Raw genomic sequence first — 41,996 nt, forward strand, 5'->3', positions numbered from 1 at the left:
CCGCCGCGGACCCCACCCTCCGGGCGGACGACGCCACTTTCGCAACACGCCCTAGCGCCCGCCGCACCGCGGCCGGTTCCGGGCCCCGCAACACCTGGCCGACCCGGTCGGGCCCGCTCGGGGGCCTCCCTCGCCCCGGGCGGGCCCTCAGCGTGTCACCCGGCACTGACCCCGGGTACGGACCAGAAGTTGATGCGCTCCCGTACGACGGGACAGCCCGCCTTGGTGAAGTGGGCGGCCATGGGGACGTTGGTCCGGTCGGTCGCGGCGGCGATGGAGTCGGCGCCCTGTGCGGCGAGGAAGTGCGTGCATTCGGCGAGCAGGTCGTAGGCGTAGCCGTGGCCGCGCTGTTCGGGCAGGACGCCGATGAAGCCGACGCAGGGACCGGACGGATTGCGCGCGGGGATGTGGATGCCGACGGTCTCCCCCTCGGCGGCGCGGGCGATCTGCCACCAGGCGCGCGGCGAGGGAAACCAGCGGAAGACGTCGAGTTCCTCCTGCGCGGCCAGGTCCGCTCCGCCCTGCTCGATCGCACGGCGGGCATGGGCGTCGAGGGTGACGGAGTGGATCCGGCGCAGCAGGTCGAAGAACACGGTGTCGTCCGGCTCGGCGGCGTAGAGCAGGCGACCGGGCCGCTCGGGCAGGGCCAGGTCAGGGGTCCAGCGGTACAGGAAGCGCTCCACCAGCGGGGCGTAGCCGGCGGCGCGTGCGGCGGCGGTCCGGATCTCCACGGCGGCCCGCTGCCCGGAGTCCGTGCGCCAGCCGGAGGGCGGGTCGAGTTCGAGTTCGTCGGTCTGCCAGGGCGCCGTGCGCAGGAGCTCGGCCCCGGCCTCCTCCTCGCCCTCGGCCACGTCGAACCAGTTGATCACGAGCGGCTCGGAATCCTCGGGTCCGCCCCACCAGGCGGCCCGGGCCACGGTGCGGCCGTCGCGCACGGCGATGCGGCGCCAGTCGGGACGGTAGCGGGTGCTGCGGTGCCGGTCGCGGAACCCCAGCGGGTCGGGCATGGTGTCGAACAGGTGCGCGCTGCTCTCGTCGAGCGTGCGGACGACCAGGGTGGTCATGGATGCCTCCGGGATGCGTGCCGCGCTACGGCGGCGGGGACGCGCTCCCGGTCAGGCGTGGCACACCCGGGTGACGGGGAGGGGGGAGCGCGGGATGACTGTGGCCATGACGCTCGCCTCCTTCCGTCCGTCTCGGGCGTGCCGCGTCACGCTATGCGGGTCGCGCACGGAAGGTCCACAGCTTTCCGTCGCCGGCCCGCCCCGCCCGTGCGCGGCGGCGCCCGGCGTCTCCCGCGCCCTCACCGGGCCCGCCGACCAGGCGAGAGGTACAGGTGCGCAGGGCGGCGTAGCTTGGGGGTGTGAGATCGGTGCGCGGCGGGTCGTCGCATCGGGACCGGGAGAATCGCGGTTGGCTGCGGGGCGCACCGCCGCCGTGGTGGGTGCGGGTGCTGCCCGTGCTGCTGCTCGTGGCCGTCACCGTGGCCACCCTGAGCACGCCGCACGCCCGGGACTCCGGCTTTCTGCTCGGGGCGATCCCGCCGCTGGCGGTCCTGTCGTACGGCCCGCTGGCGACCGGGGTCCTCGGTCTCGGGGTGGTCGCGGTGCTGAACGTCCCCGCCACCCACCTCAACCGGCCCGGCAACACCGATCTGCTCACCATCGTCTTCGTGGCGGCCCTGAGTGTGTTCGTGTCGTATGTGCGCAGCCGCCGGGACGCCCAGCTGGACACGGAGCGGGCGATCGGCGAGGCGGTGCAGCGGGCCGTGATGCCGCCGCTGCCGGAGCGGGTCGGCGGCGTGCGGTGCGCGGGTTTCTACCGGGCCGCGCAGGACGGGACGCTGGTGGGCGGGGACTTCTTCGACGTGCGGGACGGACCGTGCGGGGTGCGCGCGGTCATGGGCGATGTGCAGGGCCACGGGCTGGCGGCGGTCGCGACGGTGGTGTCGCTGCTGGGCGCGTTCCGCGAGGCGGTGCTGGACCAGCCGGACCTCGAGTCGGTGGCCGCGCGGATGGACCGCAGGCTGGCGCTGGACTCGGCGGGCGTACGGCACGCGGAACTGTTCGCCACCGGGGTGCTGCTGGAGTTCTCCCCCGACGGACGCGCGGTGCGGGTGGTGGCCTGCGGTCATCCGCCACCCGTGCTGCTGCACGGGCCGCACGCCCTGGAGGTGGCGGTCGCACCGGGACCCCCTCTGGGTCTCGGGCTGATCGGCGCCGACCCGCCGAAGGCCGTCACGGTCCCGCTCGGGCCGGACGACCGGCTCTTCCTGGCTTCCGACGGGGTGTGGGAGGCACGGGACGCCGACGACGTCTTCTACCCGCTGCCCGTGCGGCTGACCACCCTGGCCGGCACCGCGTCCGCCGAGCTGCCCCGATCGGTGTGGACGGATCTGGTACGGCTGCGCTACGAAGTCCGGGACGACGTCAGCATGCTGGTGCTGGCGCCCCGGCAGCAGGCCTGCTGACCGCCGCGCCGGTCAGCCCACGTCCCACAGGAAGCGGTGGGTGTGGATGGCGAAGTACGGGAAGGACCGGATCTCGCGGACGCCTTCGAGCGGCCGTACCTCGTCGTTGACGAAGTCCAGCAGAGCCTTCGGGCCGGCCGCGACCACCTCGGCGAACAGGTCGAACCCGCCGGAGGTCAGCACCGAGTAGACGACCTCGGGGCGTTCGGCGAGGGCGTCGGCGACGGTCCGGGGGTCGCCGACGACGCCGATGCCGAGCAGGGCCATGGCCTGTCCGCCCATGGCCATCGGGTCGGTGACACCGACCACCTGGACGGCCTTGGAGTCCAGCAGGCGCTGCAGCCGCTGTCTGGCCGCCGAGGCGGACAGGCCCACCTTCGGTCCGAGGTCGGCGTAGGCGATACGGCCGTCGGTCTGCAGCTCGCGCAGGATGGCCCGGTCGATCTCGTCCATGTCGTCGCTCCCCTGCTCAGCGGGCGAGTTCGGCGAGCGCGGCGGCGAAGACCTCGGTGTGGGTGTCGACGTCCTGCTCGGTGGTGTCGGGACACACGAGCGCCATGTTGTGGAAGGGGGTCAGCAGGATGCCGCGGTTGGCGAGGTAGAGGTGCAGGAAGTCCTCCAGCTCCGGGTCGGAGGCGGCCGCGGACTCGGTGCCGGTGCGCGGCGCCGGGCTGGTGAAACGGTACTCGGTGCGGGCGCCGAGCCGGCTCACGGACCAGGGCAGCCGGTGCCCCTCGATGCCCGCGCGGACGCCGGCCTCGAAGCGCTCGGAGAGCTTGGACATCCGGCCGAACACCTCGTCGGTGAGCACGAGTTCGAGGGTGGCCCGCACGGCGGCGACCGAGAGCGCGTTGCCGGCGAGGGTGCCGCCGACGCCGCCCATGTCGACGAGGTCCAGGTCGGGGCGGGCCAGCAGCCGGTCGGCGAGTTCGGCGGACAGCCCGTAGGCGCCGGCCGGGATGCCCCCGCCGATGGCCTTGCCGATGGTCAGCAGGTCGGGTTCCAGGTCCCAGGCTGCCGTGCAGCCGCCCGGTCCGGCGGAGAGGGTGTGGGTCTCGTCGTTGATGAGCAGGCAGCCGTACCGGCGGGTCAGCTCGCGGACCCCGGCGAGATAGCCGGGGCCCGGCAGGACGATGCCGATGTTGGTGAGGGCGGGCTCCATCAGGACGGCGGCGACGTCGCCGTGGGCCAGTTCGCGCTCCAGGCCGGCGAGATCGTTGAACTCCGCCACACGGCTGGTCAGCGTCACGTCGCAGGGGGCGCCGACGTTGCCGGGGCGGGCGGTGCCCGTGCCGTCCGGGCCGACGACGATCAGCGACTCGTCGACGCTGCCGTGGTAGCAGTAGCTGTTCACCAGGATCTTCGGGCGCCCGGTGACGGCGCGGGCGAGCCGGATCGCCCAGCGGTTGGCGTCGGTCGCGGTCAGCGAGAAGCTCCAGCGGGCCAGGCCGAACCGGCGGGTCAGCTCGGCACCGACCCACTCGGCGTCCTCGGTGGGGAGCATCGCCGTGGCGCCGCCCAGCTCGGCGAACCGCCTCTGCACGGCCTCCGTCACCGGGGCGGGCGAGTGACCGGCCATCGCGCCGGTGTCGCCCAGGCAGAAGTCGATGTACTCGTGCCCGTCCACGTCGGTGACCCGGGCGCCGCGCGCACCGGCCAGATAACGGGGGAAGGCACCGGCCGTCTTGTTCATCCATGTCATCGGCACCCGCCCGAAGAGGTGGCCGGCCCCCGCATAGGCCGCGCGCGAGCGCGGGTTACGGCGCTCGGCCTCGGCGTGCTCGCGGGCCAGGAGGGTGTGCAGACGCGTGCGGTCCATGGAGTACCTCACTGGAGATGGTGACGGATATCGTGACTTTACGATCGAAACAGCGGCTTCATCAAGAGATTGTGCATGATTCGATCGTTGCAACAATCGATTCGAGCGCATGGCGGTGGCACGACCGTCGGGAGGGTGCCTCATCACCGCTCCCCCAACTGGCGAACCCACGACCGGAGTTCGAACATCCCGACCGAAACGCCAGGGTCCGCCACCCCTTCCGCCATGTAGAAATATCTACGAGCATGCATATGCCGAGGGCAGGCGGACGAGGACACCCGGAGCGGCGCATGGCGAACACGATGTGGATGCGGGGCGTGGAGTGGCTGGCCGCCGCGGCGGCGAACCCGCGCTCCTGCAAGTGGGGATGGGACCACGGCGAGGGCATCGCCCTGCTGGAGGCGGGCCGCTTCTGGGACGTGCTGAGCGTCCCGGAGCGGCTGGGGCTGCTCACCCTCGACCTGCTGTGGCGGCCCGACATGCCCGTGCCGGGGCCGACGCTGGTCGACACGGCCGCGGGCCGGGTCGGGTTCTTCCTGCCGCCGGACCCCTACGGAGGCTGGGTGGGTGCAGGTCTGCGCTACGCGACCAAGGGCGCCTGGGTCGCCGTACCCCCGCCGTACCGACCGACGCGGTCCCTGGAGTGGCTCGTGCCGCCGGACGGCACCGGCGCGCTCCACTCCCCCGGCACACTGGAGGATGCGCTGCGGGAGGCCAACGGCACCCTCGCCGTCCTCGCCCCACTGTGCGGGCAGTGACGGCTCAGTCGTGGTCGGGCGCGTGACGCGCGTCCCGGGCGGGGCCGGTGAGGACGACGGCGAGGGCGTCGGGCTCCGCCGGGACGGTCCGTCCCTGCGCCCGCCATTCGGCCACCAGCCGGGCGTAGATCGGTTCCCGGGCCCGGTCCGCCTGCGCCGGCCGGCGCAGGCGGCGCATGCGGTCCAGGCGTTCGATCCGGTCCAGCCAGTCCAAGCGGTTCGCCGGGTCCAAGCGCTTCATGCCGGGGCAACGCCCGTGCGCCGCCACCGGTACGCCCCCGGCACATGGCTCACCGAGTCGGGTGAGGCCATCGCCCGAACGAGACGTTCCACTCGTCGGACAAGCATCCCGCGGGCCGTTCGGGCCGGGTGCCCGGGTGGCCGTCCCTCCGACGGGCGCGGCGGTGTGCGCGCTTCTATGCTGAGGAGGTCCGGTCTCCGGCGTCGGGCTCGTCGCATGGCTCGGCTCTCACGTGCTTGGGGTCAGCCGATGTCGTCCATCTCCGCACGCGTGGTGAGGCGGGCCGCGGTCGCCGTCACGGCGGGGGCGCTGCTGGCAGCGCCCGCCGGATCCGCCCGGTCCGCACCGGCCTCGGCGCCGGCGGCCCTCGCCGCCGGCTCGCCCGGCCCGGGTCCCTCCGAAGCGGGCGTCCGTGCCCTCACCCCCGGCGTGGCGCGCCGACTCGACGCCGCTGTGCAGAAGGTGATGCGCGAGGCGGACATCCCCGGCGTGAGTGTCGGCATCTGGACGCCCCGGCAGCCGGACTACGTCCGCTCCTTCGGGGTCGCCGACAAGAGCACCGGCCGGAGGATGACGCCGGACCTGTACATGCGCATAGGCAGCGAGACCAAGACGTTCACCGTGACCGCGCTGCTGCAACTGGCGGACCTCGGGAAGGTCGGTCTGGACGACCCGATCGACAGGTACGTCGACGGCGTGCCCGACGGCAGCCGGATCACACTGCGTCAGCTCGCCCAGATGCGCAGCGGCTTGTTCAACTACTCCGAGGACCCGGGCTTCCACAAGGCCCTGACCTCGAACCCCCTACGGCCCTTCACTCCACGGCAGTTGCTCGCGTACTCCTTCAGGCATCCGGTGCTGTTCCGGCCGGGACAGGAGTTCTCCTACTGCAACACCAACCTGATCCTGCTCGGCCTGGTGGTGGAGAAGGAGAGCGGGCAGCGCCTCGGGGACTACATCGAGCAGCACATCCTGGCTCCGGCCGGTATGACGCACACACTCTTCCCCACCGGCAGCGCGTTCCCCGCCCCGCACGCGCAGGGATACACCAGGCAGACGGCGAACGGCGCGGAGGCCGACGCGGCCGGCTGGAACCCCTCCTGGGGCTGGGCGGCCGGCGCGATGATCTCCGATCTGCGGGACATGCGCACATGGGCGCGCACGGTCGCCACGGGGCAGTTCCCGGACGGCAGGCGGATGGTCAGCGCCGCCGCCCAGAAGCAGCGGCTGATCACCCCGCGGACCGACTCGATCAGGGGCGCCGGATACGGCATGGGCATCTTCGACGTCCATGGATGGATCGGCCACAACGGCTCTCTGCCAGGCTATGAGTCGCTGACCGTCCACCTGCCCGAGACAGGGACGACACTCGTCGTGCTGCTCGACTCGGACACGGGCTACCGCTCCCGGGAGCCCAGTACCCTCCTGGGCGGGGCGATCACGAAGATCGTCTCCCCGGCCCACGTGTACGACCTGCCGCTCACGCGGGCCGGGTGAGGCGCGGGGCCCCGACCGGTCCCCCGCTCCGGTCGTGCCCCGCGGAATGCAGAAACTACGTCCGCCACCGGACTCGGGCCAGTGCACCGGTGCCCTGCACCGCCCGCCCGGCACTCACCGGTGCACAGACGCGTCCGGTTGGTCCGGGTTCGCCGCGCGGCGGCCGGATCAGAACGCCGTGCCGAGGTCGGGCAGGGGCAGCTCACCGGTGGCCAGGTGGGCGAGGACGACCTCGTACAGGTCGGTTCCGCCGGCCGTCAGCCGGCGTTCCAGGACGGCCTCGGCGGCCCGGACGTGCTCGCGCACGGTCTGGGCGTGTACGCCGAGCGCCTCGGCGGCACGTTCCGCGTGCGCGTCGGCGCCGGTCCATACACGCAGGGTGCGGCGCAGGTCCCGGCCGTCCTCGTCGAGCCGGCCGAGCAGACCCTCTGCCCAGGAGCGGAGCGCGCTCGTCCCGAGCAGCTCGATGAGCCGGGTCCGGGCCGGCCGCTCGGGTGCGCCGAACGAGGGGCCGTACGGCCCGTGGAGGGCTTCGGTGTTCAGGGCGGCGTGGGCGACGGCGCGGACGGCCAGCCGGGAGAGGTCGGCGCGGAGCAGCGCGGCGACGCGGTCCATCCGGGCGCGCACCGTGTTGCGGCTGACGCCGAGCACCTTGGCTGCGTTCACGGCGGTGAACTCCAGGCCCAGCCGGGTGGTGGCGAGCAGTTCGGCGCGCACGTGGTGCGGGAGGGTGTCGAGGGGACGTAGCACGGCGGCGGCCCACGCCCGCAGCCCCGCCGGGTCCATGAGCTGGGCGGGCCGGGTGCGGGAGGCGTAGACCGCGGACCGCTCGGGGTGGAACCGGGCCACGGCGAGGGCGGTGACGGCCTGCCCGTAGGCGGTGGCGGTCAGTGCGAGCCGCTGCCGGGGGCTGCCGCCCAGGTAGGTGCCGGGCCGGCCGGCGACGATGTCGCGCAGTCGCTCCCCGACCTCGGCCGACGGGCCGACGACGATGACGTGTTCGTCCACGGCGGGACAGCGCACGACCAGCGCCCGGCCGTCGGTGGCGCCGACGCACGCCTCGGCGAGCCTGTCGCGCTCGGTGGCGGCGCCCTCAAGGACGTAGACGCGGGCGGTGTCCTCCTCCAGCAGGCCCGGCCACAGCCCGGCGGCGACCCGGCGGGCGGAGACGGTGTCCTCGACCATGAGCAGTTGCAGGATCGCCAGCCGCAGATCGGCGGTGGCCTGCCGCAGCCGTCGCCCCGACTCCGCCAGCTCCCGTTCCCTCAGCAGGAGTTCCAGGACGACGACGGTGTGGTTGAGGATCTCGGCGGTGTGCCGGTCGAAGGGCTCGGGGCGGGCGACGGCGAGGACGGCCACCGCCTCCTGGCCGGGCCCCTGATGCCGTATCCCGACCAGGCGCACCTGTCGTACCCCGTCGTCGAGGGCCGCTGCCGAGACTCGGCCGGCGGCGACGTCGGCCAGCACGCCGGAGTCGAGCGGCAGCGGCTCTCCGGCGAGCAGGTCGCCCCGAATGTCCTGGAGGCACACCGATGCGTCGACGGTCCGGGCGAGCCAGTCGACGAGCCGGCCGAGATCGCGTCCGGCGGGCCGCAGTCGGTCCAGCAACTCCTGCGCCCAGGCGCTGTCGCCGGCGTACGGCTGCTGGAACGCCGGGCCCTCGTCCGGTCGGCCGGCCACGTGCCCCTCTCCCTGTCTCCCTGATGACCTGCGCTTACGCATGCGCACGTTACCCGACGCACCGCGCCTTGCGCGCCGGACGCGGCTCCGCCGGCGGCCCGGGGGGGGTGGGCGGCCGGCGGAGACTTCGCGTCCGGGGCGGGGGGATGCCCAGGACGGTTCTCCGCTCGCATGCCCCGGAATCGGGGAAGTACACCACGAAACCATCGGGCGGTGAATGGGCCCGGTGACGTGGTGCTGTGGCGGTGGTGCCGCCGCGGTCGTGGTGCCCATGGCGCGTGCGGGGCGCGTGGGGCGTGCTGTACGGCATAAGCTCGGTGAATGGCGAAGTACTTCGACGTGCACCCCGAGAACCCGCAGCCGCGCAGCATCGCCCAGATCGCCGACGCCGTGCGCTCGGAGGCACTCATCGCATACCCGACCGACTCCTGTTACGCGCTGGGCTGCCGGCTGGGCAGCCGGGACGGCATGGACCGGATCCGGTCCATCCGGCATCTGGACGACCGGCACCACTTCACCCTCATGTGCCGGGACTTCGCCCAGCTCGGCCAGTTCGTGCAGGTGGACAAGGACGTGTTCCGGGCCGTGAAGGCGTCCACGCCCGGCAGCTACACCTTCATCCTGCCGGCCACCCGCGAGGTGCCGCGCAAGCTGCTGCACCCGAAGAAGAAGACCGTGGGCGTGCGCATCCCGGACCACGTGGTCACCCAGGCGCTGCTGGCGGAGCTGGGCGAGCCGCTGCTGTCCAGCACCCTCCTGCTGCCGGACGAGGAGGAGCCGCTGACGCAGGGCTGGGAGATCAAGGACCGGCTCGACCACGTGGTGGACGCGGTGGTCGACTCCGGCGACTGCGGCACCGAGCCGACGACGGTCGTGGACTTCTCCAGCGGCGAGGCGGAGATCGTCCGGCGGGGCGCCGGGGACACCAGCCGGTTCGAGTGAACCCGCCTCCCTGATGCGGGCTTGCGGATCTTGCGTGACAGCATGGTCGTAGCCGTGGCGATGGTCCTGCTGCCGTGGCGTCGAGGGCCGTCGCCGCCCACCCCGTGTCCCTTCAGGGAGGCCTGCCCACCATGACCGATGTCCAGGGAACCGATCTCGACATCACCACCGAGGACGGTGTCGCCGACGCCTACCTCGTCCATCCGGCCGACGGCCGCCCCCGTCCGGGCGTGCTGTTCTACCAGGACGCCTACGGTCTGCGGCCGCACCTGAGGTCGATGGCCGACCGGCTGGCCGCCGCCGGCTACACCGTGCTGGTGCCCAATGTCTTCTACCGTCTCGACCGGACCCCGGTCGTCGACCTGCCCGAGTTCATCGACCCGGGCGCCGACCCGACCATCTGGAGGCGGCTCGGCCCGGTCGTGTCCTCGCTGACGCCGGACCTGGTGAAGCGGGACGCGGGCGCCTATCTGCGCCGGCTGGCCGACTGCCCGCTGGTCGCCGACGGACCCGTCGCGCTCACCGGTTACTGCATGGGAGCCCGCCTCGCCCTGTGGACGGCGGCGGCGCATCCGGACCGGGTCGCGGCGGCGGCCGGGTTCCACGGCGGGGGGCTCGCCACCGACGATCCGGGCAGCCCCCACCTCGGCGTCCCGCACATCACCGCCGAGCTGTACTTCGGGCACGCCGACAACGACCGGTCGCTGCCGCCGGAGCAGATCGAACGCTTCGAGAAGGCTCTGACGGCGGCCGGGGTCCGGCACACCTGCGAGGTGTACCCGGGCGCCCACCACGGCTACACCCAGGCCGACACGCCGGCGTACGACCGCGCGGCCGACGAGCGGCACTGGGCGGCACTGCTCGGCCTGCTCGAACGCACCTTCTGACAGAGGACCCCGAGCCGGCCGGCACCGGCGCACGGCGCCCGCCGCACGAGGGCGCCGTGCGGGGTCACCCGTTCCCGTTCATCTCATTGACATGTTCGCGTCTCAGTAAGAGCCTGAGAGCGCTCTCAGACAGGTGCGGACCATGTCCGTACGACCCCGACCCCACACGGAGGTAGGAGAGTGCCTCACGCACGCTCACGCCCGGTGCCGGCCATGGCGGCGGCCTCGGCCCTGGTCGGCGGAGTGCTCGTCCTGAGCGCCCCGCACCCCGTCGACGCCGCGGTACCGGACACCATCCCACTGAAGATCACCAACAACTCCGGCCGCACCGAACCGGTCTACGTGTACGACCTCGGCACCCAGCTGTCCTCGGGACAGCAGGGCTGGGCCGACGCGAACGGAACCTTCCACGCCTGGCCGGCGGGCAGCAACCCACCGACGCCCGCTCCGGACGCGGCGATCAGCGGACCGGCTCCGGGGCAGTCCACGACGATCCGGATCCCGAAGTTCTCCGGCCGCATCTACTTCTCCTACGGCCAGAAGCTCGACTTCCGGCTGACCACCGGGGGCCTGGTGCAGCCGGCCGTGCAGAACCCCTCCGACCCCAACCGGAACATCCTGTTCAACTGGTCCGAGTACACCCTCGACGGCTCGGGGCTGTGGCTCAACAGCACCCAGGTGGACATGTTCTCCGCGCCGTACGCGGTCGGTGTGCAGCGCTCCGACGGCAGCGTGAGCACCACGGGGCATCTGAGGTCCGGCGGCTACAGCGGCTTCTTCGACGCGCTGCGCGGTCAGTCGGGCGGGTGGTCCGGGTTGATACAGACCCGCCGGGACGGCACGGTGCTGCGCGCCCTCTCGCCGCTGTACGGCGTGGAGACCGGAGCCCTGCCCGCGAACGCGCTGGACGACTACATCAACCGGGTCTGGCAGAAGTACACGACGTCGACGCTGACGGTCACGCCGTTCACCGACCAGCCGAACACCAAGTACTACGGCCGGGTCTCGGGAGACGTCATGAACTTCACCGATGCCGCGGGCGCCGTCGTCACCAGTTTCCAGAAGCCCGACGCGGACAGCGTCTTCGGCTGCCACAAACTGCTCGACGCGCCCAACGACGACGTGCGGGGCCCGATCTCGCGCACCCTGTGCGCCGGGTTCGACCGTTCCACGCTGCTGACCGACGCCGACCAGCCGGACACGACGCCGGCCGACTTCTACCAGGACCCGGTGACCAACCAGTACGCGCGCGATGTCCATGCGCAGATGGCCGACGGCAAGGCCTACGCGTTCGCCTTCGACGATGTCGGCGACCAGGAGTCGCTGGTCCACGACGGCAGTCCGCAGCAGGCGTATCTGACTCTGGATCCGCTGAGCTGACATCCCGCGGCCCCGCACCTCCCGGGTGCGGGGCCGCGGAACGGGGGTCGCTCAGCCGGTCGTCAGGGCGGTGTCGTCCACGACGAAGCTGGTCTGCAGCGAGGAGTCCTCCACGCCGTTGAACTTCAGGGTGACCGTCTGGCCCGCCAGCGAGGACAGGTCGAAGGTCTTCTGCGCGTAACCCGAGTTGGCGCTCAGGTTCGAGTACGTCGCCAGCGTGGTCGAACCGGCGGTGACCGTCAGCTTGTCGTACGCGGTGCTGGACGTGGTCTCCGCGGTGTCGATGTGCAGGTAGAAGGTGAGCGTGGCCTTGCAGCCGGCCGGGATCGTCACCGACTGCGACAGCGTGTCGGTGTGGCTGGTGCCGTAGCCGTCGAGCCAGGCCTTGTACGAGCCGCTGTGGGCCGCCTCACCGGTGTCGTTGGTGATGACGCCGCTGGTCGCGCTCCAGCCGGTGCTGCCGGACTCGAAGCCGGGGTTGGCCAGCAGCTGGGTCGAGGTGCAACCACCGCCGCCGCCACTGGGGTTGACGGTCCACGTGAAGGTCGCGGTGCCGGTGGCTCCGGTGGAGTCGGTGACCTTCACCGTGGTGTTGGAGGTGCCCGCCGTGGTGGGCGTGCCGGTGATCAGGCCGGTCGAGCCGTTGATCGACAGGCCCGCCGGCAGCCCGGAGGCACTGTAGGACAGGGCCCCGCTGTTGGTGCTGCTCGCCTTGACCTGCAGGCTCACGGCGGTGCCGACGGTCGAGGTCTGGCTGCCCGGGTTGGTGACCGTCACCCCGCTGCTCGGCGGCGTGATGTGGCTGCCGACGTTGATACCGGCGAAGGCGTTGCCGACTCCGGCGTACTGCGTGGAGTTGGTGCCGTACAGGGCGGCCGCCGCGTTCAGGGCGGCGGTGCGGGCGCTCGCGTAGTCGGTGCTCGACGTCATGTACGTCGTCAGCGCCTTGTACCAGATCTGCAGCGCTGCGGCGCGGCCGATGCCGGTGACGGCGACGCCGTCGGAGGTCGGGCTGTTGTAGGTCACGCCGTTGATGACCTTGGTGCCGCTGCCCTCGGACAGCAGATAGAACATGTGGTTGGCCGGGCCCGAGGAGTAGTGCACGTCGAGGTTTCCGACCCCGGAGTACCAGCTGTCCGCCGAGGAGCCGTCCTTGCTGGGCTTGTCCATGTAGCGCAGCGGGGTGCCGTCGCCGTTGATGTCGATCTTCTCGCCGATGAGGTAGTCACCGGGGTCGGAGCTGTTGTCGGCGTAGAACTCCACGCCGGTGCCGAAGATGTCGCTGGTGGCCTCGTTCAGGCCGCCGGACTCCCCGCTGTAGTTCAGGCCCGCGGTGTTGGAGGTGACGCCGTGGCTCATCTCGTGTCCGGCGACGTCCAGCGAGGTCAGCGGGTCGTTGTTGCCGGAGCCGTCGCCGTAGGTCATGCAGAAGCAGCTGTCGTCCCAGAAGGCGTTCACGTACGAGTTGCCGTAGTGGACGCGGGAGTAGGCGCCGACGCCGTCGTTGCGGATGCCGCTGCGGCCGAAGGTGTTCTTGTAGAAGTCCCAGGTCTCCTGCGCGCCGTAGGCGGCGTCCGCGCCCGCGGTGGTGGCGTCGGAGTTGGTGCCGTCGCCCCAGGTGTCGCTGCTCTGGGAGAAGAGCGTTCCGGTGCCGCTCGTGCCGTGGTTGAGGTTGTACGTCTTGTGGCCGCCGCGCGTGCCGTCGGTCAGCGTGTACGTCGAGCCCGACTGGGTCGTCGTCAGCGACACCTGCCCGCTGTAGTGCGTGTTGCCCACACCGGTCTCGATCGCCTGGTACCGGTACAGCTCCTTGCCGGTGGTGGCGTCGGTGATGACGTGCAGTCTGCTGGGCGTGCCGTCGTCCTGGAACCCACCGATCACCGTCTCCCAGGCGAGCTTCGGGGTACCGGTGCCGGCCCAGATCACCTTGCGTGCGCTGTCGGCGGCGGGCTTCTTGGCGAGGGCCCTGGCGGCCTTCAGGGCCTTTGACTCGGCGGCCGACCTGGTGACGGTCGCGGCGGTCGAAGCGACCTGGATCTTGTGCTTGTTGTTGTAGGTGGTGCTCACGGTACCCGCGGCCAGCGAGGCGGGCGGGGTGTGCACGATGAGGTCGCCGCCGAGGACGGGCAGGCCCGCGTAGGTGCGCTCGTAACGGGTGTGCAGGGTCCCGTCGTTGTCCTTGACGACATCCTTGACGACCAGTTTCTCCTTGGCGCCGAGCCCGAGGGTGCGGGCGGTCGCGCCGGTGTTCTGCTGGGCGCTCTTCATCAGGGCCTGGTGCTGGGCCGGGCTGAGCTTCGCCTCCAGGCCGCCGGTGCGCAGCGGGCTGGGGTGGGGAGCGGCGGGCTTGGCGACGGCCGGGGCTGCCTGCATGCCGATGGCGAGAAACGCCGCGGTGGAGACCAGGGCGGCTCCGACCGTGGCACGCTTGTGGGGAAGGCGTCTGTGGGGTCTCACTCGTACTCCTCCTGCTACGGCCGCCGGGTCGCGGCCGGTGACAGACGGGCAGACGGGTCTGCTGCCCGGGCGAGCTGAGCTGTGCGGGGTCCGTGATCCGTGGCCACACCGGGGATGTGCGGTGCGTGGGAAGGATCGCAGGATTGTCCCGAACATGTCAGTGATGCGGAGGTCATTCGAGGGTTTTCCCTATGCCGGTGGTCTTCCCTGTGCCGCTGATCGCGCGCCTCGAGCGCACCCGTGGCTGTCTCCAGCCGGGGGACGTGAGCGCCGCGTCGCGTCATTGGCGCGACTACGTCCGCCTGCCCCAGAGCCGGGCTGTGGCAGGACTACGAGTGGGGCAATCCGTCCTGGTACTGCCGCGACGAAGACCCCTTCGAAACCCGCGCACTGCTCGACACCGTCATGCGGGCCCTGTCACCCCGCAGCGCCCGCGAACTGCGGTGGATCGTCGCCCGTCTCGACGCCGTCCGGAACGGGCCGTCGCCGCCGTACGACCCGGGCGGAGGCTGAGGGGGCGAGTCGTGCCCGTCGCCCGGTACGGGCCCCTTCGGGCGGCGCACCGCACGCGAAGCCGACTTCCTCCGAAGCGCCGGGACCCCGCCAACCGTCGTCCACCGGCGCGTTGTTACCGTGCACCGCGTGTCTGACTCCTCGCGCGATACCGCCCAGGGCGCCGGCTGGGGCTCGGCCGAGCCCGGTGCCTACAAGCAGCTGATGCCGGACCACGTCGAGAAGCTGTCGTGGCTGAACCCGCGGACCCTGTGGATCGCCCGCAACGGCGTGCTGGCGTCCTGGTTCGGCGATCCGACCGGCCGTACGCGCAGCCGCTGGGTGGCGCGCCGGGAAGCGGCCGGAGCGCCCGCCGACAAGGTGATCCGGCGCAAGGTCGACGACCGGTTCTCCTTCATGGTCCTCGGCGACACCGGGGAGGGGGACGCCTCGCAATACGCCGTCGTGCCGGGCTTCCTGAAGGTGAGTCGGGGAACCGACTTCGCCGTGATCTCGAGCGACGTGATCTATCCGGTGGGCAGTATCGGCGACTACGGCACCAAGTTCTTCCGCCCCTACCAGGACTATCCGGCCCCGATCTATGCGATACCGGGCAACCACGACTGGTACGAGGACCTCGGCGCCTTCATGCGGGTCTTCTGCGCCGACGCCGGGCCGCTCGCGCCCGAGCCCCGGCCGCGCCCGCTCACCCGCGCCTGGTGGCGGTCCCTGCTCTGGCATCGGCCCCGGTCGGCCGACGAGCAACGGTTCGCCGCAGCGCGTAAGCTGCGGTCGGCGCCCGGCCAACAGGCCGTACAGCCGGGGCCCTACTGGGCGATGGACGCGGGGCCGGTGCGGATCGTCGGCATCGACACCGGGCTGCTCGGCACGATCGATGCCGAACAGGGCGCCTGGCTGCGCGAGGTCTCCCGAGGCCCCAGGCCGAAGATCCTGATCACAGGCTCACCCCTGTACGTCGACGGCGAGCACCATCCCTGCGCGATCGAGGGCGGCGGGACCGTGGACGACATCGTCCGCGACCCGGCGCATCACTATGTGGCCGCGATCGGCGGCGACATCCACAACTACCAGCGCTACCCGGTCGACGTGAACGGCCGCACCGTCCAGTACGTGGTCGCGGGCGGCGGCGGGGCGTTCATGCACGCCACCCACACCATCCCGCGCGTGTCCGTCGGGGGCGTCAGCGAGAAGGACTTCCGCTGCTACCCGCTGCGCGGCGACTCACTGGCCTTCTACAGCCGCCTGTACGGCCGCCGGCTGCGGCTGCGCCGCTTCTTCACCCTCACCGAGGCCGAGGCGACCGCGGTCGTCGCCGAACGCCTCGGCGTCGAGCCGGGCCGCAGGCCCGCACCCGACGCCCGGATCACCCGGCGCACCCGGCTGGTCGCGAGCCTGCTCGGCTCCGGTGGCCGCCCGGACCGCACGTCCCGGGTCCGGCTGCCCGTGCGCAAGGTCTACACCCAGCTGTTCTCGCCCGGCTCCGCCACCTACAGCCCGCCGTTCTTCAAGTCCTTTCTGCGGCTGGACGTCACCCCCGAGGAGGTCCGGCTGCGCTGCTTCGCCGCGACCGGCAACCGGGCGCAGGAGATCGATCCGCCGGTCGAGGACGAGATCGTCATCCCGCTGAAGTGATCACCCGGTTGTCACACTCGCCTGCCGGAATCGGAGACGGAACCGACCCATGACCGCTGAAGGAGCCCGCGCCGTCCACGCCCCGACCGCTGCACAAGCTGGGCACGCCGCGAAGCGTCTGCCCCGCACGTCCGCCCCGCAGGGGCCGGGCCGGTTGCTGTTCGCCCCGGACCTGGTCGGCGGCTCCGAGGAGTCGGCCGAACGGCTGCGCGCGCACGCCGCGTTCCGGGAGATGGACGAGGTGGCGTTCGCGCTGCCGTTCACCTTCGAGCACGAGGACTACGTGCAGATCCTCACGGACATGGCGACCAGGCTGGGGCCTGCACTGGGCCGGCGGCCGACGGGCTGAGCGCCGGCCGGGGCCCGTCGGAGCCGTCCGGCGAGCCGGCATCCGGTCTGCCACCGGCGCGTACCCCGGCCGCGGGCCCGGCGGGTGCCACCGGCGCGCACCCCGGCCGCCGCTCCGGCCCGTTTCACCAGCGGCCCGGCTCCGTACCCACCAACGCCTGCGACGCGCTGCCGTCCACCCTCACCGGCACAACGGGGTGACGCCGGCGCGGGTGCTGCTGCGCCGGCACGTGCAGCTGGGTGCGCTGCCCGTCCCGAAGTCGGCCGACCCCGGCCGGCAGCGCGCCAACCTGGACGTCTTCGGCTTCGAGCTGGACTCCGGCGAGCTGGCGGCGATCTCCCGTCACGCTCCCCGCCGACCGGGCGGCGACCCGGAGACGCACGAGGAGTTCTGAGCAGCCCTTCAGGCCTGCCGTCAGCCTCCCGCCTGCCCTTCGGGCGGACGCCGGGAGTCAGACGACAGGACCTGGCGCTCCTCGATCCTCCCCTGAGCGCCGCCGATCCGGTCGCCGTCGTCGGCGGGCACGCTGAGGCTGCCGAGGATGTCCAGCAGCTCGACGCTGCGGCTGCCCGGCTCGGCGTGGAAGACGACCAGGGTGAGACCGTCGGTGCCGTCCACGGACAGCTTGTGCGACTGCAGGTCGATGTCGCCGACCTGCGGATGGGTCAGCCGGCTCACCCGGCCGCGGCGGGGCCGTACCTCGTGCCGGGCCCACAGGGCGCGAAAGCGCTCGCTGCGCAGCGACAGCTCGCCGACCAGGTCGCGCAGCCGCGGGTCGTCCGCGTACGCCCCGGCCTCGGAGCGCAGCACGGCCACGCCCTCCTCGGTGAGGTCCTCCCAGTCCCGGCGCAGTTCGCGCTCGGCGGGGTCGAGGAAGACGGCCCGCAGGACGTTGACGCCGGGCCGGTAGTTCGGGGTGAGCGCGGTGGCCAGGGCGTTGGCGGCCAGGCAGTCGGCGTACCGGTTCTGCACGTAGGCCGGGTTGCGCGGCCAGCCGTCGATGAGCTGGAGCAGGCTCGCCGGGACCTCACGCGTGCGGCGCCCGGACCGCACACCGGGGGCGGGTCGGCCCCGGGCGAGGCCGCTGAGGTGGGCCGTGGCGCCGGCGTCGAGGAGCAGGACGCGGGCGATGGCCTCCAGGACCTGCGCGGACGGGTTGCGGTCGCGGCCCTGTTCCAGCCGCAGGTAGTAGTCGGAGCTGATGCCGGCGAGCATCGCGACCTCCTCGCGGCGCAGCCCCGGCACACGGCGCAGTCCGCCGCCGGGCAGTCCCACGTCCTCGGGCCGCACCAGCGCCCGGCGGGCCCGCAGGAATTCGCCGAGCGCGTTCGATCGGTCCATGCGGCAACCGTACGTCCGCGCGACCGGCGGTGACTGGCCCTGTCAGTCCCAGGATCGCCGGGGCACTGCAACGGCGGGAGCGCGGGGCGCAAGGTGGAGTGCGGGGCCGCCGGAGGACCGGTGGCCCGGACGTCTTCGAGTGCGAACTTCTGAGAGGTACGACATGACCGCACAGCTCGGCGGCACCGTCACCCCGGCCGGCGGCCTGACCCTGACCCGCGTCGGATACGGCGCGATGCAGCTGGCCGGACCCCATGTCTTCGGTCCGCCGAAGGACCGCGAGCGGGCCGTGGCGGTGCTCCGCGCGGTGGTGGAGGCGGGCATCACGCACATCGACACCGCCGATTTCTACGGTCCCGTGGTCGTCAACGAGCTGATCAGGCAGGCCCTGCACCCCTACCCCGACGACCTGCGGATCGTCACCAAGGTCGGTGCCCGCCGGGGAGCGGACGGCAGCTGGATCCTGTCCCGGCACCCCGAGGACCTGAAGGCTCAGGTGTACGACAACCTGCGGAACCTCGGTGTGGAGTCGCTGGACGTCGTCAACCTGCGAGTGGGCGATGTCGAGGCCCCTAACGACGAGCCGCTGGCCGAGCAGTTCGGCGCGCTGGCCGAACTGCGGGAGCGGGGGCTGATCCGGCATCTGGGACTGAGCACGGTGACCGCCGCGCAGCTCGACGAGGCCCTGGCGATCGCGCCGGTGGTGTGCGTGCAGAACCTGTACAACCTGGCCGACCGGCGGGACGACGTCCTCGTGGAGCGCACGGCGGCCGAGAACATCGCCTTCGTGCCGTACTTCCCGCTCGGCGGGTTCAGTCCCCTGCAGTCGGAGACGCTGGCGAAGGCGGCCGCCCGGCTGGATGCCTCGCCGCAGCAGGTGGCGCTGGCCTGGCTGCTGCGCCGGTCGCCGAACATCGTGCTCATCCCCGGCACCTCCTCGCCGGAGCACCTGCGGGAGAACATCGCCGCCGCGTCCCTGGCGCTGCCGGACGAGACGGTCGCCGAGCTGGACGGCATCGCGGGCTGAACGCCCCGGCGCGGGGTACCCGGGCGCCGTGGGACGGACGTACGGAAGGAGCGGCAGGTGGCAGCGGAGGACCGGCTGCGGACATACCGCGGCAGGCGGGACTTCGAGCGGACCCGCGAGCCGTCGGGGCGGGAGCCCGGCGCCCGGCGCGTCGAACCCCGTTTCGTGGTGCAGATCCACGACGCGAGCCGGATGCACTTCGACTTCCGGCTCCAGGTGGACGAGGTCCTCAAGTCGTGGTCCGTGCCGAAGGGCCCGTCCGCGGACCCCGGTGACAAGCGGATGGCGGTGCCCACCGAGGACCATCCGCTGGAGTACGAGGAGTTCGAGGGAGTGATCCCGAAGGGCGAGTACGGCGGCGGCACCGTGATCGTCTGGGACGCCGGCACGTACGAGCCGCTCAGCCACGACCGCAGGGGCCGCCCGGTGGACTTCGCGGAGTCGCTGCAGCGCGGGCACGCCACCTTCCGGCTGCACGGCAGCAAGCTGCACGGGGAGTACGCCCTGACCCGGTTCCGCGGCGGCGAGGGCGAGCGGGAGGCCTGGCTGCTGGTGCGCAAGGGCCCGGCGCGGTCGTCCGGGCACGGTACTCCGGATCCCCGGCGGGCCCGCTCGGTGCGTACCGGCCGCACCCTCGCGCAGGTCGCGGCCGGCGGGGAGGAGTGAGCGCCGGTGCCCGGCCTGCTGGACTTGCTGCCGGCCGGCCCGCGGGAGTTGCCCGCGGCGGCCCCGCCGCCGGCGGCGCTCAGGGACCGGCGGGACCTCGGCGAGGGCCGGCTGTCCGAGCGGAAGCCGGACGGTGTCCGGGTGCCGGCGGTGCGCGAGGGGGACCGGACGCTGCTGCTCCCGCGCACGGGACAGCACCCGAACGACGCGTGTCCCCGGGTCGTCGAGCTGCCCCGCGCTCACGCACGCATACGGATCGCCGGGTTCCGCCCCCGGCCGCCCCTGCGGTGCCTCTATGTTCGCGGCGACAACAGCCCGCGTCCCGAAAGGCCCCGCATGCGTACCGCTCTTCGTGCCGCTGTCACCGGCGCGCTGACCGTCGCCACCGTTCTGACCTGCGGCACCGCCCAGCCGACTGCGCCGGGACCGGGTGTGACGGCCCGGCTCATCGGCCGGACCACCATCGGCCACACCGACTACACCCTGCGGGAGATCACCATACCGCCGGGCCAGAGCACCGGCTGGCACTACCACGACGGCCCCCTGTACGGCGTGGTGAAGCAGGGCACTCTCAGCCACTTCGACTCCACCTGTGCCTCGGACGGCGTGTACCGGACGGGGTCGACGATCCAGGAGCCGGCCGGTTCCGATCACGTCCACATCGGGCGGAACCTGGGCGACGCCCCGCTCGTGCTCGACGTGCTGTACGTACTGCCGCACGGCGCCGCGTTCTCGGAGGACGCACCGAACCCGGGCTGCTCGTTCCAGTGATCAGGTGCCGGGAGAGCGTCTGCCCGGCCCGGACGGTCCTGCCCCGGCCGGTCTGCCGACTGCCCCGGCGCTGGGTGAGCCCGCGACGAGCAGCGGTCCGCGGCCGCCCGGGGCTCGAGGGCCCCTCCGCGCGCGGGGCCGGTCAGCCCTGGTGAGCGCGCAGTGCGGTGAGGGCCCGGTCGGCGTGGGTGTTCATGCGCAGTTCGCTGCGGACGATCTCCAGCACGGTGCGGTCCCGGGCGATCACGAAGGTGACGCGCTTGGTCGGGGCGAGGGAGAAGCCGCGCTTCACGCCGAACCGCTCGCGGACCGTGCCGTCCGTGTCGGACAGGAGCGGCATGCCGAGGCCGTGCCGACCGGTGAACTCCTGCTGCTTACCGACGGTGTCGCCGCTGATTCCGACCGGCCGGGCACCGAGGGCGGCGAATTCGGCGGCGAGGTCGCGGAAGTGGCAGGCCTCGGCGGTGCAGCCGGGGGTGAGGGCGGCAGGATAGAAGAAGAGGACCACGGGTCCGTCGGCCAGCAGTTCGGTGAGCCGGCGGGTGGTGCCGGTCTCGTCGGGCAGGGCGAAGTCCTCGACCTTGCCTCCGACCTCGATGCGCTCCGTCACGACCGTCCCTCCTGGTTGCGGGCGACGCCGCAGGCCCACAGCACGAGCGGCAGTTGCAGCGGCAGCCGGGCGAGGGCGGCCGTGCGCAGCGGTGCGGGCCGGTGCCGCCAGTCCACGGCCATCTGCACGTTCGCCGGGAACACCCCGACGAAGAAGGCCGCGGCCGCCTTGGCGGCGACCGTGCGGGTCCGGGGCGCCGCGATCCCGGCCGCCAGGGCCAACTCCACGGCCCCGCTGGCGTACGTCCATGCCCTGCGCGAGCCCGGCAGGGCGCGCGGAACGACGGCGTCGAAGGGACGCGGGGCGGTGAAGTGGGCGAACCCGGCCGCGGCCAGCAGGCCGGCGAGCAGCAGGGACGAGCGTTCGGACCGTGGCACGGATCCTCCTGAGGTGGCCTGCCGCCGCATATTACTGGATGGTAGGCGGCGAGGTGACCGGTTGCCCCGAAGTGCCGGCGGGGCCGGCCGTCGGGCTGCGGCGGTGGTGGCCTTGCCGTGGGCGAGGCCACCTGCCTGTCTGGGGCCGGCCGGTCACTGGGCCGTTCGCGGGCACGGGCCGCGTGTCGCGCGGGCCGCACCTCGCCGGAAGCTGCTGGAATCGGCGGGTCGACCGCCGCTCGTGAACACCGGAGGGACTCCATGGCCTTCGCCGTCGTCGCCCAGTACCAGTGCGCTCCCGCCGACGCGGACACCGTTCGGGACGCGCTGCGCAAGATGCGCGAACTGGTCCCCTCGGAGCCCGCGAACCTCGCCTACGAGGCGCACGAGGTCGTCGACCGGCCCGGAGCGTTCGTCCTGTACGAGCGCTACACGGATCGCGCCGGCTTCGAGGCGCACAAGGAGACGGAGCACTTCGCGGAGCTGATCCGGGGAACCGTGTTCCCGCTGCTGAAGGAGCGGAACGTCACCTTCGCCGAGACGCTCTGAGCGGGCCCGGGCCACCGTGGGCGCTCTCCTGGGACGCGTCACCCGGACGGGCGAGGGACCGGCGGGACGGCTGCGCGCCACGGCCCGGACGACACGGGCCCGTACCGCGCGCCCCGTCCCGCGGGACGTCCCGGCCGTTCCGGGGGACACCGGGACAGCATTCTGACGGTCCGTCATGGAAAGTCTGGCTGGCGTGATCACTGCTCGTGGTCACGAGAACGACAGCCGGAGGTTGCCTTGATCCGACGGAGTCTCAAGAGCGGACTGCTCGCCACGGTCGCGGTGCTCGCGTTCCTGCCCACGGGGGCCGGCGCCACCGCGGCGAGCGCGGCCGCCGCGCGACCGGTGCCCAGTGTCACCGTCCAGCACCCCGCCCACCGAGTTCAGCACCGCATTCACCGCAGGTACGTGACCCACCACCGGCACCACCGGGTCGCCCTCCGCGCGCACCGCGTGCACCGGATCCACCACCTCACGCGCCGTAGTGCGGCGTACCGCTTCACGCCGGGGACGGCGCCCTGCCGCCTCGCCGTGCACGCGGCGGCGTACCGCCTGGCCGCGCACTGGACGCGGTACCGGCTCATCGCACAGCCGCTGCCCCACCGCCGGGCACCGCTCTTCGTCGGCCGCGTCGCCACCCGCCACGCCCGGCTCAACATCCGCTCCGGTCCGGGCACCGGCTACCGGGTGGTCGGCCACCGGAGCACGGGCCGGCATCTGACGCTCGTGTGCCGGACGCGCGGCTCGTCGGTGTACGGCGACCGCACCTGGTACCGGCTGTCGCACCACGCGGGCTACGTGTCGGCCCACTACGTACGGACGGGCCGTTCCCTGCCCTGGTGCTGACGGGCGGGACGCCGCGGCATCCTTCAACCGCCGAAGGCCCGTTCGACGACCCCCGAACGGGCCTTCGGTACACCGGCGCCCTCACCTTCCTCCTGACTCCCGGGTGTTGCAGTCGCCGCACTCGCGGGAAGCCATTCCGGCAACAGGGGCGAAAACTGCCCATAGCGCAACGGGAGTCGAGGACGCACGATGCGACATCCCCAAGCGTCGACCGCACCGGACGAGCCACTGGTGCTGGGACTGCGCGAACTGAAGGACCGTACGGGACTGAGCCTCGCGGCGCTGGCCGCGCGCACCCCGTACAGCAAGTCCGCATGGCACCGCTATCTGTCCGGTGGCACGCCGCCGCCGAGGCCGGCCGTGGAGGCGCTCTGCCGGCTCGCCGGCGCCGACCCCGAAGCCGTACTGGCGCAGTTGCACTCGTCGGACACGCCCCCGCCCGAGGAGCCGGGCCCCTCGCGTCGGCGCATCCGGATCGCGCCGTGGCTTCCCGGGCGGCTCCCGTCCTGGCTCGCGCTGTGCGCGCTGGCGCTGTGCGGCACCGCGACGGCGGTGGCCGCCGCCGTCACCCTGTCCGCGCGGCCGGGTACCGCGCCCGCCGCGCAGACCCTCCCGTCCGTGCCGCGCTGTCACGGCCGCTCCTGCCAGGGCGAGTTGCCCGACGCGTCGGTGTGCGCCCGGGACGCTCGGACCACCAGCACGGTCACCGATCCCGCCTACACCGTCCGGCTGCGCTACTCGCCGGCCTGCGGAACCGCCTGGGCGCAGGTCCGGCTGCGGTCGCCTGCGGCTCGCGAGGTGTCGGTGCGCGCCGGCCAGGACGTGATGTCGGCCGGCTATCCGGCGGACGACCTGGGCGGGGACAGCAGCCCGATGCTCCCGGTGTCCTCGCCCCGGGGCGTGGAGGCGTGTGCCGAGGTGGCCGGGAAGCTGGCGTGCACGGGCCTCGGCGTGGAGCCCGACGCGCAGGGATGAGAATCCCCGGACGCGGGCGGCGCCGCACCCTCAGGTCCAGCAGCTCGACCGCGGTCCGCTGCGCGGGGATCAGCCGCATCCGCTCGTGGAACCGGTGCTTGAGGTCAAAGTACGTGTCCGGTTCGCCGTCGGCGACGGCCTTCTCCATCGCCGTGCCGAGGCCGCCGGCTCGTCGGCTGCTCGTCCCCGGCGGCGACGGCGACGGCGACGGCGGCCGCGCACAGGCCCTCCAGGCCCATGCGGCACTGCGTGATCGCGACCGCGGATCCTCTCCACCCGTACCTGCGCCTTGCCGGACCCCTCGGCCCCACGGCTGCTCAGCCCGTGCGGTACAGCTCGCTGAGCAGTTCCAGGACCGCCTGGAGGGTGCGGTGCGGTCGTCGCGCCACCAGGCGAGCCGTACGGCGACGGGCTCGGCGTCGCGCACCGGCCGGTAGACGACGCCGGGCCGCGGGTACTGGTCGGCGGTCGACTCGGCGGTGACGCCGATGCCCCGTCCGGCGGCGATGACGGTGAGCCAGTCGTCGACGTCGTGCGTCTCCTGGACACCGGGGCGGGAGTCCGGCGGCCACAGCTCGGGGGTGGTACCGGTCCGCCGGTCGGCCGGGAGGCCTCGGGGTCCCGGAGTGGGCGGGGATCGGGGCGGTGGTCGTCGCGAACGCGCTGAGCATCACGACCGGACACCGCTGAGGGCGGCCGGCACGGTCCCGCCCGCCGCCGCGGGTGGTCCCGGCCTTGCCCGGGGCCGCAGGCGCGGCGCAGTCTGGACGTATGGGTGCTCAGGGCGGCCCCACACTGATCACTTCCGTGCAGCGGGCGTTCCGTCTGCTGGAGGCGGTGAGCGCGCACGAGAACGGCGCACCGGCGAAACAGCTGGCGCGCGAGACGGGGCTGCCCCTGGCCACCGCGTACCACTTGCTGCGCACCTTGGTGCACGACGGTTACGCGCGCAAACTGGACGACGGCGGCTTCGTCCTGGGCGACAGGGTGAACTCCCTGCACACGGCCGGCCGCGCCCAGGCACTGCTCAGCCGGGTGCGCCCGGCGCTGGCCGCTCTCCGGGACGATCTGGCCATGGCCGCCTACCTCACGTTCTACGAGGAGGGCGAGATCCGGGTCGCCGAGATCGTGGACGGTCCGCGCACGCCCCGGGTGGATCTGTGGGTGGGCTTCGAGGACGCCGGACACGCCACCGCCCTGGGCAAGTCGGTGCTGCGCGAGCTGGACGAGGAGGCCCGCCGGGACTATCTGTCCAGGCATCACCTCGCCGACCTCACCCCTCGGACGATCACCAGCCTCCCGGAGCTGCTCCGCCGGCTCGAGGCTCCCCCGCTTGCCCCGGCCGTCACGGACCTGGAGGAGTACGCGCTCGGCACCGTGTGCGTCGCCGTGCCGGTCTACCGCGGCGCCACGCCCGGGTCGCTCGGCGTCTCCCTGCCGGTGGAACGGCAGGACCGGCTCGAGGAGGTCCGCGAACGTCTGCTCCCGGTCGCGGGCCGGGTGACCCGGAGCCTCTCGCTCACTATCTGAAATTCCGCTCCTTGTGACCGTCCTCACCCCGCCCGTTTCATTGATGAAACCGATATTCCGGGCAACATCCCCAAACTGTGAGGACTGCGGACGCGACATGCTCCAGGCCCGACACCATGGCGACCACGACGCACCGGCGCGGCTGCTCAGGGACGGTACGACCGCCGCCTGGAGATCGGCTCACGGGCGCGCCGCCCGGCACCGGGCCTCGGGCGTGCACGTGCTGCCGGTCCTGGTCGTCGCCATCATCGCGATCGTGGACGTGGCCACCGGGGTGGGAATGCCCTGGCTGCCGCTGCTGGCAGCCGGGCCCTCACTGGCGGCCTCCACCAACGGGCCACGCGGCGTGCTCTGCGTGGGCCTTCTCGCCGGTGCGGTGGGTGTGGCACTGGCCGTGCTGCACGCGGCTCACGCGCGCGAACCGGCGGCCGTGGTGTCCGTCCTGCTGGCCGTCACCGCCGCGAGCGCCCTCGCCAGCGCGCTGCGCGCCCGCCGGGAACGGGTCCTCGCCGCCGTCCGCTCGGTCGCCGAGGCCGCCCAGCACGCCCTGCTCCAGCCCGTCCCGGAGACCGTGGGGCCGTTCCAGGTGGCCGTCCGCTACAGCGCCGCGGCGGCGGAGGCGCGGATCGGCGGAGACCTCTACGCCCTGGTGCCCACACCCCACGGCATCCGGCTGATCGTGGGCGATGTGCGCGGCAAGGGGCTGCCCGCCGTGGGAACCGCGGCGCTCGTGCTCGGGGTGTTCCGCGAGGCCGCCCATGACGAGCCCGACCTGCTCGCCGTCGTCGCGAGGATCGAGCGGAGCCTGACGCGCAACCTCGGCCCCGACGACTTCGTCACCGCCGTGGTCGCCGGACATCCCCGGTCGGGTCATCTGGAGATCGTCAACTGCGGACACGCCCCGCCTCTGGTGATATCCCCCTCCGGCCGGGTCAGGGCGGTGGAGCCCGACCGTCCTGCCGCGCCCCTCGGGCTGCGCGCCCTCTCGGGTGAGGCCCCCTGCCTGCAGCGTCTGCCCTTCACGGTGGGAGACCAACTGCTCTGCTACACCGACGGGGTCACGGAGGCCCGCGATCACACCCGTGCCTTCTATCCGCTGGCCGACGGTGTGGCCCGCCATGTGTGCGAGGAGCCTGCGCGCACGCTGACCGCGGTCCACGACGACCTGCTGGCGCACGTGGGCGGCCGGCTGCACGACGACGCCGCCCTGCTGCTGCTCCGGAAGACCACCGCGGACGAGCCGGCCCACGTGCCGTCATCGAGCGAGGCGGCGCTCTAGGGCGTGTTTCGAAAGTGGCGTCGTCCGCCCGGAGGGCGGGGTCCGCGGCGTCTGGTGCGGTGCATCGCAAGGCGGAGGGTCGTCCTCGTACCGGGCGTACGGAGACGATCCCGACAACGCGGCGAGGTGCCGTGCCAGCCGTCGCGGACCAGACGGGACTTTCGAAACACGCCCTAGGACACGTCGAGTTCGGCCCACCGGGCGACTCCGTCGAGGTGGGTGCGCATGCCATGGCGCGTCGCCAGGGCGTGGACGATCGTCTCGCCCCTGCCGTGCTCGTCGGGGTCGGCCCCGGCCAGGGACCGGGGCGCCGGAAGGGTCGGTCCCGCGTCGGTGACCTCGATCCGCAGCGTCCCGCCGTGTTCGCCCCGCGCCCACGACAGCCGCAGCACGGCCGGGGGCCGGGCGTGCAGGAGCGCGTTGGTGACGAGTTCCGACACCACCAGCAGCGCGTCGTCGGTGAGAAGGGGACAGACCCTCCAGCCGGCGAGGACCACCTCGGCACGACGGCGTACGGCCGAGACGGCGCCGGCGACGGGCGGCACCGGGCACACGTGTTCGTATGCCGCCTGGACCAGCGTCTTGAGCTGTGCCGCCATGTTCTCTCCCGATGGTCTGTACGGCCGGTCCGGGCACCGTCATTCGGCTCCATTTCGGCCTCGCAAGCACGGTAGGGAGACAAATCGGGCCGGTCAATGAACGGCGGTCGGCATTACCGAACAGCCGTTGTTCGTCGCCCACGGGCAAGGCGTCCGTGCGGGTAATAGGCTCGCTTCATGGCCGGCCCAGTCCAGTCGATCGAACGGGCGGCGGCGATTCTGCGTCTGCTCGCCGGTGGGCCCCGCCGACTCGGCCTCGGCGAGGTGGCGGCCTCGCTCGGGCTGGCGAAGGGCACCGCCCACGGCATTCTGCGCACACTCCAGCACGTGGACTTCGTGGAGCAGGACGCGGCGACCGGGAAGTACCAGCTCGGCGCCGCCCTGCTGCACCTCGGTACCAGTTATCTCGACGTCAACGAGCTGCGGTCACGCTCCCTGAACTGGGCCGACGCGCTGGCCGCCCGCAGCGGGGAGGCGGTGCGGCTGGGCACCCCGCTGGAGGGCAGCGTCCTCGTCGTCCATCACGTGTTCCGGCCGGACGACACCTTCCAGACCCTGGACGTGGGCTCGCTGCTGCCACTGCACGCCTCCTCGCTGGGCAAGGTGCTGCTGGCCTACGGCACCGCCGGCGTCGAGGAGGCCCGGGGGCGGGGGCTGGAGGCGTACACCCGGCACACCCTGGTCGATCCCGAGCGGCTCACCCGGGCGCTGGCGGAGGTCAGGGAACTCGGGTGGGCCGCCGAGATCCAGGAGATGATCATGGGCGAGGCGGGGATCGCCGCACCGATCCGCGGGCACGGCGGCCTCGTCGTCGGCGCCATCGGCCTGTCCGGGCCGGTCGAGCGGATCTGCGACAGCCAGAACCACCCCCGCGCGAGTCTGATCACGCTGCTCCGGGAAGCCTCGCGGGCGATCTCCCGGGATCTGGGAGCCGCCCGCTGGTAGGCCAGGACAGCCGCCCTTTTGATCCCTCGGAAGGCAGACCCGATCATGGCTGAACGGTACGTAATGTCCATCGATCAGGGCACCAACTCCACCCGATGCATCCTGTTCGACCACCGCGGGCGGCTGGTCTCGGTCGCGCAGCAGGAACACCGGCAGCACTTCCCCCGGCCCGGCTGGGTGGAACACGACGCCGTGGAGATCTGGCAGAACCTGCGCCACATCGTGCCCGAGGCCCTCTCCTCCGCCGATGTCGACGTGGGGCAGGTCACCGCGATCGGGCTGGCCAACCAACGCGAGACGACGGTGCTCTGGGACCGGCGGACCGGCGCCCCCCTGGGACGGGCGGTCGTCTGGCAGGACACCCGCACGGCGCCGCTGGTCGACGAGCTCACGGAGCGCCCCGGGGAGGAGTTCTTCCTGGACCGGTGCGCCCTGCCGCCCTCGACCTATTTCTCCGCACTGCGGCTTCGCTGGCTGTTCGACCACGTCAAGGGCGTCGAGCAGCGCGCCAAGGACGGCGAGGTGCTCTTCGGGACGATGGAGAGCTGGCTGATCTGGAATCTCACCGGGGGCGCCGACAGCGGCCTGCACATCACCGACGCCACCAATGCCAGCCGCACGATGCTGATGAACATCCGCACGCTGACCTGGGACGACGAGCTGCTGGCCTTCTTCGGGGTGCCCCGCGCCATGCTGCCCGAGATCCGGCCCTCCGCGCAGACGTACGGTGAGGCCCGCTCGCTGCTGCCCGGGGTGTCGATCACGGCCGCCCTCGGCGACCAGCAGGCCGCCCTGTTCGGCCAGACCTGCTTCTCCCCGGGCGAGGCCAAGTGCACCTACGGAACGGGCAGTTTCCTGCTGCTCAACACCGGCAGTGAACTGGTGCGGTCCCGGCACGGGCTGCTCACGACCGTCGCGTACAAGATCGGGGACCAGCGGCAGGCCTACGCGCTGGAAGGGTCGATCGCCGTCACCGGCGCACTGGTTCAGTGGTTCCGGGACCGGCTCGGGCTGATCAGCAGCGCCCCGGAGATCGAGACTCTGGCGCGCACGGTCGAGGACAACGGCGGCTGCTACATCGTCCCCGCGTTCTCGGGTCTGTTCGCACCCCGCTGGCGCAGCGACGCGCGTGGGGTCATCGTCGGCCTCACCTCGTACATCACCAAGGGACACCTGGCGCGGGCCGTTCTGGAAGCCACCGGATGGCAGACCCGGGAAGTCGTCGACGCCATGAACGCCGACTCCTCGGTCTCGCTCCAGCAGCTCAAGGTGGACGGGGGCATGACCGCGGACAACCTGCTCATGCAGTTCGTGGCCGATGTGCTGGACGTGCCGGTGGTGCGGCCCATGGTGGCCGAGACGGTGTCACTGGGCGCCGCCTACGCGGCCGGGCTCGCCGCCGGCTACTGGCCCGACCTGGAGGTACTGCGCCGCAACTGGCACCGGGCCGCCCAGTGGCTGCCCGACATGGACCCCGAGCTGCGGGAGTCGGAGTACGAGAACTGGCAGCGGGCCGTCGAACGGTCCCTGGGCTGGGTCCGGCCCCCGCGGTCGCCCTGACCCGCGCCTCGCCGGAGAGCGGACGACAAAAGGCGCGCCCGGCCGGTCCGGCGGTACGTCGACGACGATCACGAGCCGCACGCCCCCGCCTCCGGCCGTCCGCTGCCGAGCCCGATGGGCCGGCACCGGACACCACCACCTCCGTGCCGCCGTGCGCGCCCCGCAGTCGGTGATCCCGGTGGGGGCACCTGGACCGGCTCGCCGCCCAGAGCGGCGCGCAGATGCCGCAGGCACGGATCTCCACGAGAACGCCGTTCGGGCCGGGCGCGGGGCGCTCGACCTCCACCACCTCGATCCGCCCCGCGGCGGCGGTGCGGGAAGGCCTGGCCGTCGGCCCGGACGCGAGACCGACCCGGACCGGGAGGACGCGGGCGCCCGGCCGACCGACCCGCACGGACGGAGCACCGACGCGCTCGGGCCCGGACGGACGCCGCCGTCTGCCTCGGCGTCGCCGGTGCCGCGGCCGAACGCACCCTCGTCGCCTCCCGGGGCCACCCCACCGAGGTCTTCGAGGTCACGCCCCGACTGGTCGAGCACCACGCCCCGCCGCGACGAAGCGCCGCCGCCCGGGGAGCCTTCGGCACGGACGGTCGACCGAGCGCAGGGGTGCGACCGCGCGGGAGAGATCCTGCGGCCACACCCCCGGCCCCGGTTCTCCACCTCCGCCGGTCCCGCACCGCGCGGGCCTGGACCCGCCCCCCTCCCAGCCGTACTCCCCGTCCACGGCTCGCGCCCGCACTGCGGGACCGTTCAGGGGAACCGGGCGCCGACGGCGCGTGAGGCCGGTGGGAGCGGTCGAGATCTTCAGCCGTGACCGCCGTGACCCTGCCGCTGATCGCGCCGATGCTCGCCATCCCCGGCACGCTGCCGCCCGCCGTGCAGGACGCGCGGTGGGCGTACGAGACCAAGCAGGACGGCCAGCGGGTGATGGTCTACTTGCCCGGTGACGGCAGCGTGCTGCTGCGCGCCCGCTCGGGCGAGGACATCACCGCGGCCTATCCGGAGCTGCGGCCCCTCGGCACGGCGCTGGGCGCCACCCCCGCCGTACTGGACGGCGAGGTGCTGGCGCTGGACGCACACGGCCGGGCCGACTTCCAAATGCTGCAGAGCCGGATGGGCCTCGCCCACGCCCCTGCGCGTGCGGCACGCCGGGCCGCCCAGGTGCCGGTGCACCTGGTGCTGTTCGACGTGCCGTACCTGGATGAGCCCCTGCTGCGCCTGCCGTACGTACGGCGGCGGGCCCGGCTGACGGAGTTGGGCCTGTCGGGGCCGTACTGGTCGACGCCGGGCGCCGTGACCGGGCACGGCGCCGAGGCGCTCGCGGCGACCCGGGAACACGGCCTGGAGGGCCTCGTGTGCAAGCGGCTGGACTCGGTGTACGAGCCCGGGGTCCGCTCCCGCGCCTGGATCAAGATCCGGAACATGAGGGCCGAGGACGTGATCGTCGGTGGCTGGCTGCCGGGCAAGGGCCGGCTGCGCGGGCTGCCCGGGGCGGTGCTGGTCGGTCAGCGCGACGCGGCCGGCCTGCTGCGGTACGTCGGCGGGGTGGGCACCGGCTGGAGCGAGGCGGAGCGTAGGTCACTGGCCGGGCTGCTGGCGGAGGCGGCGAGCCGACGGTGCCCGTTCGAGCCGGTCCCCCGGGTCACGGACGCGCGCTGGGTACGGCCCGTGCTGGTGGGCGAGGTCAGCTACAGCACCCGTACCCGGTCGGGGATGCTGCGCCAGCCGTCGTGGCTGCGGCTGCGCCCCGATCTGCCGCCGGAGGAGTCGGCGGCGGACCTGCCCAGGGACCACGGCTGAGCCGGCGGGGTCTATCGTGTGGCCATGCCGGTTCCCGAACTGATCCGTGTCGTCTCCCGCGACTCCCCCATGGCCCTGGCCCAAGTGGAGCGGGTCCGCACCGAGTTGGCCGCCCTGCACCCGGGGTTGCGCACCGAGGTGGTGCCGGTGAAGACCACCGGCGACAAGTGGCTCGGCGCCCTGTCCGAGGTCGAGGGCAAGGGGGCGTTCACCAAGGAGGTCGACGCGGCCCTGCTGGCCGGTGAGGCCGATCTCGCCGTGCACTGCGTCAAGGACGTGCCCGCCGACCGGCCGCTGCCCGCCGGGACGGTGTTCGCCGCCTTCCTCAAGCGCGACGACATCCGGGACGCGCTGATCCACCCGGACGGGCTCACCCTGGACGAGCTGCCGGCCGGCACCCGGATCGGGACCTCCGCGGTGCGCCGGGTCGCCCAGCTGGCGGCCACGCACCCGCACTTGGAATGCGTGCCGTTCCGCGGCAACGCCAACCGCCGGCTGGAGAAGCTGGCCGCCGGGGACGCCGACGCCCTGCTGCTGGCGGTGTCCGGGCTGGAGCGGATCGGCCGTACGGACGTGATCAGCCAGGTGCTGTCGACGGAGGAGATGATGCCGCCGATCGGTGCGGGCATCCTCGCCCTGCAGTGCCGGGAGGACGACACCGCGGTGATCGACGCGGTCAGCGGACTGGGTGACCCGGACACCCACCGGGAGGCCACGGCCGAGCGGATGTTCCTGCATGTGCTGCAGGGCCACTGCAACAGCCCGATCGCCGGGTGCGCGCGCGTGGACCGCAGCGGGGAACTGTCCCTTCGGGCCTGTGTGTTCACCCCGGACGGCAAGACCCGGCTGAACGCCCACGAGTGGGCGGGCCGGCTCGACCCCGCCACGCTGGGCACCTCGGTCGCGGTCGCGCTGCTGCGACAGGGCGCTCGGGAGATCATCGACGGCATCCCGCACTGACCGCACCCTCCCAGCGGGCGCGGGTGCCGCCCCCGGGCCCGCGGCGGCACCGGCGCCCGGGTCAGGCGCTGCCGGGCTCCGTCTGGTCCCTCAGGTCCTGCAGGAAGGCGGTGACCTGGTGGGCCAGGCCGCCCTGGCCGGCGGCGGAGGCGGTCGCCGCGCTGGTCTCCAGCACGCCGATGCCACCGGTCCACAGCCGGCGGTCGGCCCACTCCTCCTCGACTCGCAGCTGCACCTGCACGTCCACGTGGGTCAGAGCGGCCTCGGGGGCGGCGGCGAAGAGCACCGCGGTGGCCCGGCGCAGCGGGTAGACGTCGAAGCCCTCGATGAACTGGGTGTTGCGCCAGTCGATGAACGCGCCCTCGCCGTCGGGGCCGACCCGGACGTCGATCTGGCCGTCCTCCAGGTGGATGCCGAGGGGCCGTGCGCCACGGTTCTCGACCGTCACCCGCACACTGAAGTACGTCAGCCCGGCGGCGGCGTCGTCGCGTCCGCGCGGCGGCTCCGCGGCCTCCAGACGGTGGACGCGGATCCGCAGACCGGCATGCTCGTCGTACTCGTGCCAGTCCCCGACCACGTTCGGCTCGTACACAGTGCCCCTCTCGACCTTCGAGAGCTGCTGTCTATCTGTGTGCTCAGCGCACTGTCAAATGAGCGGAATGCACTGTGGCCAGGGGGTTTCGCCTGCTTTGATCGGTGATCAAGCGCTGCCCAGGAAGGATGCGTCCGGGCCGCCTTCGGGCGGGGCGCGGGTGCGTGCCGCACATCACGTCCGCGGCAAGATCACCGGGCCAGCCGGCCGAGCAGCGAGGAGGCCGCGGTGATGCCGAGCGCGCCGGCCACCGCCAGCACGGCGAAGTCGGCGCCGAGATGCGCCGGCGTACCGAGCAGCAGACCGCGCAGCGCGTCGACCTGGTAGCTCAGCGGGTTGACCTTGCTGACGGCCTGGAGCCAGCCCGGCATCACCGAGACGGGGTAGAGGGCGTTGGAGCCGAAGAACAGCGGCATGGTGATCGCCTGCCCGAAGCCCATCAGCCGGTCGCGGCTGAGGACGATGCCCGCGATGGTCATCGACAGACAGGAGAAGAACGCGGAGGCGAGGACCACCGCGGCGGCCACACCGAGCAGCTTCAGCGGGTTCCAGGTGAGGGCGACGCCGAGCACGGCGGCGATGACGATCACGACGATCGCCTGCACCAGCGACTTCACGCCGGCCGCGAAGGCCTTGCCGGTGATCAGCGCCGAGCGCGGGGTCGGGGTGACGAGGAGCTTGTTCAGAATGCCCGCGTCGCGCTCCCAGATGATCTGGATGCCGTAGAAGATCGCGATGAACATCGCCGACTGGGCGATGATGCCGGGCGCCATGAAGTCGAGGTACGGCACACCGCCGGTGGGGATGGCCCGGATCCGGGTGAAGGTCTGACCGAAGATCAGCAGCCAGAGGGCGGGCTGGACCGCGCGGGTGTACAGCTCGGTGCGGTCGTGGCGCAGCTTCTGCAGTTCGACGGCGCACATGGCGACGACGCGGGCGGGCAGCAGCAGCCAGCCGGCGCGCGGCACGGGCGGGGTGAGCAGCAGGGTGGTGTCGCCGCCTGCGGCGGGGTCAGCCGACGCGGCGCGCGGTGCGGCGGGTGCTGCGGACATCGCGGAAACCTCCTCCGGAGTGGTCGTCGAGGCCGCTGCCGGCGACGTCCCGGAAGACGTCCTCCAGCGTGGGCAGGGTGTCGGTGCCCTGGCGCTGCGCGAGGCCGCGGCGCAGTTCGGCCGGGCTGCCGAGGGCGCGGATGCGGCCGCGGTGCATCAGGCCGACTCGGTCGCAGTACTGGTCGGCCTCGTCCATGTAGTGGGTGGTGACGAGGACGGTCATGCCGGTGGCCGCGCGGACGGCGTTGATGTGTTCCCAGACGCCGGTGCGGGCGATCGGGTCCAGGCCGATGGTGGGCTCGTCCAGGATCAGCAACCGGGGCGCGCTGACCAGGGCCTGGGCGAGTTCCAGGCGGCGGACCATGCCGCCGGAGTACGTCCCGGCGAGCCGGTCGGCGGCGTCGGCGAGGCCGACGGCGGCCAGCGCCTGACCGACCCGTGCGGCGCGCTCGCGGCGGGGCACGTCGAAGACGCGGGCGAACAGGGCGACGTTCTCCCGTCCGGTGAGCCCGCTGTCGGCCGACAGCTGTTGCGGGACGTAGCCGAGCAGCCGGCGCACCGCCATCCGCTCCCTGGCGGCGTCGTGCCCGAACACGCCGACCATGCCGGCCGGGACGGGCAGCAGGGTGGTGATGCACCGGATCGCGGTGGTCTTGCCGGCGCCGTTCGGCCCGAGGAGCCCGAACACCTCCCCCTCCCGGACGGCCAGATCCAGCCCGTCGACGGCACGGGTGTCACCGAAGGCGTGAACGAGCCGCGTGCAGCTGACGGCGTCGACACCCGAGGCGGGCGCACCGGCGGAGCCGGCAGACACGGCAGGCGCGCCCCGAGCCCCGGCGGAGCCGCCGACCCCGGCCGGTGCCTGCGAGGCGTCGGCGCCGTCCGCGGGCGTGTCTGCCGTCCGGGTGACGCAGGCGTCCCCGGCGGCTGCCCCGGCCGCTTCCCGGGTGCCCGCGGAGTCCGGGGGCGCGCCCTGCGGGCCCTTGGTGTCGCCGGACGTGCCGGTGGTGTCCCTCGTCATGGTTGCTCCTGGACCGTCATGGCCGCTCCTGGGCCCGTGTCGTGATCGCCGGCCTCCGTCATGCTTCCTCGGTCTCCTCGTGCAGACCGGCCGCCAGCTTGCGCAGCGCCTGCAGGGCGGCGCGCAGGGCCTCCCGGTCGGTGTCGTCGAGGCGGGAAACGTGCCGGCCGACCAGTTCGGCCCGGCGCCGCCGCCAGTCGCCGAGCCGTTTCTCGGCGGCCCCGGTCAGCCGCAGCCGCGCGGCACGCCGGTCGGCGGGGTCGGTCTCGCGCAGCAGGTGGCCGTCCCGGACGAGCTGGTTGACCAGCGTCGACACCGAGTTGCTCGCCAGGTGCAGGTCCCGCGCCGCGTCCGAGATGCCGATGCCGGGCCGGGACTCGACCAGCCGCAGCAGTTCCACCTCGGCACCGCGCAGCCGGGGCCCGTCCAGCCGGCCGCGCAGCCGTCGGCGGACCAGCCGCTGGATGCGCACCAGCGCGTCCGCCAGCTCCTCGGGGAAAGACTCGGACTCCGGTGCCGCGGGCCGCACGGTCTCGGGCTCCACACGTTCCACATCCAGAAGATTACCTCTGTTACAGAGGTAATGCTGCCAAACGAAGGCCAAGAACGGCCCGGTCAGCACCCTTTTTGCTCCGTTTTGTTTTGTGATGTCCCGGAGCGGGAATCCGTGTGACAGTGCTTCGGACCGGAGGCACGTCCGTGGGAGCCGGCTTCGCCCGGCCGCCCCGTTCCCCCGTCCACGGTCCGAGCGCGCCTCCCACGGTGTCTGTACATCCAGCACCTGCCGAGAGAGGTGCGCACCATGCGTGTCACCGGTAGCACGACCTCCCATCCCCACGACGACGCCCCCGACACGGCCGAGTCCTTCGAGCGGCTGGCGAAACTGCCCGACGGAGCCGAGCGGCGGGCGTTGCGTGATGAACTGGTCCGGGTGTGGCTCCCCATGGCCGAGCGGATCGCCGTGCGCTTCCGCGGCCGCGGGGAAGCCCTGGAGGACCTGTACCAGGTGGCCGCCCTGGGGCTGGTGAAAGCCGTCGACCACTACGACCCGGGCCGCGGCCGCGCCTTCGAGGCGTACGCCGTGCCGACGATCACCGGCGAGATCAAGCGCCACTTCCGCGACCACATGTGGACGCTGCATGTCCCGCGCCGGGTACAGGACCTGCGCAACCGGGTCCGCTCCGCCGTGAAGGAACTGGCCCAGAGCACCTCCGGGCGCCCGCCGACCGTGGCGGAGATCGCCGCGTACACGCGGCTCACCGAGGACGAGGTGCGCACGGGCATGGAGGCTCTGGAGTGCTTCTCCGCGCTGTCTCTGGACGCCGAGGTCGCCGGCACCGACGGCTACGCCCTGGGGGACTCTCTCGGCGGACCCGACCCCGGTTACGACCTGGTCATCGACCGCAACGCCGTCAAGCCGTGCCTGGAGTCCCTGCCCGAACGCGAGCGCGTCATTCTCTACCTGCGGTTCTTCCGCGGCATGACGCAGAGCCGGATCGCCCAGCAGCTCGGCATCTCGCAGATGCACGTCTCCCGCCTGCTGAGCGGCTGTTTCGACCGGCTGCGCGAGGAACTGCTCGCGGATGCCCGCTGACCCCCGCCCCGGCACACTCCGCGGCGCGGTCCCGGGCCTCACTCCTCGAAGGCCCCGGGCACCTCGGTGGGGCCGTACCGGTCCAGCGCGTCCTCGAGGGCGGCGCGGATCTCGGGCGGGATGTCGCCGCGTCGGGCCCAGACGAGGATCAGCTCCGCGATGTTGCGCAGCTTGATGTTGGTGTGCTGAGAGACCTCCTTCAGCACCTCCCAGCCCTCGTCCGGGGTCAGCCTGCCCCAGGCCGCCACCATTCCGATCGCCTGGTCGACGACCGCGTGCGAGGTCACGGCCTCCTTCAACTGGTCGACCTCCGCCTGCAGCTCGGACAGCCGGTCGGGCTCGCTCGCTCCCATGTCCCCATGGTCCTCGGTGGCCTGCACCGATGCCAGCCGGGGTACTCGACAGGCGCCCGACCCCGTCACGGCCGGAGACTGGTGGCAGACCGGTGGCCGCCCGGCCCCGAGAGCAGGACGCGACTCACATGAACCACAACGCCCCCGTCAGTGGCGGACCGCGGAAACGAGACGTCGTCTCCACCCACTCCGTCTTCGGCGCGCCGTGCTGGGTGAGCCTGACGAGCCGTGACCTCGAGGCCACCCAGGAGTTCTACTCGGCCGTCCTCGGCTGGCGCTGGCGTCGCGCCGAGCTCGGCGAGCACTTCCGTATCGCGTTGGCGGACGGCGTGCCGGTGGCCGGGATCGCCGCCGTCGCGGACATGTGGCAGATGGCAGTGGCCTGGACGCCGTACTTCGCCGTGGCCGACGCCGACGTCGCGGTGGCCCGGGCCCGCGAGCGGGGCGGGACGGCGGCCGTCGGGCCGCTGTCCTTCCCACCGGGCCGGGCCGCACTGCTCGCCGACCGGGACGGGGCGACCTTCGGCATCTGGCAGGGGGAACTCGTCGCCAACTGGGAGGCGTGGCGGCGGGCCGCACCGACGTCCATCCGGCTGCACACCCGCGACGCCTTCGACTCCGCGATCTTCTACGGCGAGATCCTCGACTGGGCGAGCGGGCTGCCGGGCTGCTGCCAGGTGGAGTACGAGGCCGGCGAGGTGGTGTTGCGCAGCCGGGGCGACGTCGTGGCACGCATCGACTCGGGCGCCGTGGGGGCGGCCCCGGATCCCTCGGTTCGGCCGCACTGGCAGATCCACTTCGCCGTCGCGGACGTCACGGGCTGCGCCCGCGCGGCGGAGAAGCACGGCGGCAGCGTGCTGAGCGAGAGCGAGGACGAGGCGATCCTGCGGGACGCCGACGGCGCCCAGTTCACGGTGACCTCGCGCCGGGCCCGCTGAGGACCCGCCGTCCGCGCGCTCGCGGGCGCTCAGCCGCCCGCTCGTGACGGTCTCGACAGGAGGACCAGACTGCGGGCCTCCACACGAAGCCTCGTGCCGGCCTTGCGTTCGCGTTCGTCGGGGATGCCGTCGCAGTCGGCGGTGTCGACGAGGGTGGTCCAGCGCTCGCCGAAGGTGTCGTCGGGCAGCCGGAAGTCGACCGGCTCCCAGTAGCCGTTGATCAGCAGCAGGAAGGAGTCGTCGACCATCCGGCGGCCGTGCGCGTCGCGTTCGGCGATGGCGTCGCCGTTGAGGAACACGCCCAGCGAGTGCGCGTCGCCGCGCTGCCAGTCCCGGCCGGTCATCTCGCGGGCGTCGGGCCTGAGCCACATCAGGTCGGGCAGCGGCTGCCTGGCGTTGGTCGCGGTCTCGCCGTGGAAGAAGCGACGGCGCCGCAGCACGGGGTGCGCGGCGCGCAGGGCGATCACATGCCGGGTGAACTCCGTCAGACCGCGCTCCTCGTCCGTCAGCTTCCAGTCGACCCAGGAGATCTCGTTGTCCTGGCAGTAGGCGTTGTTGTTGCCCTTCTGGGTGCGGCCGAGTTCGTCGCCGTGGCAGAGCATCGGGATGCCCTGTGACAGCAGCAGCGTGGCCAGCAGGTTGCGCTGCTGGCGGGCGCGCAGTTCGAGGACGGCCGGGTCCTCGGTGGGGCCTTCCGCGCCGCAGTTCCAGGACCGGTTGTGGCTTTCGCCGTCCCGGTTGTCCTCGCCGTTGGCCTCGTTGTGCTTGTCGTTGTACGACACGAGGTCGCGCAGCGTGAAACCGTCGTGCGCGGTGACGAAGTTGACGCTCGCGCGCGGCCGTCGCCGGCTGTGCTGGTACAGGTCGGAGGAACCGGTCAGCCGGGAGGCGAACTCGCCGAGCGAGCCGGCCTCGGCCCGCCAGAAGTCCCGTACGGCGTCCCGGTACTTGCCGTTCCACTCCGACCACAGCGGCGGGAAGTTGCCGACCTGGTAGCCGCCCTCCCCCACGTCCCACGGCTCGGCGATGAGCTTGACGCGGCTGATCACCGGGTCCTGCTGGATCAGGTCGAAGAACGCCGAGAGCCGGTCCACCTCGTGGAACTGCCTCGCCAGCGTGGCGGCGAGGTCGAAGCGGAAGCCGTCGACGTGCATCTCGGTGACCCAGTACCGCAGCGAGTCCATGATCAGCTGGAGCACGTAGGGATGCCGCATCAGCAGGCTGTTCCCGGTGCCCGTGGTGTCGTAGTAGTGCGCCCAGTCGCCGTCGACCAGGCGGTAGTAGGAGGCGTTGTCGATGCCCCGGAAGGACAGGGTCGGGCCCATCTCGTTGCCCTCGGCCGTGTGGTTGTAGACCACGTCGAGGATCACTTCGAGGCCGACCGCGTGCAGCGCCTTCACCATGGCCTTGAACTCGTTGACCTGCTGGCCCCGACTGCCGAGGGCCGCGTAGGCGTTGTGCGGGGCGAAGAAGCCGATGGTGTTGTAGCCCCAGTAGTTGGACAGGCCCCGGTCCTGCAGCACGCCGTCCTGCACGAACTGGTGCACCGGCATCAGCTCCACCGCGGTCACCCCGAGCGAGGTCAGGTGCTCGACGACGGCGGGGTGGGCGAGGCCTGCGTAGGTGCCGCGCAGCCGCTCGGGGACCTCGGGATGGGTGCGGGTCAGGCCGCGCACGTGCGCCTCGTAGATCACCGAGTCCGAGTACGGAGTCCGGGGCGGGCGGTCGTCGCCCCAGTCGAAGTACGGGTCGGTGACCACGCCCAGCATGGAGTGCCCGGCGCTGTCGGCGGGGGCGGGGCCGTCCGGGGCGCGCTCGTACAGCGAGGGGTGGTTGTCGATCTGGCCGTCCACCGCGCGTGCGTACGGGTCCAGCAGCAGCTTCTTCGGGTTGCACCGGTGACCGAGCGAGGGCTGCCAGGGGCCGTGCACCCGGTAGCCGTAGCGCTGGCCCGGTGCGATGCCCGGCAGATAGGCGTGCCAGACGAACCCGTCGACCTCGTGCAGCCGGACGGGCGTCTGGATGCCGGCGTCGTCGACGAGGATCAGCTCGACCCGCTCGGCCACCTCGCTGAACAGGGCGAAGTTGGTGCCCTGGCCGTCGAAGGCGGCACCCAACGGGTAGGGCTGCCCGCTCCACACGGGCAGCCCTTTCCGTCTCGTGCGGGCGGTCACCGGCTGCCCTCCAGGGCGTCGTCCGGTACGGCGGCCGCGGCGGGCGACGCGCCGAGCGCGTCGTCCATCGCTCCGGCCGGCGCGGCCAGTACGGCCACCCGCTCCGCGCGCGGCACTTGGAGCCCCGTCCGCAGCGTCGGCGCGGGGGCGGTCGGCACCAGCGGGACACGCTGCCCGGCGCGGGCGCGCTGCGAGAACCAGATGATCTTGCTGCCAGTGTCCGAGGCGCAGCAGCCCCAGCCGTCGCTCATGGCGGCGATGTCCGCCAGGCAGGACCGCAGGTCCTGATCGGGGCGCAGATCCGGGTCGTCGCCGCCGAAGGCGGTGATGAGGTGCTGGCCGTTCCACCACATCTCGATGGATGTGTGCTTGTCCTTCGCGTGTTCGTCGATCGCGCGCAGCAGCAGTTCGGCGCCGCGGCGGACGGGATCCACGAGGTTCTCGAGATCCCAGTGGCGGAGGTGGGCGGCCAGGATGCGGCTGACCTGTCCCACCCGTTCCGGGCTGACTTCCACGTCGAGGTGGTAGTAGCAGGGCACTGCGGTCTTCATTGTCGCTTGCTCCTCACCGGCGAAGCTCTCGCTCCCCTCGCCCCTCCGGGAGAATCCCGGATGCCCGTCCGGGAGAAACACCCGGACACATAGCGTGAGCGCTGATCGCTTCTGAGTCACCTCCACGGTGAGGGCACTACGCCATTCGTGCAACACGAGAGCCCGACACACGCTCCTCGTTGAAGATCCAACAAGACGCTGCGTCGTCGTCCGTGCACCATAAGTGAAAGCCTCGATCGCCGTAACGGCGCCGCGCGCTTCCGTGCGCGGACGCCACCCGACAGTCGGGAACGCGCCCAGTCGAGAGCGTGGAAGGTGAAGAGGGCAATGCTGCTACCCGCCAAGGCCGAAGTGGCCCGGGCGTTGCGGCGTTACCGGGCGTGGGAGCGCGTGATGCTCGCCTCGCCCCACGACCGCACGGTCCGGGCCACCTTCGAGGACTCGGGCTACACGCTGTGCGTTCTGATGGGCAAACGATGCGCCCGCGAGGCCGCGGACGCAGCCGAGCGCTATCTGCGCACCAATCTGGTCACCTACCTGCGCGAGCAGGGCGTACGGCCGCGGCCGCGCCGATCGACCAGAAGAGCGCCGCCACCGGAGCGGCGTTCCACGGCGCCAAGCCCCTGACCTGGCACCGTACAAGGCGTTCCCCCTGGGGACCGGCGCACGTCGGTCCCCACTCGGATCGCGAAGCCGGGCCGGGTGCCCGGCTTCGCGCACGGCGGAGGTGAGATACATGCGCAGGACTCCGGCCATCGGCCGTGTACCGGTACGTGACGTCCGACCGGCCGTGGAGTGCGGCAGGCGCCCGGCGAAGGCGGTGGCCGGCGAGACCTTCCAGGTCACGGCCACCGTGTTCCGTGAGGGGCACGAAGCCGTGGGCGCCAACGTCGTCCTGCGCGATCCCGAGGGCCGCCGTGGCCCGTGGACGCCGATGCGCGAACTGTCGCCCGGCAGCGACATCTGGGGCGCGGAGATCACCCCGGACGCCACGGGCCGTTGGACCTTCCGGGTGGAGGCGTGGAGTCATCCGCTGGCGACCTGGCGGCACACCGCCTCGGTCAAGGTGCCGGCCGGCACCGACGTCGGGCTGGTGCTGGAGGAGGGCGCCGAGCTGTACGAGCGTGCCGCCGCCGGAGTGCCGAAGGGCCCGGAGCGAAACGTTGTTCTCGCCGCCGCGCAAGCCCTCGCCGACGACTCCCTGTCGGTGCACGAGCGTCTGAAGGCGGCCCTGTCGACCGAGGTGGACGCGGTCCTGACG

Annotated in this window: 40 protein-coding genes and 3 pseudogenes; 25 read left to right on the forward strand and 18 right to left on the reverse strand. The window is 72.6% G+C overall.

Annotated features, from left to right (window positions below; genetic code table 11):
• Nucleotides 1–155: 155 nt before the first annotated feature.
• A complete protein-coding gene (locus tag AC5WRT_RS34855) occupies nucleotides 156–1,064 on the reverse strand; it encodes a GNAT family N-acetyltransferase (protein WP_496097383.1) in 909 nt (302 codons plus the stop codon).
• A gap of 299 nt (nucleotides 1,065–1,363) precedes the next feature.
• Between AC5WRT_RS34855 and AC5WRT_RS34860 the strand changes: the two genes are divergently transcribed.
• The gene (locus AC5WRT_RS34860; RefSeq protein ID WP_496097384.1) at nucleotides 1,364–2,470 is read left to right on the forward strand and encodes a PP2C family protein-serine/threonine phosphatase; all 1,107 of its coding nucleotides are present in this window, start codon (nucleotides 1,364–1,366) and stop codon (nucleotides 2,468–2,470) included.
• A 12-nt stretch (nucleotides 2,471–2,482) separates the two neighbouring features.
• Here the strand turns inward: AC5WRT_RS34860 and AC5WRT_RS34865 are convergent, their stop codons facing one another.
• Nucleotides 2,483–2,923, reverse strand: a complete 441-nt coding sequence (locus AC5WRT_RS34865) for an Lrp/AsnC family transcriptional regulator (protein ID WP_496097385.1) — start codon at nucleotides 2,921–2,923, stop codon at nucleotides 2,483–2,485.
• A gap of 16 nt (nucleotides 2,924–2,939) precedes the next feature.
• Nucleotides 2,940–4,289: a transaminase gene (locus tag AC5WRT_RS34870; protein WP_496100928.1), complete on the reverse strand. Its 1,350-nt coding sequence runs from the start codon at nucleotides 4,287–4,289 to the stop codon at nucleotides 2,940–2,942.
• 290 nt (nucleotides 4,290–4,579) lie between these two features.
• On the opposite strand from AC5WRT_RS34870, the gene AC5WRT_RS34875 reads away from it, so the two are divergent.
• On the forward strand, nucleotides 4,580–5,047 hold the full coding sequence (locus AC5WRT_RS34875; RefSeq protein WP_496097387.1) for a hypothetical protein: 468 nt from the start codon (nucleotides 4,580–4,582) through the stop codon (nucleotides 5,045–5,047).
• 4 nt (nucleotides 5,048–5,051) lie between these two features.
• Here the strand turns inward: AC5WRT_RS34875 and AC5WRT_RS34880 are convergent, their stop codons facing one another.
• Nucleotides 5,052–5,288, reverse strand: a complete 237-nt coding sequence (locus tag AC5WRT_RS34880) for a hypothetical protein (RefSeq protein ID WP_496100929.1) — start codon at nucleotides 5,286–5,288, stop codon at nucleotides 5,052–5,054.
• Between the two features lie 249 nt (nucleotides 5,289–5,537).
• Between AC5WRT_RS34880 and AC5WRT_RS34885 the strand changes: the two genes are divergently transcribed.
• Nucleotides 5,538–6,785, forward strand: coding sequence for a serine hydrolase domain-containing protein (locus tag AC5WRT_RS34885; RefSeq protein WP_496097389.1), 1,248 nt, complete (start codon nucleotides 5,538–5,540; stop codon nucleotides 6,783–6,785).
• 168 nt (nucleotides 6,786–6,953) lie between these two features.
• Here the strand turns inward: AC5WRT_RS34885 and AC5WRT_RS34890 are convergent, their stop codons facing one another.
• Complete coding sequence (locus tag AC5WRT_RS34890) at nucleotides 6,954–8,465, reverse strand: helix-turn-helix domain-containing protein (protein WP_496097390.1); 1,512 nt, start codon at nucleotides 8,463–8,465, stop codon at nucleotides 6,954–6,956.
• Nucleotides 8,466–8,786: 321 nt separating this feature from the next.
• Between AC5WRT_RS34890 and AC5WRT_RS34895 the strand changes: the two genes are divergently transcribed.
• The 3 genes from AC5WRT_RS34895 to AC5WRT_RS34905 all read left to right on the forward strand — a co-directional run bounded on the left by AC5WRT_RS34895 (nucleotide 8,787) and on the right by AC5WRT_RS34905 (nucleotide 11,674).
• Nucleotides 8,787–9,407: an L-threonylcarbamoyladenylate synthase gene (locus AC5WRT_RS34895; RefSeq protein WP_496097391.1), complete on the forward strand. Its 621-nt coding sequence runs from the start codon at nucleotides 8,787–8,789 to the stop codon at nucleotides 9,405–9,407.
• Nucleotides 9,408–9,538: 131 nt separating this feature from the next.
• Nucleotides 9,539–10,294 (forward strand): dienelactone hydrolase family protein, encoded by a 756-nt coding sequence (locus tag AC5WRT_RS34900; RefSeq protein ID WP_496100930.1) that lies wholly within the window; start codon nucleotides 9,539–9,541, stop codon nucleotides 10,292–10,294.
• 213 nt (nucleotides 10,295–10,507) lie between these two features.
• Complete coding sequence (locus tag AC5WRT_RS34905) at nucleotides 10,508–11,674, forward strand: glycoside hydrolase family 64 protein (protein WP_496100931.1); 1,167 nt, start codon at nucleotides 10,508–10,510, stop codon at nucleotides 11,672–11,674.
• 51 nt (nucleotides 11,675–11,725) lie between these two features.
• Here AC5WRT_RS34905 and AC5WRT_RS34910 read toward each other — a convergent pair whose 3' ends face one another.
• Nucleotides 11,726–14,131: a M4 family metallopeptidase gene (locus AC5WRT_RS34910; protein ID WP_496100932.1), complete on the reverse strand. Its 2,406-nt coding sequence runs from the start codon at nucleotides 14,129–14,131 to the stop codon at nucleotides 11,726–11,728.
• 642 nt (nucleotides 14,132–14,773) lie between these two features.
• On the opposite strand from AC5WRT_RS34910, the gene AC5WRT_RS34915 reads away from it, so the two are divergent.
• The 3 genes and pseudogenes from AC5WRT_RS34915 to AC5WRT_RS34925 all read left to right on the forward strand — a co-directional run.
• On the forward strand, nucleotides 14,774–16,276 hold the full coding sequence (locus tag AC5WRT_RS34915) for a metallophosphoesterase family protein (RefSeq protein WP_496100933.1): 1,503 nt from the start codon (nucleotides 14,774–14,776) through the stop codon (nucleotides 16,274–16,276).
• Nucleotides 16,277–16,379: 103 nt separating this feature from the next.
• Nucleotides 16,380–16,625, forward strand: a pseudogene (locus AC5WRT_RS34920) (LLM class flavin-dependent oxidoreductase); the annotation flags it as partial.
• 190 nt (nucleotides 16,626–16,815) lie between these two features.
• Nucleotides 16,816–17,019, forward strand: a pseudogene (locus AC5WRT_RS34925) (aldo/keto reductase); the annotation flags it as partial.
• 20 nt (nucleotides 17,020–17,039) lie between these two features.
• On the opposite strand, the gene AC5WRT_RS34930 reads toward AC5WRT_RS34925, so the two are convergent.
• Nucleotides 17,040–17,966: a helix-turn-helix domain-containing protein gene (locus AC5WRT_RS34930; protein WP_496097396.1), complete on the reverse strand. Its 927-nt coding sequence runs from the start codon at nucleotides 17,964–17,966 to the stop codon at nucleotides 17,040–17,042.
• Nucleotides 17,967–18,129: 163 nt separating this feature from the next.
• Here AC5WRT_RS34930 and AC5WRT_RS34935 point away from each other — a divergent pair, with 163 nt between their 5' ends.
• The 3 genes from AC5WRT_RS34935 (at nucleotide 18,130) to AC5WRT_RS34945 (ending at nucleotide 20,430) form a co-directional block, all read left to right on the forward strand.
• Nucleotides 18,130–18,993: an oxidoreductase gene (locus AC5WRT_RS34935; protein ID WP_496100934.1), complete on the forward strand. Its 864-nt coding sequence runs from the start codon at nucleotides 18,130–18,132 to the stop codon at nucleotides 18,991–18,993.
• 57 nt (nucleotides 18,994–19,050) lie between these two features.
• A complete protein-coding gene (locus AC5WRT_RS34940; RefSeq protein ID WP_496097398.1) occupies nucleotides 19,051–19,659 on the forward strand; it encodes a DNA polymerase ligase N-terminal domain-containing protein in 609 nt (202 codons plus the stop codon).
• A 336-nt stretch (nucleotides 19,660–19,995) separates the two neighbouring features.
• On the forward strand, nucleotides 19,996–20,430 hold the full coding sequence (locus AC5WRT_RS34945; protein ID WP_496100936.1) for a cupin domain-containing protein: 435 nt from the start codon (nucleotides 19,996–19,998) through the stop codon (nucleotides 20,428–20,430).
• A 142-nt stretch (nucleotides 20,431–20,572) separates the two neighbouring features.
• Here the strand turns inward: AC5WRT_RS34945 and AC5WRT_RS34950 are convergent, their stop codons facing one another.
• Both AC5WRT_RS34950 and AC5WRT_RS34955 read right to left on the reverse strand, forming a co-directional pair.
• Nucleotides 20,573–21,040, reverse strand: coding sequence for a peroxiredoxin (locus tag AC5WRT_RS34950; RefSeq protein WP_496097399.1), 468 nt, complete (start codon nucleotides 21,038–21,040; stop codon nucleotides 20,573–20,575).
• A complete protein-coding gene (locus tag AC5WRT_RS34955; protein WP_496097400.1) occupies nucleotides 21,037–21,417 on the reverse strand; it encodes a DoxX family protein in 381 nt (126 codons plus the stop codon). The genes AC5WRT_RS34950 and AC5WRT_RS34955 overlap by 4 nt, the downstream gene beginning before the upstream one ends.
• A gap of 261 nt (nucleotides 21,418–21,678) precedes the next feature.
• On the opposite strand from AC5WRT_RS34955, the gene AC5WRT_RS34960 reads away from it, so the two are divergent.
• The 3 genes from AC5WRT_RS34960 (at nucleotide 21,679) to AC5WRT_RS34970 (ending at nucleotide 23,787) form a co-directional block, all read left to right on the forward strand.
• Entirely contained in the window at nucleotides 21,679–21,966 is a 288-nt protein-coding gene (locus AC5WRT_RS34960; protein WP_496097401.1) for a putative quinol monooxygenase, read from the forward strand.
• 237 nt (nucleotides 21,967–22,203) lie between these two features.
• A complete protein-coding gene (locus AC5WRT_RS34965) occupies nucleotides 22,204–22,812 on the forward strand; it encodes an SH3 domain-containing protein (protein WP_496097402.1) in 609 nt (202 codons plus the stop codon).
• Between the two features lie 189 nt (nucleotides 22,813–23,001).
• Complete coding sequence (locus AC5WRT_RS34970; protein ID WP_496097403.1) at nucleotides 23,002–23,787, forward strand: XRE family transcriptional regulator; 786 nt, start codon at nucleotides 23,002–23,004, stop codon at nucleotides 23,785–23,787.
• Between the two features lie 317 nt (nucleotides 23,788–24,104).
• Here AC5WRT_RS34970 and AC5WRT_RS34975 read toward each other — a convergent pair.
• Nucleotides 24,105–24,403: pseudogene (locus AC5WRT_RS34975) on the reverse strand (LysR substrate-binding domain-containing protein); the annotation flags it as partial.
• A gap of 155 nt (nucleotides 24,404–24,558) precedes the next feature.
• Here AC5WRT_RS34975 and AC5WRT_RS34980 point away from each other — a divergent pair.
• On the forward strand, nucleotides 24,559–25,317 hold the full coding sequence (locus tag AC5WRT_RS34980; protein ID WP_496097404.1) for an IclR family transcriptional regulator: 759 nt from the start codon (nucleotides 24,559–24,561) through the stop codon (nucleotides 25,315–25,317).
• A 97-nt stretch (nucleotides 25,318–25,414) separates the two neighbouring features.
• Nucleotides 25,415–26,596, forward strand: a complete 1,182-nt coding sequence (locus AC5WRT_RS34985; RefSeq protein WP_496097405.1) for a PP2C family protein-serine/threonine phosphatase — start codon at nucleotides 25,415–25,417, stop codon at nucleotides 26,594–26,596.
• 173 nt (nucleotides 26,597–26,769) lie between these two features.
• Here AC5WRT_RS34985 and AC5WRT_RS34990 read toward each other — a convergent pair whose 3' ends face one another.
• On the reverse strand, nucleotides 26,770–27,195 hold the full coding sequence (locus tag AC5WRT_RS34990; protein ID WP_496098731.1) for an ATP-binding protein: 426 nt from the start codon (nucleotides 27,193–27,195) through the stop codon (nucleotides 26,770–26,772).
• Nucleotides 27,196–27,372: 177 nt separating this feature from the next.
• Here AC5WRT_RS34990 and AC5WRT_RS34995 point away from each other — a divergent pair, with 177 nt between their 5' ends.
• The 4 genes from AC5WRT_RS34995 (at nucleotide 27,373) to hemC (ending at nucleotide 32,460) form a co-directional block, all read left to right on the forward strand.
• The gene (locus AC5WRT_RS34995) at nucleotides 27,373–28,140 is read left to right on the forward strand and encodes an IclR family transcriptional regulator (RefSeq protein WP_496098730.1); all 768 of its coding nucleotides are present in this window, start codon (nucleotides 27,373–27,375) and stop codon (nucleotides 28,138–28,140) included.
• Between the two features lie 45 nt (nucleotides 28,141–28,185).
• Complete coding sequence (gene glpK / locus AC5WRT_RS35000) at nucleotides 28,186–29,700, forward strand: glycerol kinase GlpK (protein ID WP_496098729.1); 1,515 nt, start codon at nucleotides 28,186–28,188, stop codon at nucleotides 29,698–29,700.
• Nucleotides 29,701–30,519: 819 nt separating this feature from the next.
• Entirely contained in the window at nucleotides 30,520–31,500 is a 981-nt protein-coding gene (locus AC5WRT_RS35005; RefSeq protein WP_496098733.1) for an ATP-dependent DNA ligase, read from the forward strand.
• A gap of 18 nt (nucleotides 31,501–31,518) precedes the next feature.
• A complete protein-coding gene (hemC, locus tag AC5WRT_RS35010) occupies nucleotides 31,519–32,460 on the forward strand; it encodes a hydroxymethylbilane synthase (protein WP_496098728.1) in 942 nt (313 codons plus the stop codon).
• Between the two features lie 61 nt (nucleotides 32,461–32,521).
• Here the strand turns inward: hemC and AC5WRT_RS35015 are convergent, their stop codons facing one another.
• The 4 genes from AC5WRT_RS35015 to AC5WRT_RS35030 form a co-directional block, all read right to left on the reverse strand.
• Nucleotides 32,522–33,052 carry a hypothetical protein gene (locus tag AC5WRT_RS35015; protein WP_496098727.1) on the reverse strand — a complete coding sequence of 177 codons (531 nt, stop codon included), beginning with the start codon at nucleotides 33,050–33,052 and terminating at the stop codon, nucleotides 32,522–32,524.
• Between the two features lie 191 nt (nucleotides 33,053–33,243).
• Nucleotides 33,244–34,104, reverse strand: coding sequence for an ABC transporter permease (locus AC5WRT_RS35020; RefSeq protein ID WP_496098726.1), 861 nt, complete (start codon nucleotides 34,102–34,104; stop codon nucleotides 33,244–33,246).
• Nucleotides 34,064–34,918 (reverse strand): ABC transporter ATP-binding protein, encoded by an 855-nt coding sequence (locus AC5WRT_RS35025; protein ID WP_496098732.1) that lies wholly within the window; start codon nucleotides 34,916–34,918, stop codon nucleotides 34,064–34,066. The genes AC5WRT_RS35020 and AC5WRT_RS35025 overlap by 41 nt, the downstream gene beginning before the upstream one ends.
• A 265-nt stretch (nucleotides 34,919–35,183) precedes the next feature.
• On the reverse strand, nucleotides 35,184–35,678 hold the full coding sequence (locus AC5WRT_RS35030) for a MarR family winged helix-turn-helix transcriptional regulator (protein WP_496098725.1): 495 nt from the start codon (nucleotides 35,676–35,678) through the stop codon (nucleotides 35,184–35,186).
• Between the two features lie 249 nt (nucleotides 35,679–35,927).
• On the opposite strand from AC5WRT_RS35030, the gene AC5WRT_RS35035 reads away from it, so the two are divergent.
• On the forward strand, nucleotides 35,928–36,719 hold the full coding sequence (locus AC5WRT_RS35035) for an RNA polymerase sigma factor SigF (protein WP_496098724.1): 792 nt from the start codon (nucleotides 35,928–35,930) through the stop codon (nucleotides 36,717–36,719).
• Nucleotides 36,720–36,757: 38 nt separating this feature from the next.
• Here AC5WRT_RS35035 and AC5WRT_RS35040 read toward each other — a convergent pair whose 3' ends face one another.
• A complete protein-coding gene (locus AC5WRT_RS35040) occupies nucleotides 36,758–37,072 on the reverse strand; it encodes an ANTAR domain-containing protein (RefSeq protein ID WP_496098723.1) in 315 nt (104 codons plus the stop codon).
• A gap of 128 nt (nucleotides 37,073–37,200) precedes the next feature.
• On the opposite strand from AC5WRT_RS35040, the gene AC5WRT_RS35045 reads away from it, so the two are divergent.
• Complete coding sequence (locus tag AC5WRT_RS35045; protein ID WP_496098722.1) at nucleotides 37,201–38,010, forward strand: VOC family protein; 810 nt, start codon at nucleotides 37,201–37,203, stop codon at nucleotides 38,008–38,010.
• A 29-nt stretch (nucleotides 38,011–38,039) separates the two neighbouring features.
• On the opposite strand, the gene glgX is transcribed toward AC5WRT_RS35045, so the two are convergent.
• Nucleotides 38,040–40,184 carry a glycogen debranching protein GlgX gene (gene glgX, locus AC5WRT_RS35050; protein WP_496100935.1) on the reverse strand — a complete coding sequence of 715 codons (2,145 nt, stop codon included), beginning with the start codon at nucleotides 40,182–40,184 and terminating at the stop codon, nucleotides 38,040–38,042.
• On the reverse strand, nucleotides 40,181–40,735 hold the full coding sequence (locus tag AC5WRT_RS35055; RefSeq protein ID WP_496098720.1) for a pep a2: 555 nt from the start codon (nucleotides 40,733–40,735) through the stop codon (nucleotides 40,181–40,183). The genes glgX and AC5WRT_RS35055 overlap by 4 nt, the downstream gene beginning before the upstream one ends.
• A 327-nt stretch (nucleotides 40,736–41,062) precedes the next feature.
• Here AC5WRT_RS35055 and AC5WRT_RS35060 point away from each other — a divergent pair, with 327 nt between their 5' ends.
• Both AC5WRT_RS35060 and AC5WRT_RS35065 read left to right on the forward strand, forming a co-directional pair.
• A complete protein-coding gene (locus AC5WRT_RS35060; RefSeq protein ID WP_496098719.1) occupies nucleotides 41,063–41,362 on the forward strand; it encodes a DUF5133 domain-containing protein in 300 nt (99 codons plus the stop codon).
• Between the two features lie 109 nt (nucleotides 41,363–41,471).
• Nucleotides 41,472–41,996, forward strand: a 525-nt coding sequence (locus AC5WRT_RS35065) for a maltotransferase domain-containing protein (protein WP_496098718.1), incomplete at its 3' end; no start/stop codon positions are given.

It is taken from the genome of Streptomyces sp. NTD91, from assembly GCF_059510455.1.

Coding starts and splice junctions, on each gene's coding strand:
- AC5WRT_RS34930 (WP_496097396.1), bottom strand. CDS start 17,966: ATGGACCGATCGAACGCGCTCGGCGAATTCCTGCGGGCCCGCCGGGCG.
- AC5WRT_RS34985 (WP_496097405.1), top strand. CDS start 25,415: ATGCTCCAGGCCCGACACCATGGCGACCACGACGCACCGGCGCGGCTG.
- AC5WRT_RS35045 (WP_496098722.1), top strand. CDS start 37,201: ATGAACCACAACGCCCCCGTCAGTGGCGGACCGCGGAAACGAGACGTC.
- AC5WRT_RS34895 (WP_496097391.1), top strand. CDS start 8,787: ATGGCGAAGTACTTCGACGTGCACCCCGAGAACCCGCAGCCGCGCAGC.
- AC5WRT_RS34970 (WP_496097403.1), top strand. CDS start 23,002: ATGCGACATCCCCAAGCGTCGACCGCACCGGACGAGCCACTGGTGCTG.
- AC5WRT_RS34885 (WP_496097389.1), top strand. CDS start 5,538: ATGTCGTCCATCTCCGCACGCGTGGTGAGGCGGGCCGCGGTCGCCGTC.
- AC5WRT_RS34995 (WP_496098730.1), top strand. CDS start 27,373: ATGGCCGGCCCAGTCCAGTCGATCGAACGGGCGGCGGCGATTCTGCGT.
- AC5WRT_RS34935 (WP_496100934.1), top strand. CDS start 18,130: ATGACCGCACAGCTCGGCGGCACCGTCACCCCGGCCGGCGGCCTGACC.
- AC5WRT_RS34980 (WP_496097404.1), top strand. CDS start 24,559: ATGGGTGCTCAGGGCGGCCCCACACTGATCACTTCCGTGCAGCGGGCG.
- AC5WRT_RS35055 (WP_496098720.1), bottom strand. CDS start 40,735: ATGAAGACCGCAGTGCCCTGCTACTACCACCTCGACGTGGAAGTCAGC.
- AC5WRT_RS35020 (WP_496098726.1), bottom strand. CDS start 34,104: ATGTCCGCAGCACCCGCCGCACCGCGCGCCGCGTCGGCTGACCCCGCC.
- AC5WRT_RS34870 (WP_496100928.1), bottom strand. CDS start 4,289: ATGGACCGCACGCGTCTGCACACCCTCCTGGCCCGCGAGCACGCCGAG.
- AC5WRT_RS34855 (WP_496097383.1), bottom strand. CDS start 1,064: ATGACCACCCTGGTCGTCCGCACGCTCGACGAGAGCAGCGCGCACCTG.
- AC5WRT_RS34945 (WP_496100936.1), top strand. CDS start 19,996: ATGCGTACCGCTCTTCGTGCCGCTGTCACCGGCGCGCTGACCGTCGCC.
- AC5WRT_RS34990 (WP_496098731.1), bottom strand. CDS start 27,195: ATGGCGGCACAGCTCAAGACGCTGGTCCAGGCGGCATACGAACACGTG.
- AC5WRT_RS34905 (WP_496100931.1), top strand. CDS start 10,508: ATGGCGGCGGCCTCGGCCCTGGTCGGCGGAGTGCTCGTCCTGAGCGCC.
- AC5WRT_RS34880 (WP_496100929.1), bottom strand. CDS start 5,288: ATGAAGCGCTTGGACCCGGCGAACCGCTTGGACTGGCTGGACCGGATC.
- AC5WRT_RS35040 (WP_496098723.1), bottom strand. CDS start 37,072: ATGGGAGCGAGCGAGCCCGACCGGCTGTCCGAGCTGCAGGCGGAGGTC.
- AC5WRT_RS34900 (WP_496100930.1), top strand. CDS start 9,539: ATGACCGATGTCCAGGGAACCGATCTCGACATCACCACCGAGGACGGT.
- AC5WRT_RS34875 (WP_496097387.1), top strand. CDS start 4,580: ATGGCGAACACGATGTGGATGCGGGGCGTGGAGTGGCTGGCCGCCGCG.
- AC5WRT_RS35060 (WP_496098719.1), top strand. CDS start 41,063: ATGCTGCTACCCGCCAAGGCCGAAGTGGCCCGGGCGTTGCGGCGTTAC.
- glpK (WP_496098729.1), top strand. CDS start 28,186: ATGGCTGAACGGTACGTAATGTCCATCGATCAGGGCACCAACTCCACC.
- AC5WRT_RS34865 (WP_496097385.1), bottom strand. CDS start 2,923: ATGGACGAGATCGACCGGGCCATCCTGCGCGAGCTGCAGACCGACGGC.
- AC5WRT_RS35035 (WP_496098724.1), top strand. CDS start 35,928: ATGCGTGTCACCGGTAGCACGACCTCCCATCCCCACGACGACGCCCCC.
- AC5WRT_RS34960 (WP_496097401.1), top strand. CDS start 21,679: ATGGCCTTCGCCGTCGTCGCCCAGTACCAGTGCGCTCCCGCCGACGCG.